Origin of the sequence: Nocardia sp. NPDC004168 (assembly GCF_040610355.1) — a bacterium.
In the GTDB taxonomy this organism is placed as follows: domain Bacteria; phylum Actinomycetota; class Actinomycetes; order Mycobacteriales; family Mycobacteriaceae; genus Nocardia; species Nocardia sichangensis.
The window spans coordinates 57672-111873 of sequence record NZ_JBEXME010000009.1 but is presented as its reverse complement, the minus strand read 5'-3'; the positions used below and the strand labels follow the sequence as shown (position 1 = coordinate 111873).

Genomic DNA, 54202 nt, shown 5'->3' with positions numbered 1-54202 from the left:
AGCGGCGCCACCTTCCGATCACCCGGTTCCGGCACCTCGTCGCCGACGCGCGGCGGGGACGACGGATCGAATGGCCGATTCGCTTCATCCGCAGCGCCCGGTTCACGGTCACCCGGCGGAACACGTTCAGGATCGGACGCATTCGAGTCGTCACGCGAGCGCGCCGGTTCCGTATCGCCGCGGTCCAGCGGCGCCACCTTCCGATCACCCGGTTCCGGCACCTCGTCGCCGACGCGCGGCGGGGACGACGGATCGAATGGCCGATTCGCTTCATCCGCAGCACCCGGTTCACGGTCGCCCGGCACAACCCGTGCTGGGTCAAGTGCATTCGAGTCATCGCGCGAACGCACCGGGTCCGACACCGGGTCCGACGGCGAACGCGGCGGTATCGGGGCATCGTCTGCGGGACGCCCACCGGCGACCCGCCACCAGGTGTCGGCGTTCTTGCGGAACTCGCGGGCATGCCATTCGGCCTGTCCCGCCTTGATCCGCCGCGAGCGTTTCGTCACCCCTTCGGGCAGATCCGCCTCATCGATTCGGTCGATCAGGTCACGCAGCCGCCGCGCTTGCTCGGCGGCCCGCCTGGAGTGCATGTCGGCCATCTCGGCGCGCAACCGCGCGCGGAACTGCTTCGGCGTCTCGCCATCGCGCCGACCCGCGATCTCGCCCTCGGGACCATAGATCGGCCGTTCGTCGGCCGGTCGCACCCGCGGGTCGGAACCGCTCGGCGGCACCACCTTTCCCGCACCGTCGAACAGGATCGCCGAAACCGAGCGGAGGTCCGACGGCACGTCCGGCGGGAACCCCTTGCGGCTCTCCGCTCCCGGGTCGGACACCTCGATGCGGAACTCGCCGGTGTCCGGATGCATGCGCACGGTCAAGGTGTAGGCGTGCGCGCCGACCCCGTGCTCGTCGACCGGACCGGTGTATTCGTCCACCACGAGGGCGCGCGGTCCACGGCCTTCGGCGACATCGCGCGGGTCCATCCCCGCCGCCATCCGCAGCAATTCGTCGGCGATGCCCTGGTGACGAGACTCGTCCGGCCCGCCGTCCGGGTAGTCCCAGAGACGCCCGCCCGCGGCCTCCTCGATTTCACGCAGGGACATGCCGCGCTCGCCGACCGGCTCGTCCGGCGGCCGGATGGTATCGCTACCGGTGGCCTCCTGGAGTTCCGCGAGCGACAGCCTGGCGCACTCCCCGCGATTCTTCGGATGATCCTGTTGCGCATCGGAATCCGGATCGTCCCGCGTCGTCTCGTCGGTGTCCCGGCGAGCCTGGCCATCGGTGTCCGCACTCCGGCGGCGGGCCGGGCCATCAGCATCCCCGCCCGGGCGGCGGGCCGGGCCATCGGTATCCCCGCCCGGGCGGCGGGCCGGGCCATCGGTATCCCCGCCGGGGCGGCGCGCCGGTCTGGACTCACCTGCGTCACCGGCGAGCGGCAGCACAACCGGTTCCGCGGTATCGCGCCTGCCGTCGTCGGATTCCGAGGTATCGCGTGATCGCGACGCCTCGCCCGGTCGATCCGCATTCGCCTGACGCGTCTCTCCGGCCGGGCGCGCCCCGCCGTCCTGGCGCATCTCCCCGACCTGACGGGTCGCGCCCGCCTCCCGCCTGGATTCGGCTCGCGGCGCCTCGGAGTCGGCCTTGCCCGCACGCACCCCGGCCTCGTCGCGACCGGAACCGGCGGCGCGATCGGCCACACCGGCCCGGCCCCGGTCGGCGGCCGCCCTGCTGTCCGGGTTGGCGGCCTGGGCGCGCGAATCGGTGGACGACGCGGGCCGTGCGTCGCTCGATCCCGGCGAAGCAGGAGACGCGTGCGTCGCGCCCGGCGCGACACCAGTGGACGGCGGCGTGCTCGCGATACTCGGTCCGGCGTGTGGCGACGCCGGATGGCCGGTCAGCGGAGCGCCCACGGCCGGCGTCGCGCCCGTCGGCGCCGTGTCCGAAACCGATCGCGTCTCCGTGTTCTGCACGCCGTCGACGGTGCCGCGCTGGGCGGCCCCCGGTTCGGTAGCCCTATCATGCTGACCCGCGGCGATATTCGGCTCTTCGGACCGACCGGCTCCGGCGCCGCGGTCCTGTCTTCCTTCGTCGGCGAGCCCCGCGCCGGTGTCGGACGCCGACCGCTCACCGGTGGACCGTTCCCCCGACGACGAGTGCTCGCCGGACGACTGCTCACCCGACGTGGACCGCTCACCAGACGACGACTGCTCACCCGACGTAGACCGCTCACCAGACGACGACTGCTCACCCGACGTAGACCGCTCACCAGAGGACGACTGCTCACCCGACGACGCGCGCTCACCCGACGACGACTGCTCACCCGACGACGCGCGCTCACCCGACGACGCGCGCTCACCCGACGACGCGCGCTCACCCGACGACGCGCGCTCACCCGACGACGCGCGCTCACCCGACGACGACTGCTCACCCGACGACGCGCGCTCGCCGGACGTGCCCTGCTCGCCGGTCTGCGCCGGAGTGCCGGACTCACCACTCCGCCCGGCGTCGTTGCCCTCCGACCTCGCGCCATCGGAGGCCGCGCTCGAAACCCGATCTCCCCCGGACGCACCGGTGGCGCGCGACGTATCCGTGCCGCCGGAGTTCGATGAACTATTGCCGCCGGCCGCGGGCATTCCGGCGCGCGGAGCGCCCGCACCGTTCGTCGCCCCGGACGTGTCCGACGCACCGGAAGTGTTCCCGGCGCCTGGAGCCAGACTGCCGTCGCCCGCGCCGGTCGTTCCCGCGCCATCGGGCCGGTAGCCCACCCGCGCCCCGCCCGCGTCGGCGAAGAGATTGTTCAGGCGGGTTCCCAAGTCGGGACGACTCATCGTGGTCGGCATCATCTTGTTCCACATGTGCGCGGAACCGACCTTCGCGACGCTGGTCATCGCGCCGTTGGAGGCGCCCGCGGTGAACATCCGCCAGTCGACCGGCGTGTTCCCCAGGTTCTGTAGCGCCTGGTCCAACCCGTCGGTCGCGACATCGAAGCTGAACTGTGTCGCGGTCGCGCCGACGAAACCCGCTCCCGCGCCGACCAATCCCGCCGTCGTCCCGGTGATGATGCCGTGCAGGAACGGATTGAACTCCGGGCCGAACCGCCGGGTCAGCGCGTGGCCGAGCTTCTCGCCCAACGGCCCCGCCGCGGCGCCGCCCGCCGCGGAGCTGACGGCGGTGACGACGACCTGTTCGACGTTGATGTTCTTGCGGTGCCCCTGCTCGACCTGATAGGCCTGCACGCCGAGTTCCTGCATGGTGCCGAGGATCGTGTCGATCGCGATGTGCCGGAGCAGGAAGCTCACGAACCGGTTCGCCACGATCCGGCCCACGCGCTGGATCACCGCCTGCACCAACCGCTGACCGATGATGCGGACCGCGATCCGGGTGGCCGCGATCGCCGCCGCGTCCACCGCGGGCTTGAACGGGCCGGACGCGAACGACGCCGCCAGCTCCCCCGCCAGCAACGCCAGCGACGACCAGTACATCAGCTTGCCGTACTCGATCTCGGTGCCGACGTCGTAAGCGGAGTCGCCGATCTCCTTGAAGTAGTCGGCCAGCTTCGACAGCGTCTGGTCGTCCTGCGGGTTGCCGCCGCCGAATGTCAGGAAGCTGTCGAAGGCCTTGACCATCTCCTCGTAGCCGTCGCCCGAGGGATAGGCGGTCATCGACGCGCTCTTGGCCGCCACGATGTCGGGGATGACCGAGCGCAACTCGGACGCGGCGGTCCGCCAGTCCCCGCCCAAGGCCCACATCTGGTCCTCGTTGCCCTCGGGCCACTCCATGCCGACGATCGGCTCGAGGTACTTCAGCGCGCCGGGCAGCTCGATGGCCATGCTCAGCTACCTCGACGGCCCGGTGCGGCCACCGAGGTCACCAGCTGGAATCGGTGACCGATCCACCACGATCGCGTTCTACCGTCTCGGTATCGGTGAAGCGCATGCCGCTGCCGTCGGAGAACTCCCTGCGCTCCCGCGCGTTCGGCGGCGCCGTCGGAGCCGGGACGGGTTCCGGAGCGCGCACCTCGGGCATGCCCTCGACCAGATCGGACAGCTTCGGCATCCGGGCCCGATGAGTGTCCAAGGGAGCCATCAGATCCCGTGTCTTGCGGGCCACGTCGGCACTGGCCAGCTGCGCGGCCTCGGTGACCGCCTTGGCGATCTCGGCATGGCTGAGGTCCTCGATATTGGGCCCGAACTGGGTATCGATCACCGTGTTGTCGGCGTTCACGACCACCGTCACCCGCTTGCCGCGCACGGTCGCGCGGCCGGTCAGTTCGGCGCGCTCCTGCTGCAACCGTGCGATGATCCGCATCTGTTCTTGGACGCCGTCGAGGATGTCGGCCAAGTCCGCCTTGGCTTGCTCGTTCGTCATCGGTCGGTGAACCCCGGGTCAGCGGATGCCGTCGCGGTTGCCGTGCTCCATGTCGCGCAGCAGATTCGCGGTCTTCGTCTGTCCTTTGCTGAAGTTCTCGAACGTGCCCGCCATGTTTCGTGCGCCCTTGATCAGGTTGTCCCTGGTCGTGGTGTAACCGCCCGAGCCGTCCGGGCCGTTGGCGAAGTTACGGCCGATACTGTCGTTGCCCCAGCAGTTCCCCCGCGCCGCGATCGACGTGCTCAATCTGACTATGATGCCGGTGATCCGGTCCTGGACATGCCCCGTCTTCTGGGCCGCCTTGCGGAACAGATGCTCATCGAATTCGACATTGTCCGCCATCGCGTCCGCTCCTCCACCCTCGAGTCCTTCCCACCCACGGTAACAGCGGATGACTAATCACCAGTGACGTCAACGTGAACGGGAAATTCCTCGATGTTTGCGGGCAGACTTCGTGCCCAGGTCGAGCGAGGCGCGGATCACCAGATGCGCTCGGAGCCCCCGATTTTCGGGGCAAGACAACAGCTCACAGCTCCACCATAAGGGTGACCGGACCGTCGTTCACCAGGTCGATGTGCATGTGCGCGCCGAACCGCCCGGTGGCCACGGTTGCGCCGAGTTCGCGCAACGCCTCCGCGAAGTGCTCGACGAGTGGTTCGGCGACAGCGCCGGGCGCGGCCGCCGACCACGACGGACGCCTGCCCTTCTTCGTGTCCGCGTACAGCGTGAACTGGCTGACCACCAGAATCGGCGCGCCGAGGTCCGCGGCCGAGCGCTCCCCGTCGAGGATGCGCAACCGCCACACCTTGTCGGCCAATGCCCGCGCGGTCGCCTCGGTGTCGGAGTGCGTCACGCCGACCAGGGCGACCAGGCCGTGCGGGAGGCCGTCGACCACCGGATCGATCCTTCCGACGACCTGCTCGCCGACCGTCACCCGGGCCGATCTCACGCGCTGTAGAAGGGCTCGCACAACCCTCGATCATGCCTTCCGCCATCGCGTCGGCCGCCGCGTGGGTCGCCGACCGCCGAACGACCCGGTCTGCCTGGCGGGATACAGGTGCGCGCGGGCGGCAAGCGTGACAAACTCGGTGCGCAGAAGAATGTGTTGCGCGGTTGCCGCGCGTTGGCGGAGGATCATGCTGGAAACGAGGAGCGCGATGGATCTGGACGCGATGGAGCGTCAGATCGCGGCGGATCGGTATGCGGCCCTCGACCGGACGGTCGAATCCGAATTGCGCTTGGCCACCTCGCTCGGCGAACTCGCCAAGGGGCTGATCGCCACCAAGAACAACGGCTCGACGCGCGACCGCACAAGGGAAGCGCTGGCGCCCGCCGAAGAAGCGGTGGCGATCCGCCTGCGCCTGCTGTCCAGGGGCCAAGTGCTCACCGCCCGTCTGGCCGGGGAATTGAACGACGCGCTGCGCTCCTTCGAGCAGGCGGCACGGCACAGCGGGCGCAGGGAACTGGCCACCACGACGATCCGGCGCGCCTGTGACGTCTACCGGCAAGTGGCGCGGGCGCATCCGGAAGTCGCGGGCCCGTGCGCCGACGGCCTGTCCAAGTGCGGTGTCTGGCTGGGCAGGCTGGACCAGGACGCCGCCGTGGCCGCGACCGAGGAGGCGGCCCGCATCCGTGCCGGCCTGGCCGCGGCGAACCCGGAGTTGTCCGGCAAGTACCTGGCCAGCTTGAGCACGCTGCTGCGCACGCTCATGGTGGGCCGGTCGCGCAAGCAGGCCATCGCCATGTACCGGGAGCGGTACGCCGCGTTCACCTCCACCACCATGTCGATCCGGTTGCGCGCCTGCGGCATCCAGGACCTGGATCTCACTCCCAAGTCGCACCGGGCGCTGGTCGAACTGGGCTGCCGCACCCTGGAGGGAGCCGGACGGCTCACCCAGCAGCAGATCATGTTCAAATCCTCCGGCGACCTGTCGACCGTCGAGGAGATCAACTGGAAGCTGGCTCTCGTCGGCCTGCGACCGCTCGCGCCGGGCACCGAGCAGGATCAGCCGTCGACGCCGGTCCAGATCGGCTCCACCTTCGGCGCGCTCAGCGTCTACGTGCCGGAACGGGACGCCATCGCCCAGGTGCGCGCCGCGATCATCGCGGCCTACGCCGTCGACGACGCCTATCCCCTCGACCGCGACAGCTATCTCGGTACGACCGAGTCGAAGTGGAAGATCCGCGAGCCGAAGCTGAACACCTCCGCCACCCTCGGCGACGACATCGTGCTGATCGACCAGCCCTACGGCGGCTGGGTGACGGTCATGAGCCTGAACTGGGAACTCACCCCGGTGGCGAAACATCCACTGGCACTGCGCCTCTCCCAGGACTGGCCGGTCGCGGCGATCACGGTCACTGAGGACGTGGCCTACGAGTTGTGCTGGTACGAGCGCGGTACGGCCACCCAGTACGCCGCGCTCGGCCGTCCTGCCGGGCAGGCCCCCCTCGACAAACCGCTCGCGCCACTCGATTTCGAGACGCTGGCGTTGTACAACCCCGACCGGGCGACGGAGAGCAAGCTGCGCGCGGCCTTCGGCAACACGAAGGTGTTCGCCAACCTCACCTACCTGCCGGACTGCGGCCTGCGCCAGATCAGTGTCGACACGCCATTGTCCGAGCACGGCGACCGCGTGCTGTACTTCCGCACGACACCCTGAGGCGCGCTGCCGCGGTATCGATTTGCGGCAAGGTAGCGCACCCGTCAGCGACGGCACTGAACAAAACTCCCCGCGTTCTCGCCCCGCATCTACACAGGTCGTTTGACCAGGAATTACGTACGCCGAGTTGAACGCGGGGCATCCCCGCGCACCCTACCGGTAACCACACCCGCGGGTAACCGGCGGGCGAACGAATTTCTCGAGAACTAATTGAACGGAATGTTTGATCCGCTCCATGGAGTGCTCTACTGAGACAACGCCCGCACGATGAACCGGATCACAGCACTGGTGCCGCAGCGCCGTCCGGGCGGCTTGGAAAAAGTCACACGAAGCTACCCGAGGGCCCTATGGACCAACTGGCGTTGGCGGATACCCCGACCGCCCGATGCGCCTACTATCGACACACCTGCGACCTGCCCGCCGGAGTCCATCCGGAGATAGGCCGAATCGTCCTCCGCGCCGGATTCGTCGGCGCGATCACGATGCCCGCCGCGTTGGGGCAGAAAGTTCGCGACGATCTCACCCATCGCCGAATAGCGTTGGGTCCGATCGTTTCTCACGTTCGGTCCAAACGGTGGACCTTCCTCACCCGCCCCGACTTACCCGACGACGTCCGGCTGTTCGCGGAACTGTTCCGTCTCAACGTCTCCATCGTGCCCTCCGGCGGTGAGATCGCACTGCCGTCTCCCGCCGTGGCCGACGCCGACTATCGGCACTGGATCGTGGCTCCCGAGAACGATTTCCGTCCCTCCGGCTCGTCCATCATCGACACCGTACGGTCCTGCACGAGAACGGCCGGGCGATGACCACCGGGGCGGTTCTTCCGGCGAAACATCAAGTGCTGCAAGCCTGCCGAGGCGAGATGCACGAGAGCAATCCGATGCTGCGCTGCGCACACGAACTCACCACGTTGCACGAACGCAGGCTCAGCGCGGGACCCGAATCACTCGGCGAGATAGACGCGTTGCGTGCGAGCCTGATTCACGACATCGATCGCTGGATCACCACGCAATTGCCGCCCGCCCACGGCGCGGCGCACGTGCACACCGAGACCGTCGGCGCCGTGATCGATCGCCTGGCCCAGTTCACCGCGAACGCCTACGCGGCGCTGGCCAGCAGTTCGGAATGGGATCTGTGGGACGCCTGGCAGCGCTTGGCCGAACTGGCCGTCGGCTACGACGACCTGGCCGCCGAGGTCTGCGCGGGCGTCCGGAGACTTCCCGGCGCATCTTAGGTTCCGTCGCGGCTCCCCATCCGTAGAGTGAAACGGATGGGGAGTCCGGACGACTACGAAGAAAAGCTCGCCTTGCACACCAGAAGGGCGAGTTCGTTCGGCGCACATGCCGTCGCGTACGCCGAACACCGTCCCGATTATCCCGCCGCGGCCATCCGCTGGGCGCTGGCCTCCGTCGCCCACCGGCGACCGTTGACCGTCCTCGATCTCGGCGCCGGAACCGGCAAGCTGACCGAGGGTCTGCTCGAAGCAGGCGCCACCGTGATCGCCGTCGAACCGGACGAGCACATGCGCGCCGAACTCGCCCGCCGATTCCCGGACGTCGCCACCCACGCCGGTACGGCCGAAGCCATTCCGCTCGCGGACGATTCGGTGGACGCGATCGTCGCGGGGCAGGCCTTCCACTGGTTCGACTTGGACCGTGCCTATCCGGAGTTCCTCCGAGTGCTGCGGCCCGGCGGCGTTCTCGCTGCCTTGTGGAACACCGACGACAGCTCCGTGGAGTGGGTCGCGGGGCTGAAAAAGGTGGCCGGGTCCAGCGTATCCACGCCCCTGCCGCCGAGCGAACAAGTGGCGCTACCCGACCACCCGCTGTTCCGCCGGCACGTGTTCGAGCGGTCGACCTTCCCGCACCGACATCGGCGCACCGCAGAGTCCCTGACCGCGACCATCGGTACGCAATCGCACACGGTGGTGATCTCCCCCGACGAGCGGACCGAGGTGCTCGCCCGGATCAGGGCCTATCTGCTGGCGAGGGCGGAGACGGCCGAAGGCGAATTCGATCTGCCGATAGTCACTTTGGTGCTGCGAACGACTCTGCGCCGCGCGGATTGAACGGCTACTTACGCACACGAAATAGCCAGGCCACAGCGTTGCCCGCCCCGTCGCGGTGTCCACGGAGCAGGCGGGATAGCGGCGAACTGCGGCGTGCGCCAAGCCGATTCGAGTAGCGGTCTACTCAGGTCACCGGCTACTGCCCCGCCATACGCTGACGGCATCGTTCAGAACAGTTCGAAACCAAGGAGAATGTAACCGTTCCACCCCGCACGGGCACCGACCGGCCCACCGCTTCGGCTCGACGCGAAGGACGCGGGTGCAAGGAACGACGTCACCGATCCAGCGAACGCTGGGTATCGCCCGGTGGCGTGTCGGCGCATGGTGCCTGCACGCGGAGAAGCGGCGAGATCGACCAGGAATCCTGGCGTCGGTGCGGCTCGTTTCCTCGCCGCGCAGTGTCACCGAACCGGACCCGTCCGACGGCCGTGCACTACTCCGGACGCAACGTCAAGATCCGGGGTCCGTCCTCCGTGACGGCGACCGTGTGCTCCCAATGTGCCGCACGACTGCCGTCCACGGTGACCACGGTCCAGTCGTCGTCGAGCACCTTCGTCTGGGTGGTACCGAGCGTGAGCATCGGCTCGATCGCGAGCACCGATCCCACCACGAGCTTCGGGCCCTTACCGGGCTCGCCTTCGTTGGCGAGGAACGGATCGAGGTGCATCTCGCGCCCGATGGCATGCCCACCGTAGCCGTCGACGATGCCGTAGCCGCGCCCGTGCTCCTTCTCGGCAGCACGGGTGCCCAGCTCGATGGCGTGCGAGACGTCGGTCAGCCGGTTACCGGGCAACATCGCCGCGATACCGGCCTCCATCGACGACTTGGTCGCCTCGCTGAGCAACCGATCGGCCTCGATGATGGTGCCGACGCCGAAGGTCCAGGCCGAATCGCCGTGCCAGCCGTCGAGAATCGCGCCGCAGTCGATGGACACCAGGTCGCCCTCGGCGAGAATCTCCCCCGCCGTCGGAATCCCGTGCACCACGCGGTCGTTCACCGATGCGCAGATGGACGCCGGGAAGCCGTGGTAGCCCTTGAAGGAGGGCACCGCGCCCGCGTCCCGGATCACCTGCTCGGCGACCTCGTCCAGTTCCGCGGTGGACACGCCGGGCTTGGCGGCCGCGCGCACGGCCACCAGAGCGCGGCCGACGATCGCGCCCGCCGCCGCCATGGCGTCCAGTTCGCCTGCCGTCCGGAACGGCACGACCTTCTTCTTGCGGTTGAAGACCATCCGCCCTCAGCGCTCCATCGCGAGTCGGCTCAGTGGCCCAGCGCGCGCAGCGCCCGCGCGTTGACGTCGTCGACCTCGCCGACGCCGTCCACCGAGACGACCAGGCCGTCGTAGTGGTCCAGCAGCGGCTCGGTCTCCTCGCGGTACACCCGCAGCCGGTTGCGGATCACGCTCTCGTTGTCGTCGGCGCGGCCGCGCGCGAGCATCCGCTCGACAACGGTGTCCTCGGGGACGACGAAGCGCAGCACCGCGTCGAGCGTGGTGTTCATGTGCTTGAGGATCTTCTCCAGCGCGTCGGCCTGGTCGACCGTGCGCGGGTAGCCGTCGAGGACGAAGCCGTTGGCGGCGTCGGGCTCGTTGACCCGCGCCTCCACCATGCGGTTGGTCACGTCGCTGGGCACCAGGTCGCCCGCGTCCATGTACTTCTGTGCCTCGCGACCCAGCGGGGTCTGCTGGCTGATATTCGCGCGGAACAGGTCCCCGGTGGAGATGTGCGGAACGCCCAGCTTCTCCGACAGCAGGACGGCCTGGGTGCCTTTACCGGCGCCCGGCGGACCGAGCAGTACAACTCTCACTTGAGGAACCCTTCGTAATTTCGATTCATCAGCTGGCTCTCGATCTGCTTCACGGTGTCCAAACCGACGCTCACCATGATCAGCACCGCGGTACCGCCGAACGGAAGGTTCTGGGTACCGCCGGAGGCGCCGATGTCGAGGAACAGGTTCGGCAGCACCGCTACCAGACCGAGATAGATCGAGCCGGGGAGGGTGATACGGCTCAGGACGAAGTTGAGGTAGTCGGCCGTCGGCTTGCCGGGCCGGTAGCCCGGGATGAAGCCGCCGAACTTCTTCATCTCGTCGGCGCGCTCCTCCGGGTTGAAGGTGATCGCGACGTAGAAGTAGGTGAAGAACACGATCAAGCTGAAGTAGATCGCGATGTACACCGGGTTGCCGGGATTCACCAGGTATTTCTGGATGATCTCCTGCCACCAGCTCGGATTCTGGTTGTTCTGCGACCCCGTCAGCTGCGCCACCAGGTTCGGCAGGTACAGCAGCGACGAGGCGAAGATGACCGGGATCACGCCCGCCTGGTTCACCTTCAACGGCAGGTAGGTCGAGGAGCCGCCGTACATCTTCCGGCCGACCACGCGCTTGGCGTATTGGACCGGGATCCGGCGCTGGCCCTGCTCGACGAAGATCACGGCGGTGATGATCGCCAGCGCGGCGACACACACCAGTCCGAAGACCAGACCGCCCCGGCTGTCCAGGATCGCCTTGCCCTCGCTCGGGATGCGGGCGGCGATACCCGAGAAGATCAGCAGGGACATGCCGTTGCCGATGCCGCGCTCGGTGATCTGCTCGCCGAACCACATCACCAGCGCCGCGCCCGCGGTCATCACGAGCACGATGATGATCATGCCGAAGATGCTGGTGTCGGCCAGGATGTCCTTCTGGCAGCCCTGCAGCAGCTGGCGGCGGGCCGCGAGCGCGACCAGGCCGGTGGCCTGCAGGATCGCGAGGGCGATCGACAGGTATCTGGTGTACTGCGTCATCTTGGTCTGGCCGGATTGGCCTTCCTTGCGCAGTTCCTCGAACCGCGGGATGACGACCGTGAGCAGCTGGATGATGATGCTCGCGGTGATGTAGGGCATGATGCCGATCGCGAAGACCGACAGCTGCAACAGCGCACCACCGGAGAACAGGTTGATCAGCTGGTAGATGCCGCCGGACTCACCGCCCGAGACCAGGTCGATGCACTCCTGGACCGCCTTGTAGTCGACGCCGGGGGACGGCAGCGAGGCACCCAGCCGGTACAACGCGATCAACCCCAGCGTGAAGAGAATCTTCCGCCGTAAGTCCGGAGTCCGGAAGGCCGATACGAAGGCGGAAAGCACTGATCCTCCTGGCGAACGACATGGTCATGACATGGATGTTCAGCGATGTCCCTGCTCGACATAGAAGGGACGCCGAAAACCACGACGAGGCTTGGCAGACAACAATTGAACTCTAACAGTGGCACCGGACGAGCTCTCCACTCGTCCGGCGCCGCTGTAATGCAGAGTACCGTCAGCCCAGCTCGGTGACGGTGCCACCGGCGGCGGTGATCTTCTCCTTCGCCGCGCCGGTGACCTTGTCCGCGGTCACCTGGACCGCGACGCCGATCTCACCATCGCCCAGGACCTTGACCAGCTGGTTCTTGCGAACCGCACCGGCCGCCACGAGCTCGGCCTTGCCGACCTCGCCGCCCTCGGGGAACAGCTTCGCGATCTTGCCGACGTTCACGACCTGGTATTCCGTGCGGAACGGGTTCGTGAAGCCCTTGAGCTTGGGCAGCCGCATGTGGATCGGCATCTGCCCACCCTCGAAGGCGGCCGGGACGTTCTTGCGCGCCTTGGTGCCCTTGGTACCACGGCCCGCCGTCTTGCCCTTGGAGCCCTCACCGCGACCCACACGGATCTTCTCGGTCTTGGCGCCGGGAGCCGGACGCAGGTGATGCAACTTGATGGTCATGTCAGACCTCCTCAACGGTCACGAGGTGGCGCACGACGTTGATCAGCCCGCGGTTCTGGGCGTTGTCCTCGCGGACCACGGTCTTGCGGATACCGCGCAGACCGAGGGTCCGAAGACTGTCCCGCTGATTCTTCTTGGCGCCGATCGAACTCTTGATCTGGGTCACCTTGAGATCTGCCATTACTTGACACCTCCGGCAGCCTGAGCGCGCGCACGCAGCATGCCGGCAGGGGCGACGTCCTCGAGCGGCAGGCCACGGCGGGCCGCGACCTCTTCCGGACGCTGCAGCTGCTTGAGGGCAGTGACAGTCGCGTGCACGACGTTGATGGCGTTGTCGCTACCGAGCGACTTCGCCAGAATGTCGTGGATACCGGCGCACTCCAGCACGGCACGAGCCGCGCCACCGGCGATCACACCGGTACCCGGCGAGGCCGGACGCAGCATGACCACACCGGCGGCCGCCTCACCCTGAACCGGGTGCGTGATGGTGGAGCCGATCATCGGGACGCGGAAGAAGTTCTTGCGAGCCTCTTCGACACCCTTCTGGATGGCCGCGGGAACTTCCTTGGCCTTGCCGTAGCCGACGCCGACCAGGCCGTTGCCGTCACCGACGATCACGAGGGCGGTGAAGCTGAAGCGCCGACCACCCTTCACGACCTTGGAGACGCGGTTGATCGCGACGACCCGCTCGAGCTGGTTCTTCTCCGCGGCGTTGTCGCGACGGTCGCCACCGCCCCTACGGTCGCCGCCACCGCGACGATCGCCGCGGCCGCCCTCGGGGGCGCTGCCATTCTGTCCGGCGGGTCCGCTTCCGCCGTCACGCCTCTGACGTCCCGGCATCAGACGTTCCTTCCGTTCTTGTTATCGATCATCAGAATTTCAACCCACCTTCGCGAGCGGCATCGGCCAGTGCGGCGATCCGGCCGTGGTAGTCGTGCCCACCACGGTCGAACACGACGGCCTCGACACCGGCGGCCTTGGCACGCTCGGCCAGCAGGGCGCCGACCTTCTTGCTCTTGGCCGACTTGTCGCCGTCCACCGCGCGCACGTCGGCCTCGATGGTCGAGGCGGCGGCGATGGTCTTGCCGACCGAGTCGTCGACCAGCTGCGCGTGCAGGTGGCGCGAAGAGCGGTTGACCACCAGGCGCGGACGCTCGGTGGTACCCGCGAGCTTCTTGCGCAGGCGGAAGTGACGGCGCGTCTTCGACAGACGGCGCTGCGTCGACACGTCCTTGCCCAGGGGGATGCGCTTGGCCTTCTGGTTTTCGGTTTGCGCCATGATCACTTACCCGTCTTTCCGACCTTGCGGCGAACGACCTCGCCGGCGTAGCGGATGCCCTTGCCCTTGTACGGGTCGGGCTTGCGCAGGCCGTGGATGACCGCCGAAATCTGGCCGACCTTCTGCTTGTCGATTCCGGACACGGAGAACTTGGTGGGCGACTCCACCGCGAACGTGATCCCCTCGGGGGCCTCGATCGGCACCGGGTGGCTGTAGCCGAGGGCGAACTCGAGGTTCTGGCCCTTCAGCGCGACGCGGTAACCGACGCCGAAGATTTCCATCTTCTTCTCGTAGCCCTGGGTCACGCCGACGACCATGTTCGACACCAGAGTGCGGGTCAGGCCGTGCAGCGCGCGGCTGCGGCGCTCGTCGTCCGGACGGGCGACCTCGAGCTGGCCGTCATCGCCCTTGGCGACGGTGATCGGCTCGGCGACGGTGAGCGACAGGGTGCCCTTGGGCCCCTTCACCGAGATGTCCTGGCCGTCGATGGTGATGTCGACGCCAGCGGGGATTGCGATGGGCTTCTTACCAATACGCGACATTGTCCTGACCTCCCTTACCAGACGTAAGCGAGGACTTCGCCGCCCACGCCCTGCTTGGCCGCCTGCTTGTCGGTCAGCAGGCCGGAGGACGTGGAGATGATCGCCACGCCGAGGCCGCCGAGCACCTTGGGCAGGTTGGTGGATTTCGCGTACACGCGCAGACCGGGCTTGGAGACGCGGCGCACGCCTGCGAGGCTGCGCTCACGGCTCGGGCCGTACTTGAGGTCGACGATGAGCGTCTTGCCCACCTGTGCGTCCTCGGTCCGGTAGTCGGCGATGTAACCCTCGCGCTTGAGGATCTCGGCGATGTTCGCCTTGAGCTTCGAGTGCGGAGCCTTCACCTGATCGTGGTACGCCGAGTTGGCGTTGCGCAGACGTGTCAGGAAGTCTGCGATCGGATCAGTCATGGTCATGGTTCGACCTAGACACCTTTCTCGCCGCGGTTCCCATACAGCGCCGCCATGCACGCATGGCGGCCGTGGGCCTACGACAATTCGGATGGTCCGGCCGACCCTTGCCGACCGGATGAGTTTCGATCGCCCGAGCGCACGCATGCGGACATGGAGGTGCCCAGGCAACCGCTCTAGTGTAGGCAAGGGGTTCACCTGGGCAAAATCGGGGTCTGTGAGGTGCCCGCTTCGCTGGACTCATGACCAGCGGAAACAGCCCGTGACCGGGCTAACATGAACCCATGGCAAGTCCGCGCACCGAACGACCGGACCTCCCCGAGTACATGACGTGGGAGGAGCTCCAGCAGCTGCCCGAAGAAATCGCCGGGCAGATCGAACTGTGGGATGGGCGTGTCGTCTGGCTACGACGGGGGCCTGCCGAACATCAGGCGTTCACATTCGCGCTGACCAGCGCCCTGAAGCGAAGCGCTCGCGAAGGCATGGCGAAGCAGCCCGAGCGCTGCTGGCGCGTCGACTTCGAAACCGATGTGTTCTTCGGCCAGGCCGGAAAATCCGACTTCGTGACACCCGATTTTCTCGTCTATCGCTGCCTGGATGCTCCTTATCAAGACATCCGAGCCGACGACGTCCTGCTGGTCGGCGAGGTCCTTTCTCCGTCGAACACCCAGACCGACATGTACGCCAAGCAGGCGCGTTATGCCAGGGCAGGCATCCCCATGTACTGGGAGGTGACGCTGGAACGCGAGAGGAGTGCCATCGAGATGGTCCGCGCTTTCGCGCTGGAGACGACCCACGGCAAGCTGCTTCCGCCCGGCGTGCACCCCTTGCGCACGGCCAACTACCTCGTAACCGGCGAGTGGTCCCCGAAGAACTCCGACGCCATCACCATCGACTTCCCGTTCCCGATCCACATCCCCTGGTCGGAGCTGGAGTTCTGACCGCGCCGCCTACCGCGAGGAGGCCGAGGGCAAACCCGCTATCGAGATGCGAAGAATATGCGAGGCCGAACACGGCCCCACCCACGACGAGTTCCTTCGCACTATCGAGAAGGAAGAGCTGTGATGCCCCACAGTCGATGGCAGACGGGTAGCGACCAAGGGCTGACCGAGCCCGAGGCCGTCAGCGAAGTGCTTCATGAAATCAGACTGGCCATGGAACTCGCCGCCGCCGTATGCAACCGTCGCACGGAGCTCGGACTCACCCAAGCGGAACTCGCCGACCGGGCGGGACCGACGCAGGCGAAGATCTCCCGGATCGAGGGATCCGACGCCGTCCCCACCCTTCCGCTGCTGACAAAGCTGGCACGAGCCCTGGACGCTTCGCTGCACATCACCATCGACGCCGACGACGCACGCGTCAGCTTCACACCGCACACCAGCGCGGCGTAGCGCTCGCTGCGCCCGGCTTCCGGCGTTCGTCCCCTCGCACAGAGCCGAAATGAACCGCCTCCCATATGGCTCGCGACAGCTTCGCGCACACCTCTGCCACAGTGTGCATATGCCTCTCGAGCGAATCACGGTCCACGCTGATACTGCCGACTTGGCCGTCATCGAGGACGCGGCAATGCGGACGGGCGTCAGCAGTGCGGATATCCTTCGCGACGCTATTCACCTGGCCGCGATGCGGGTCCGCCGATCGCGGCCGCTACGCCTGAATCGTTTCGCCAGCGGCGATCCCACACTCGCCGCACGCATCGACGACATCCTCGCCGGTGACCTCAATTGCAACCCGGACCGCCGATGACACGCGGCGTCCGCGAGTGGCACACCACCGCGCCATCGGCCGAGTAGGCCTCTCGACGGTGTGCCACTCGCGGCCCCGTCGCACGGGGTGATTATGCCCGAGTCGAAGATTCGTCCGCGGCTTGTGGCGCGACCGTCTTCACGGCTGCAAGTAGAGGCGCTCGCACGGCAAACGTGGCAGGCCGGCGGTATCACCAGGAACAACGATGAGGCGGCAGCAGCGCGCACCGCACGCCACTCCTTGATGAACCGCACGGCTGCGGTATGGCAAGCGGCGAAGTCGAGACTCAGGCCGCCGATCAGTACGCGCAGGTGGACATCGGGCTCCTCCGGGCGCGGGGTTGTCACGCCCTCTCCTGCGGCTCGGCGGCGGCAGGCGCGGGTCCCGTGTTGCGCGGAATCTTCGGTCGCAGTCGCCCGGCGGCTACCGCTTCCACCATGGCGTTGAACCCGTCCCAGTGCCGCACGTGGTGGAGAATCTGATCCTCGGTGATGCCGCCGGGTTGCTGTTCCTCTCGGCGGCAGCGCACGAAATCCGCAGTCAGCAGGCTGACCAGCTCGCCGTAGGAGTAATGCGTCTCCTGGGCGTTCGGAGCAGGCCGGTAACCCTCCCGGCTCGCCGTTTCGAGCAGGTCTTCCACATATCGGTCGATCGCCCAGATATGCAGGTCCATCAGATAGGCGAGCCGGTGGCTCATCGGGCGACCAGGCTTGCGGCTCTCGTAGTGGCGGACCCACACGCCGAGCAGTCCGACGGCCGACACCATCAGCGCGTACGCCGGTTCGATGCGGCCGTTGAAGATATCGAAGAATGCACGGGTGCCGGGCAGGCGCAGCTCACGAATTTGCTTCTCATCCGGATCAATTCGCCGACCGGTTGTCACCGAACTCCCCTGGTCGGCGTGGAAGCTCCGGTAAAACCGAACGCGGACAGGTTGATCGCTCGCGGCGGAAGGCATCGGCTGAGCGCCGCGACCACCACCATCGCCGAGGGGCGGAAACCGTCCCGAGGCGGCTCGACCCAATGCCGCACCGCAGGAGGGCGATCGGCCGGCGACGGCAAGGCGATCGCCCGGCCGTGGCCGTAAACCGTGACCCCAGCCCGATACAACTGGGCGAACACAGCGGTCGAGTCCGGAAGATCGGGACGCACAAGAAGAACCCAACTGCGCGATCTCGGGTACGACACGATCGGTCCGGTAGCGCTCCCTCGCCGCCGGAGTTCCTCGCGGACCTCGTGGCCGAGATACGCCGCCATCCCCAATCCCCATACGCTCCCAGCCGGGACCGTGATGCGGCCGGTGCGCGGGTCCACGCCTGCCGCGAGTCCGCCGATACGGCGGTAGACCTGCATGGTGTTCCCCTGCCATCGAGTGAGTCGGAAGCGCGCCCGATCGCGGAATGCTCGCCGCTTGGAATCGAGAAAGTCCTGTTCAGCGACCTGGCGCACGCACAGCACACCAGCCGGGCACCGCCCACTTCGACCTGATTCGCGTATTCCCGACAACTTCTTCGAAAGCCCTGGACAGCATCGAATTCTGCGGTATCAATGGATGCAGTTCAGACCGCGTGCTGGATTCATTCACCTGGGGGAAAGCCGATGACCGAAGTCGAGTCGCCGACGCTGCTGCGCCGCCAGCTCGGCAGATTTCTGCGCGAGGCGCGTGAAGGCCGGGGCCTCACGATCGCCATCGCCGCGAAGGAAGTTCAACTCAGCTTCAACGGGCTACAACGCCTGGAAACCGGACGAGCGGTGAAGCCACGCCGCCAAGACGTACGCGAGCTGTGCATGCTGTACGAGGTGAACGCCGAACAGACCGAACAAGCGGTGGGGCTGGCGTCGCGCGCGGCTAGGCGCGCGACGAGGACGGTGTCACTCCGCTCGGCGGACTGTTCTCGGATGCGTTCAACATGTACGTCGGCATGGAGCGGTCCGCCCAGCGGCTGACGTCTTACGAGGTCCAAGTGCCTGGACTGCTACAGACCGCTGACTACGCCCGCGCCTTGATCGGCGCGTTTCTGCACGACGGCTCTCCCGAGGAAATCGAACACCGCGTGCGGGTCCGCCTCAATAGGCAGGTCGCTGTCACCCGAAAGACCCGCCCCGTCGACCTTCACGTGCTTCTAGATGAAGCAGCGTTGTACCGGATGGTCGGCGGACCGAAGGTGATGGCCAACCAACATCGCTACCTGGCCGATGTCAGCACTCGGCCCAACGTCACGCTGCGCATCCACCCATATTCGGCCGGATACACACGCGGCATCCTGCATGGCTCGTTTGTTCTCGTGGACTTCGGCACCAACAGCAAGGGATCGCCGATCGGACCCCCAGTCGTCTATCTAGACGGCGGGATGAGTAGCGATCTCTATCTCGAAAGACCAGAAATAGTCCAGCGTTACACTGAAATGGCCGAAGCCATCCGCCAGACGGCGCTGGACGAGAAGACCTCGCGAGACCTGCTCCGCCGGGTAGCAAGGAGTTATGACGGTGACCGCTGACCTATCCGAAGCCCGCTGGTTCAAGAGCAGCCACAGCGCCTCCAACGGCCAGTGCGTAGAGATCGCCCACCTGAACGACGGCACGATCGGCATGCGTGACTCCAAGAACCCGACCGGCCCCGCCCTGACGTTCACCCCCACCGCCTGGGACACCTTCCTGTCCGCAACCAAACACGGCGAATTCACCCACAGCTGATGACTTTCGACCCCGGCGGCACCCCGCCGCCGGACTCAGCACCTCCCCGCCCCACCAACTCCCCGGCCGACACCCGCGAGTGGCACACGGCTGCGGCAAAACGCGAGTAGACCTCTCGGTGGTGTGCCACTCACGGGGACCACCTCACGCATGCAAGTAGGGATCGTCCGCCCAAGGATCACCGTAGTTCTCGTACGGATCGCCCAGCTCCCGCAACCGCCGTCTGCCGCTCTCGGTTATCCGCGCCCTGAAGATCTCGCTGGAGCCGATCTCGCTATCAGCAATACTCAGATACCCAGGCACCCCGTTATAGCCATCCGAAATCCGCCTGACCGCTTCCTTTGTACCGACATTCCAGGGCTCCCACCCCCTGCCGCCCCCAGGGAAGGCGCCGAACTCGATATATCCCTCGTCAGCCAATTCTTCGACAACACGTAGCACATATGTGCGCGAATATTCTTCCGCTGCGATTTTCTCGACCGTCCCGTCGAACTCGCCGATCGGGGCCCAATCGTCCGCGACATTGCAGAGAAGAAAGTTTTCCAACTTCTCGATCACGGAAAATATGCCTTCAATACCCTGGCACCAGCTCCGAACTTCATGTCTATCCACGCGAACGTAGACTACGGCTTCTCCGAAAACTCGAACTGTGGATCGTCGTTGCTCCAGATTCGCACCTTTCCCCAATCGCCCTCCATGTAATACATCCCGTCAGTGTTGGTCAACACATCCACGTTTCCCAAATCTTCCGAGCCTGAAGCATCCTTATACTTCTGAAAAGATCGCTCTAGCCATTCGACGCGGCTCACTTTCACGAAAACGAGGTTGCCACGGACGTAGCAATGCTGCTCCCGGGCGCCGGGGGCGCGATACCTCGGGTGCTCGGGCGTCAGCACCGCCTCGAGGACGAACACGACTTCGGTAGGCCGCTCGATGACATCGAGGACGTAGCTATCCTCGAGGTACAGATTTGAAAGGACTGGATAGTCCGAGTAGTCTCGCGTCACGGCAAATCCATATCTATCGGTGTGTGATTGTCTGGACTCTTACGAGTGACAGGATTACCATATGGATCGGTCCGCTGGCCCGTAGCGTCTCGGATTTCGACGTGCGGACTTTCACTTCCCGGCGTCCTGCCACTCCCCCTCTTGATGGTGATACGCACGATCCCATTCTCATCCGTGTACTTGATAGGACCATTCTCGGTTCGCGACCGTACCCATCCTTGACTCTGTGCATAGTCCTCGAGTTCGCTCGCTTTGGGAGTCCTGTTTCGGAAAAGCTCATCTAGAGTGCGAGGTCTCGAGGAGCCACTCGGACGATCAATCTTCTTACGCAACCGGTCGCGCAGGTCGGTGACGACTTTCCTGGCCTTGACTGCGGCGTCCTTCGCCTCCTGGCGGATCCCCGCGATCTGTAACGCCTTACGGGCTCGCCAGGCGATGATGCCGTCTTTGATCTTCCCGGCCCATCTCCGCACCGAGTCCAGAGCCTTGGCGGCGGTAACCGCTCCCGCACCGAAGCTGATCAACGACAGACCCACGGTGATCGCGGCATCGATGGCAAGCTCTTGGACGAGAGAATCCAGGAAGCCCTTGATCTCATTGCGGAGTTCCGTCAGCGCGTCCTTGTATGCGAGGCAGGATTCGCTGATCTGCGTGCAAGCGGTCAGCAGTTGATCGATGGAGCTCGCAAGAGATTTGAGGTCGTCTCGGATGTGGCCCGCGTCGTCGGCGGTGACGCTGTCGAACAGGCTCGCCGCGATCGTGATCTTGTCGCGGGCGTTCGTGTTCTGGTAGATCGTGCCGAGGCGATCCCAGGCGTCGGCTGCCTTGGCGAGTTTTCCAGTGTCGCCGTCGGGAACGGGGATGCCGATGTGGCTGATGATATTGATGCCCTTGTCCACGATCCCTTGGCCAGGTCCACCAGCGGAAGCCGGGACCGAGAACGGGCCGAACACAGGCATTCCCGGGTCTGTCGGCCGGTCCGGCTGCGGTGCGCCCTTCATGGTTGCGTTGGCTTGCGCGTGCGTGAAGCCGATGTCGTTGAGGGCGCTGCCGTATGCGTACAGCGTGGAGTGGACGTCCTGGAAGAATCCCACCGCCTCATAGGCAGAGGTGTTGTACGAGCGTGCCCACTCCTGGCCGTTCTCGTCCACGCCCGCCATCGATCCGCATTCGGACAGCTCCGCGAAGATGTACAGAAAGCTGTCTCGCAGCGCGGATGCGGCGTCGAAGCAGTTGGTGGCCGCTTGGTAGTAAGCCTTCGGATCGACAGCCAAAGCCGTCATACGCCGAGGATCCTCAAGCCCTCGGCAACAGCTCCGGTATAGCCGTCGTGGGCGAGTTTCACGGCCTCCTCCAAAGCCGTGAGCCCTTCGGCGATGTCGGTGGCTCCCGCCAACCACTCGTCGTGCGCCTCGCGGTAGGCCACCATCGCCGCGCCGGCCGAGGCCGCGTCGACCTCCTTGACTTTCTGGTCGATCGCCGCAAGCTGATCGGACAGCAACCCCGCGAAGCCGCGGATCCGGGCGGCCAGGTTTTCGAGTTTGTCGAGGTCGACCGAGAAGGCCTCTGCGTCGGACATACGGTCCCCCTCAGGGCAGATCGAGCGAGCTGACGCCCGCCGCGAATGATTGATCGGCGCCGCGCACGGTGTCCGCGGTAATTCCCAGCTTCTCCGCCAGCTCGAACAGCGCATCCCACACCTGCACCGCCCCTTGATGGAACTCTTCCCACCCGGCCGTGAAAGCGCCTGCGTTGCTACCGGTCCAGCTCTCCAGCAAGTCGCGGACATCGGTCTCCAATGCCGAATACCCGTCCCGACACTGAGTGGCGACATCGAAGGCCAAGCGCCCCAAGGCTTTGACTGCATCGGTATCGACCGACAGCGATGGCTGCTCCCCGACCAACCCTCTGCCCCCTCTGTCACCGAACAGTCCCACCGACAAAGTACTCCGGCCATAGCGACGGGAAAAGCGCTGCCCGACAATGCCGAACGCGAAAACGGCGCTCACCCGGCCTCGGAACACCGAACGACCGCTGCCCCAAACGCGAGCGAGGGCACGGACTCGTATGGAGTCCGTGCCCTCGCTCGCGATGCAGTTGGTGACGCTCAGCCGAGCGCCAGCTCACCAGGAGCTCTTGTGCACGCCCGGCAGCTCGTCGCGGCAGACGTGGCACAGGCCGAGCTTGCGGTAGACCGTATGGGGGCGGCGGCAGCGCTGGCAGCGAACACATCGAGAAATCGGCGCTGCTCGTCGCGAAGTAGGACACTTACCCGAGAGGTAATCGACTTCATTATCAGGACCCGAGATGATGATGGGGTATCCGAGGATTGGAGAAAACGATGCCCTACTTCGAATCGCACGACGGCACCACCCTGCACTACCAGGACTGGGGTACCGGACAGCCGGTGCTCTTCCTGGCCGGTGGCTGGTTGAGCAGCACTTCGTGGGAGCTGCAAATGCTGCCGCTGTCCAAGCAGGGCCTGCGGTGCCTGTCGTATGACCGGCGTGGACACGGCAAGTCGGACTGGGTCGGGCACGGGTACGACTACGACACGCTGGCCGCGGATCTGGCCGCATTCCTGGACCATCTCGATCTGCGCGACGTCACCGTGGTCGCGCATTCGATGGCGGGCGGTGAGATCGTCCGGTATCTGACCCGGTACGGCAGCGATCGGATCAGCCGGGTCGCGCTGGTATCGGTGACGATGCCGTATTTCGCACAGGCCGAGGACAATCCGAACGGCGTGCCGAAGGCGGTCTTCGATGCGGTGAACGCGGCTCGCGCCGCGGACCGGCCGCTGTGGATGGAACAGAACGCGCAGGCATTCTTCGCGACGCATCTGGGCAACCAGGTGTCTTCGGCGCGGATCGCGTGGATGGTGCAGAAGTGCATGGACTGTTCACTTCTCGCCGCCGACGAGATCATGAATACGATCTACCACGCCGACTTCCGCGACGAGTTGCGCGCGCTCACCGTGCCCACGCTGGTCATCCACGGTGACGCCGACGCCTCGGCTCCCATCGACCTCTGCGGTCGGGTGATCAAGGATCTGATTCCCGGCAACACCTACAAGGAATACCCGGCGACCGGACACGGCATCATGATCTCGCACGCCACGCAGCTCAACGCCGACATCCTCGATTTCATCAAGGCATGAGGCGGTGCGGTAGCGGCGGATACTTGTCCTACCCCCGCCGCTACCACGCGACCCCCGACCAGTGCTTTCGGTACCGGCAGGTTGGCCGAGCCAGCGACTACCGAACCAGGTCGGCGAAGCTGATGTCGCCGAGCGCCACGTGTTCCAGGCGGACGAATCCGTCACGGTGCGGGCGGTACTCGGCGGCGTGGGCGTCGAGGCGAAATTCCCGCACCTCTTCGATGTGCGTCGACGATATCGGAAGTCTTCACTCGGCTCTGCCGATCCAGAACGCGCTGGAGTCGGTCTCGAAGCGGCGGAACCGGTTCACGCTCCGAGACCGGTGGTGGCAGCGCGGAAATCAGCGGGGCGGATACCTCGAAGTCGCTTGAACGCCGCGCTGAAACCGAAAGCGTCCGCATAGCCGACGGCCCTCGCCACCTGCGCCACGGTGAGACTCCGGTCAGCCAGCAGTTCCTCCGCCTCATCCATCCGGCATTCGGTGAGGTACGCCAGGGGCGACTGGCCCATGACCTCGGAGAACCGCCGTGCGAACAGCGCCCGGGATACCCCCGCCTCGGCGGCCAGCGACGCGACTGTCCAACCGGCGGAAGGCTTTCCGTGCATGGCCTCCAACGCCGGCCCGACCACCGGATCGGCCGGCCCTTTGTACCACCCCGGCGCGTCGGCGTCCAGTTCATCGAACCAGTCGCGCAGCGTGCAGACCAGCGCCCAGTCGAGCAGCCGGTCCATCATCGCCTGCGCTCCGGCCGGACGCCGGGCGGCATCGGCGGCGATCGACTCCATCCACGCGCATACCTCCACGTCGTCGGTCACCACCAGGACGGGCGGTAGAGCACGCAGCAGACGTTCGTGGCGGCGGCCGGAAGCCCGATAGGCGCCGACGATCAGAGCGGTCTCACCGGTGAGGTCGTTCTCCCACCGACCGCCATCGAGCGCGGGATCGCATTTCGCGTCCGGCGCGAAGCAGGCGACCTCGTATTCCTCGTGCGGCAGGCCGACAGTATCGGCGCGGTCGACGAGAACGAACGGTTGCGGGCCGCGCACGATCGCGGTGTCCCCCATTGTGATCCGACGTTCCAGACCGCCCGGCAGCAGCAGTGTTCCCGCACCGCGTAGCACGGTGACCATGGTCAACGGCGCCTCGTCGGCGAACCGGATGCTCCACGGTGCTTCCAAGACCGCGGTGGTGAGCACAGCTCCCTCGGCGCGTATACCGCCCAGCAGTTTGCTCAGAGGATCCACACAGTCGAGTGTAGACGAACTCCTATCAAATGTAGATTTTCACCCATAGATCGTCCACTGCTCAGGGTATGGAATGGAAACCGGACCGAACAACCGATCGTCCGAATCTCCGGACCAACAGTGGAGGCCACCTTGCCACACAACCCGACCGTGGACACCGCGATCACCCGCACCGCGCTGGTCGTCGTCGCCCATCCCCGGCCCGATTCGCTGACCGCCCATATCGCCGAACTGGCCATCCGGCGGCTCACCACGGACGGCTACCGGATCGACCTGCTGGACCTGCACGCCGAGAACTTCGATCCCCGGATGACCGCCGCCGACCTTCCGGAATGGGGCAACCGGGAGAAGGCCTACTCCCCCGAGGTCGAGAGCCATATGGGGCGCATCCTCGGCGCCGACGTGATCGTCGCAGTGTTCCCGGTGTACTGGATGCAGGTCCCGGCGATTCTGAAGGGCTGGATCGATCGGGTGTGGAACTACGGATTCGCCTACGGACGCAGCAAATCCCGGCTCGCGGGCAAGCGGATGCTGTGGCTGGGACTGGCGGGCGTGGCAGACGACGACGCGCTCGTCGGACCCATGCAGGATGCGCTCAGCGCGCAACTCGACGACGGCATCGCCTACTACTGCGGACTCGCGCGGTCATCGGTGGGATTGTTGCCCGGCGCGGAAGAGAAGCGGCAGCGCCTGGATGCCGCGGGCAACCTGCTACTCGACGAAGCCCTCACCGGCGCGGCGCGCGAAGCGCACTACGCGGAGTTGGAGAACCGGGCGCTGGGCTTCGTCGACGAATTCCTCGCCGCCGACCGGGTTTCGGCCTGACCCGGAGCCCGTCCGTAAACGCGGAGGCCGACATCTGCCCTCGCTGCTTCGAATGGCGGGCTTATCGACCCAACGGATGATCGCCGTCGGTAATCGCGCGGACCGAGGGAGCCTTTTCCGGCGTCCCGGCGGCGGTCCCTGGAGGGAAGATTCACGCCTAACTTCCACGAACGGCCTGTCGCCGCTGGATCCACGGGATTGTCCGCGTGTTGCCACCCGGACGGTCCTGATAGGGCTCGAGGGACTGGCGGCCAGCGACTACCGAACCAGGTCGGCGAAGCTGATGTCGCCGAGCACCACGTGTTCCAGGCGGACGAATCCGTCACGGTGCAGACGGTGCAGACGGTACTCGGCGGCGTGGGCGTCGAGGCGGAATTCCCGCACCTCTTCGATGTCGAACTTGGTGTCGAGGACAACGACCAAGTAGAGCGGAATGCCTGCGCGCGCGTACTGAACCTTCCTGTCCAATAGGTCTTCGGCGGCGGTGGGCGGTGAAGACACCTCGACGACGATCAGCACGTCGCCGGCTTCCAGCTTCGCTCCGCGCTCGGGCAAGCAGCAGTACACCGTTACGTCCGGTCGCCGGAACGTGAACTTCGGTATCCGCCACAGCACCACATCGATATCCGTCTCGACGCGGATGCACGGTTCGGTGCTCGGCAACTCCTCCATCGAACTGGCCAAGCGGCGTGCGACGCGATTGTGCTCAGGAACCGGAGATTCGCAGACGATCACATGTCCGTGGACAACCTCGATCTCACGCGCGACACCTTCCGGCAGTCGGCGATACTGCTCCTCGGTCATCTCATGCGGCAAGTGGTCCGGTGACTGGATCGTCATGCCCGAAGCCCAGCTAGTCAGTCGTGGTGAAATCATGATCAAGGATGCAAGCGAGGGCACGGACTCGGGTGAGTCCGTGCCCTCGCTCGAAATTCAGTTGTCGACGCTCAGCCGAGCGTCAGCTCACCAGGAGCTCTTGTGCACGCCCGGGAGCTCGCCGCGGTGCGCCATCTCACGCAGGCACACGCGGCAGAGGCCGAACTTGCGGTAGACCGCGTGGGGGCGGCCGCAGCGCTGGCAGCGGGTGTAGGCGCGGACAGCGAACTTCGGCTTGGCGTTGGCCTTGTTGACCAGTGCTTTCTTAGCCATGTGCTCAGTTCTCCTTGAACGGGAAGCCGAGGTGCTTGAGCAGGGCACGGCCTTCTTCGTTGTTGGTCGCGGTGGTCACCACGGTGATGTCCATACCACGCGGACGGTCGATCCGGTCCACGTCGATCTCGTGGAACATCGACTGCTCGCTCAGGCCGAACGTGTAGTTGCCGTTGCCGTCGAACTGCTTCGGCGACAGGCCGCGGAAGTCGCGGATACGCGGCAGCGCGATGGAGACCAGGCGGTCGAGGAACTCCCACATGCGGTCGCCGCGCAGGGTGACCTTCGCGCCGATCGGCATGCCCTCACGCAGCTTGAACTGCGCGATGGACTTGGTCGCCTTGCGGATCTGCGGCTTCTGACCGGTGATCAGGGCCAGGTCCTCGACGGCGCCGTTGATCAGCTTCGCGTCGCGGGCGGCGTCGCCGACACCCATGTTGACGACGACCTTCACCACGCCCGGGATCTGCATCACGTTGGCGTAGGAGAATTCCTTGTTCAGCGCGTCCTTGATCTCTTCGCGGTAGCGCTGCTTCAGCCGGGGCTGCACTTTTTCGGTCGTGGTCATGTCAGATGTCCTTCCCGTTCTTACGGGAGATCCGGACCCGCTTGCCGCTCTCCTCGTCGGTCCGGTAGCCGACGCGGGCCGGCTTGCCGTCGGAGTCGACGACCATCACGTTGGAGACGTGGATGGGGGCTTCCTGGGTCACGATGCCGCCCGAGGAGGCGCCGCGCTGGTTGGCGGAGTTCGCGACGTGCTTCTTGATGCGGTTCACGCCCTCGACGAGAACCCGGTTCTCCTTCGGGTAGGCCTGGATGACCTTGCCCTTGGCACCCTTGTCCTTGCCCGAGATGACGAGCACGGTGTCGCCCTTGTGCACCTTCATGTCAGAGCACCTCCGGGGCCAGCGAGACGATCTTCATGAACTTCTTGTCGCGCAGCTCGCGGCCCACCGGGCCGAAGATGCGGGTGCCGCGCGGGTCGTTGTCCGCCTTGATGAGCACGGCCGCGTTCTCGTCGAACTTGATGTAGGAACCGTCCGGACGACGGCGCTCCTTGGTGGTGCGCACGACGACGGCCTTGACGACGTCACCCCGCTTCACGTTGCCGCCGGGGATGGCGTCCTTCACGGTAGCGACGATGATGTCGCCGATACCGGCATAGCGACGCGACGAACCGCCGAGAACGCGGATGCAAAGGATCTCCTTCGCGCCCGTGTTGTCGGCGACGCGCAGTCGCGACTCCTGCTGAATCACTTCAGCGTCCTCCTTGACCTGGACGTATGTGCACGCCGGATTGCCGACCCGACGGGCATGGTCGGTCGCCCTCCGGACGCGCGCCTGCCAGCGGTTTTCTCGGTTCGAGCCAGAAACGCGGAACCAACCACTGGGGGTTCACTGCCGGATTGCGGGCACAGCTCCCGCAGGCAACCGGTCTAGTGTATGGGAATCCGCAGGTCGTTCCCAAATCGGGGGTGGTCGCCGGCCCGCACGACGACGCTCGTCCCCAATCCGGGCCGGACCGGCGCCGCGCCGGTAGCCTCGTGTCCTGCAAGGCTGCCTTCGTACACCAGCGGCACCGCCGCGTCGGGGAGAGGATTCTCGTGACATCTACCGGTCGGCCAGCGAAGCTGGATCGTCGTGCCTTCCTGATCGCCCTCGGAGCCGTCCCGGCCGCCGCCGCGCTGGTCGCCTGTTCGGACGACACCGAACCCGCGAGCAGGACGCTGACCGGCGTCGATCTCAGCGGAGCGGACGAGACGATACGGCCGCAGGACGACCTGTACCGGCACGTCAACGGGAAATGGCTGCGGGAGTACCAGCTGCCGCCGGACAAGGTCAGCTACGGCTCGGGCAGCGAGGCGGGCGAGCGCACCGAGCAGCAGTTGCGCGAGATCATCGACGGTATCCACGACCCGAAGCCCGGCTCGGAAGAACAGCAGATCAGGGATCTCTACGACGCCAGGGTGGACTGGGACGAGATCGAGCGGCTCGGCATGACGCCGCTGGCGCCGCTGTTCGCCAAGATCGATGGCGCCGCCACCAAGCCGGAGCTGGCCAAGGTGATGGCCGAGTTGCCGATCGGCGGGCTGATCGGGCTCGGCATCGGCGTCGACCGGAAGAATTCCAACGCCTACATCCCCTCGGTCGGCCAGTCCGGACTCGGGCTCGGGGAGCAGTACTACCGGAAGCCCGAATACGCCGAGGTGCTCGGGCAGTACCGCACCTTCCTCGAGCGCGTCGCCGCGGGCGCGGGTTGGGCCGACCCGGCCGGTGTCGCTCAGCGCGTGTTCGATCTGGAGAAGCGCATCGCCCCCGCGCACTGGGACAACGTACGCAACCGCGACACCGACGCGACCTACAACGTCTACAGCTGGACCGATATGACCGCGCTCGCCCCGGGCTTCGACTGGGATCCGTGGCTGGCGGGCAACACCGACCGCCCACGCGAGTTGTTCGCGACGATCGTGGTCAACCAGCCGTCCTTCATCACGGCAGCGGGTCAGCTGTGGACCGACGTGGACATCGCCACGTGGCGGGACTACTTGAAGTTGGCCGTGTTGCGGGAGTTCGCGCCCTATCTGCCGAAGGCCGTCAACGACGCGAATTTCGACTTCAAGGGCCGGATTCTCAACGGACAGGACGAGCGCCCGGAACGCTGGAAGTACGGCGTGAGCATCGTCGACGACAAGCTCGGCGAGCAGCTCGGGAAACTCTATGTGGCCAAGCATTTTCCGCCGGAAGCCAAGGATCGCGCCAAGGAGATGCTCGCCGACGTGATCGCGGCCTACCGGGAGAACTTCACGAATTCGACGTGGATGTCACCTGCCACCAGGGCGGCATCGCTGGCGAAGCTGGACAAAATCGATCCCAAGATCGGTTATCCGGACAAGTGGGTCGACTACTCGAAGCTGAAGATCACCAAGGGCAAGCTGATCGAGTCGTTGCTCGCCATCAACGAGTTCGAGGTCAAGCGGACGTTCGCGCGCCTGGGCACGCCCGTCGACAAGACCGAATGGGGGATGTCGCCGCAAACGGTGAACGCCTACTACTCCGCGACGTCCAACCAGATCGTCTTCCCGGCCGCTTACCTTCAGCCGCCCTTCTTCGACAAGGACGCTCTGCCCGCGGTCAATTTCGGCGCGGTCGGGTCCACCATCGGGCACGAGATCGGCCACGGCTTCGACGACCAGGGCTCCAAGTACGACGGCGACGGCAACCGCCGCGACTGGTGGACGCCAGAGGATCGCGCCGCGTTCGACGCCAAGGCCAAACAACTGGTCGACCAATACAACGCGCTCGTCCCTGAGGGGCTGGAGCCGAGCCAGCACGTCAACGGCGAACTCACCTTGGGCGAGAACCTCGCCGATCTGCGCGGACTGCAGATCACGCTGGCCGCCTTCCGCATCGCCGAGAAGCGCCGCGGGATCGACAATCCCGACTACCGCACCATGTTCCTGTCCTGGGCCCGCAGCTGGCGTGAGAAGCAGACGAAGGAACTCACCGTCCGCTATCTCAGCATCGACACCCATTCCCCCAACGAATTCCGCTGCAATCAGGTCGTGCGCAATCTCGACGAGTTCTACAGGGCTTTCGAGCTGAAAGAAGGCGACAAGTTGTACATGCCGCCCGATCAGCGGGTGACATTCTGAGCGAAGCGAGGTTCGAGCCTGCCCGTCGCGGCGGGCTCGATCGCTATGCGGACCGGAGCAGACCGTCGATGAGCGCGCCGAGGCCCAGATCGTAGGTGTCCTGAGCGGCCAGGGACAGGTAGTCGGAACCGAGAGCGGCCAAGCGGGGGAAGCTGTCGGCGTCGAGGTCGGCGAAGACTTGTGCGCGGAAGGTGGGGCGGTCCTCCGCGGCCCTGCGGGCGGATCGGGCGCGCACGATGAGGTCGCCCGCCGTGTAATGCCAGATGACGCGGTACGCCTGGGCGGCCCGGTCCAGCGGTAGACCTCCCGCGACGAATCCGTCGACGATGGATTCGCTGACCCAGAGCGCCGAAACTCCCAAAAGGTCGTCGGCGGTGAGGATTTCGACGATCCACGGCCGTGCGGCGAGCACGTCGTGCATGGCGCGCGCCGCGACGCGGACGCGCTCGCGCGGCTCCTCCGGCAGGTCCGGCCACGCCACCTGGTCGGCGTACTCGTTGAGCAGTAGGCGCAGCAGGTCTTCCTTGTCCCGGACGTGGTGGTAGAGCGCCATCGGCGTGCAGCCGAGTTCGGCGGCGAGGCGGCGCATGGTCAGCTTCGCCACGCCCTCGGCCTCGATCACCGAATTGGCCGCCGCGAGAATCTCCGCTCGGGAGATACGCGCAGGTCGGCCGGTGCGTTGTGGCTGCGACGACGAACTCGGCATCCGTCCATCTTCGCCCATCCGCAGAACCGGGTGTGGACACGGGGCGACTCGCGCGGTTACTTTCTATACATGTATAAAAACTCTCGCGGGCGGCCCGGCGTCGCTCTGACGGCGGTGGCCGTCGCGCAGTTCATGGTCGCGTTGGACATGGCGGTGGTGAACGTGGCGCTGCCGGCCATCCGCGCCGATCTGGGCTTCGCGCCGGTCGATCTGGCCTGGGTGGTGCACGTCTACGCGCTGACTTTCGGCGGGTTCCTGCTGTTGGGCGGAAAGGCGTGCGACCTGTTCGGGCGGCGCAGGTTGTTCACCGGCGGGCTCGTGATGTTCGGCCTCGCCTCGCTGGTGGGCGGATTCGCGCAGCAGCCATGGCAACTCGTCGCCGCGCGGGCCGTCCAGGGACTCGCGGCGGCGGCCGTGGCGCCCGCCGCCTTGGCCACGTTGACCACGACATTTCCGGAAGGTCCCGCCCGGGTGCGAGCGCTCGGCGTGTGGAGCGCGGTGAACGCGGCGGGCGGCGCGATCGGCGTGCTGGTGGGCGGATTGCTGACCGAGTACGCCAACTGGCGCTGGGTGATGCTCGTCAACGTCCCGATCGTGGTGATCGCATCGGTCGCGGCGGTGGCCGGTGTGGCGGCCGATCGAGTGAGCGGGCGAGCGCGGGTCGATGTGCCGGGCGCCGTCCTGGCCACCGGCGGAATAGGTTTGCTGGTGGTCGGTGTGGTGCGGACCGAACACCACGGTTGGTTCTCCGCCGCCACAGCCCTCACACTCGGGGCCGGTGCGATGCTGCTCGCGGCGTTTCTCGCGGTCGAGGCGCGTACGTCGACACCGTTGGTTCGGCTCGGACTCTTCGGCAACCGCTGGGTGGCCGGAGCGAATGTGTTCGTATTCTTGGCCGCGGCGGGCCAATTCAGCGCGTTCTATCTGCTGTCGCTGTACCAGCAGCAGGTCCTGGGCATGAGCGCGGGCGCGGCGGGTGCGGCTTTCGTGCCGTTCTCGCTCAGTGTCATCGTCGGCACGGTGGTCGCCACTCGCGTGGGTGGCCGCCGGTCCCCGAAAGCGGCACTCGTCATCGGCGGGGTGCTCACCACTGCGGGTATCGGCTGGTTCGCTTTCATCAGCGCCGACGGCAGTTTCCTCGCCGATGTTCTAGGACCCTCGCTGCTGGGCGGCTTCGGCCTCGGACTATGCCTGGCTCCCGTGGCCGCCGCCGCGAACATGGGCGTCGCGCCCCACGAAGCGGGAATGGCTTCCGGGGCCTTCAACAGCGCGCGGCAGCTGGGTGGATGTGTCGGGGTGGCCGCACTCGCCACGGTCGCGGCGGCGCGCACCGGAGACAGCGTCGCGCCCGCGGCGCTGAACGACGGTTACGCCCTCGCGCTGTGCTGCGCGGCGGGACTTTTCGCCGTTGCGAGCGTCGTCGCCGCGACTGTGCTGCCGAGGACGCACCGCACGATTTCCACGCACAGAGCAGACGTGGTTCGACTTAAAGCCGAACTATCCGAGGAATTTTCCGCCGCGCGACCATAAGACAGCGCAACCGCCCCGAGAGCCCGGACGGGTCGGATTGCGCCGAGTGCTCTGCACTGACCGCGCACCGAGCCGCTACCACCGGACCTCGTTGCTGCCGATCCGCATTGGTGCGGCATGGATCCGATGCCGGAATCCATGCCGCGCACGGCGATCCACTCCCCCACTTCGTTCCGGCACCGCCCTTGATCGGCCCGGAAAGTCTCATCCAATCCGACGAGAGGAAGCATCATGAATCAGGCCCCGATCGACTTGTTCCACCGCGCCATCCATTTCGGCCATGACGGCCACGTAGCAGCCGGTGAACGACGGATGAGCACCGGCGACGGCGACTGGCAGCTCGCGACGTTCCACGTCGAATCCGATGCCGACGTGCACGCCGACCACTGGGAAGTCCATCCCGGCAGCGACGAAGCGGTGTGCTGCCTGACCGGCGCGTTGCGTCTCTACCTGCGACCGGAGCACGCGGGCGACGACGAGACGATGGTGCGCCTGACCGCGGGCACCGCGTTCGTCGTCCCCCGCAACCGCTGGCACCGCATCGAACTCGACGAACCCTCCGACATCATGTCCGTCGGCCTGCGCAACGAGACCCGCCAGGAGCCCGTCACCGCACGGTGATCCGCCCCATCGGTGCTCGCGCATGGATCGCGTGTGCGAGCACCGCGGGGTCTGATCACCGCCGGCCTTGCCCGCACCCGGCGGTCGGGCCGCGCGAGCGACCGATCCATGACGTACCGACCGGGATACATACGGTAGGAGCCGAATCCGGGCGCCGAGTGGCCCGGGCGGAACGATCATGTCCGTCGGTTCGCCGTGTCGCCGAGACACGTCCGGCTATCGGGACACCGCCGCGATTGTGGAAAACCGCGCCGTGTCCGACCGATAGCCCACGGCCGCGACGGCTTCCGGCCATACACGCGCCAATTCGAGCAGGAACCGGAACTCCGCCGCGCGATCGCGAGCCTCCCCATGCGCCGTGCCCGCAGCCATCGAGCCGGGAGTGGGTGTGTCACCGTCGCGTTTGGCTCGCACGGCCAGCGCGACCTGGAGGGCAGAGCGACGCGCATCGTCGCGACCGGCGGGCGAGCCGGCCTCGGACAAAGCGGGTACATACGGTCTCAGGTGTAGCAGCGCATCCCAGATCTCGACGGTCATCCGATAGAGCCGGGACGTGGCTTCCCTCGGCGCGGAACCGTCCTCCGCCAGAACCACTTCCGGCACCACGGCGGTGAGATCTCGCCACAGCGGCCGCAACCTACGGCAGTCACGGCCGGTCCGATCCAAGCCCGTTCGCGCCAGCAGCGCCGTGACCAGGGGGATCATGGTCAACAGGGTGACGGCGGAGAACGTGAGAACCGCCGCGACGGCCCACACCTTGCCCGGCTGGCTCGGAGGCGTACCGGTGAGCGCGCGACCTACCATGATCGTCATCGAGATCAGCCAATAGGTCGCGAACGCCAGCAGTACCGCGAACGTCAGCTTCTCTCTGATCGAAACGCCTCTGGCGCGCAGTTCGCGAACGCAGGCGCGGGCGAAGAGCAGCCCACAGAGACCTCCAGGGAGCGCGGACATCGTCCATACGATTTCGACATAGTCCAACTGCCAGGCCCACCGCAGGATCGGTGTGGCGACGATCAGCGAAACAACGGCAGCGACCGCCGTCGCATCGTATCGCCGCTGACGCAGGTGGACGGTTGCCGCGTCGGCACCGTCGACAAGCCTGGCCAGCCCGTAGAAACTGCCGAGCGCCAGGAGACCGCAGCCGAGGTAGAGGCGCGGCCCGAACTCGGGACGGCCCACCGCGACGGTCACCTCGTACAGCAGCAGACCTAGCAGGTTCCAGCTGAACGTGCGGTTGATCAGCCGATCGGTAGCCGTCTCGTCGACGAGCACCCACCGCCCGGCGGTCATGAGCGCGACGAATACGACAACCGACAGCACCACTGGAGTCGGAACAGCGTTCATCGCGATCGACCGTATGCCGTCGCTCGGCGTGGGGCCAGCCCGGGCGCGAAACCGCCGCGGTGTTTCAGCGCACGGGCACCGCGGCGGACGCGTCCTGCGTGACCCGATCGGCTTCGGCGAGTTCGGCGGCCTCGTCGTAGACGTACTTCTCGCCGATGAACCACGACGCCACGGCCGCCAGGAGCATCATCACCGCCGCCGAGACGAACACCACGAGCAATCCGGAGTGGAACGGGCCGGTGAGCAGGTTCGGGAAGAACTCCTGGCCCGTGAGGGTTTCGGCGTTGACGCCTGGCTTGTCGAGTTCACCCGACGGTCCGAGCAGCTCCTGGATCGGGTTGTAGCCGAGGAACGCGGCGAACATGCTCGCCACCGGCGGCATGCCGGCGAGTTCGGCGGCGGCTCCAGCGGAGACGCCCTGTGCGCGCAGACCGGAGTCCAGCGCCGATGGCAGGCTCGCCGCCAGTCCGAGGACCATCAGGGAGAAGAAGATTCCCATGGACAGCGCGTTGCCGCCGTTGAAGAGGGTGCCGCGCATCCCGGAGGCCGCGCCGCGCTGGGCGGCGGGAACGCTGGACATGATGGCGGCGGTGTTCGGCGAGAAGAACAGCCCGCTGCCGATGCCGTTGAGCACGGTGATCGACGCGAACAGCCAGTAGTCGAAGTTCACCGGGATGAGCAGCAGCAAGATGAAGGTCGCGCCGGTCAGCAACGCGCCTCCGGTGGTGAACAGCCGGGGCCCGTAGCGATCGGACAGCCAGCCCGAGATCGGGCCTGCGGCGAGGAAGCCGATGGTCAACGGCAGCAGGTAGATGCCTGCCCACAGCGGGGTGGACTCGAAGTCGTACCCGTGCAGCGGAAGCCAGATGCCCTGTAGCCAGATGATGAGCATGAACTGCATGCCGCCACGTCCGATCGAGACCATCAGATTGGCGAAGTTGCCGAGACCGAAGGCGCGGTGGCGGAACAGGCCCAGGTGGAACATCGGATCGGGGACCCTCGTCTCCACTACGCAGAACGCGACCAGCAGGAGAAGGCCGCCGAGTACAGCGGCCAGCACCCACGGGCTCGTCCAGCCGGTCGCGTGGCCGCCGTAGGGCTGGATGCCGTAGGTGATGCCGGTGAGCAGCGCCGTGAGTCCGAGACCGAAGGTGATGGTGCCCGCCCAGTCCAGTTTGCCCGAGGTCCGGATGCCGACCTCGTGCAGCGAACGATAGGACCAGACCGCGCCGAGAACGGCGATCGGGACACTGACCCAGAACACCGCACGCCAATCCCATTCCGACAGCACGCCGCCGATGAGCAGGCCGAAGAACGAACCGGCCACCGCGGCGACCATGTTGATGCCGAGCGCGGTGCCGCGCTGGCTCGCGGGGAAGGCATCGGTGAGGATCGCCGAGGAGTTGGCCGTCAGCATCGCGCCGCCGACACCCTGGACGACGCGCCAGACGATGATCCACAACGCGCCCGCGCCCCCGTGCCACGGATCGAAGGACAAGGCGACCGCCGACAGCGCGAAGATGGTGAAGCCCAGGTTGTACACCCGCACCCGGCCGAAGATGTCGCCGAGCCGCCCGAACATCACCACCAGCACGGCGGTGGCGAGCAGGTAACCCATCAGCATCCACAGCAGGTACCCGACGTTGCCCGCCTCGAGTGGGTTGAGCCCGACGCCGCGGAAGATCGCGGGCAGCGAGATCAGCACGATCGAGGAATTGATCGCCGTGAGCAGGACACCCAGCGTGGTGTTGGTCAGAACGATCCACTTGTAGCGCGGATGGTCCCGGTCGTAGCGCAACCGGCGCCGGATGGTTCGGACATCACCCGGATCGACTTCGATGGATGGATTCGTCACGGACAGCCCCTCACCAGATAGTTACCACGGCAAACTATATAGTTAGCCGATGTAACCATCAAATGGAGCCGCATCCGCCGAGCACCGATACCACCCGGGAGCTACATAGGTTAGCCTTGGCTAGCTTGCTTGGAAGGAAGGTGCGGCAGATGAACTCTGTTCGGACGCGCGGCCGTTGGTCGCGGGCGGCGCTGACGGTGCTGACGGGAGTCCTCGCCCTCGGCCTGGCCGCGTGCGGATCGGCGGAGGACGACTCGGCGTCCGGCGGCGAACAGGTGACCATCCACCACGCCCGCGGCGAGACGACCGTCGAAGGCACCCCGAACAAGATCGTCGCCCTCGGCAACCAGTGGCTGGACACCACGCTCGCGCTCGGCGTGGTGCCCGTCGGATACCTCGACAATGTCGCGATCGCCTCCAAGAGCACCCCGCCGTGGGAGCCGGGGAGCCTCGCATCGGCGAAGGCGCTCACCAGCACTGGGAACCTCGCCGAACAGGTCGCCGCGCTGGAGCCGGACCTGATCCTGGTCGATCCGTTCATCGCCGACCAGAAGACCTACGACGAACTCTCTCGCGTCGCGCCCACGTTGCCCGCCCTGAGCAAAGCGGCGGTAGCGCCCTGGCAGGACCAGATCACCACCCTCGGCAAGGTGCTGCACAAGCCGGACGAGGCGAGCAAGGTGATCGCGAAGGTGGATGACAAGGTCGCCGCGATCGCCGCCGCGAACCCCGGATTGAAGGGCAAGACGTTCGCCAGTACCTGGCTGGCCGGTCCGGCACAGCTCATGGTGTTGACCGACCCCGACGACGGATCGTCGAAGGTCTTCACCCAATTGGGTCTCGGCATTCCGAAGAACCTCACCGACCTGCCCGCCAATCAGGGCAGGCTGGCCCTGTCCCCGGAGCGGGTCGACGAATTGACCGCCGATCTCTTGCTGGCCGGCTACGCCCCCGGCTTGGACGAGAAGTTCCGGCAGCTACCCGGCTACGCCGACCTGCCCGCGGTCAAGAAGGGCTCGGTCGTGTTCCTCACCACCCAGGAGATCAGCGCCGTGAACACGCCGACGGCGCTCTCGGTGCCGTACATCCTCGACAAGCTGGAACCCGCCTTCGCCGCTGCGGCGAAATAGCCGCCGCGTCAGTCGACTCGGCCCGGCAAGCGGTGGTACGCGCTGCTTGCCCGCCGCCGCATGTCCACAGCGGGACCCGATCGGCTGTGTGGGAATGACCCACTCGACCGCGTCCACGGCGACAGACTGCGCCCGCGCGCTCGGAGCGGCGTCCGCGCTGGGGCGACGCGAGCCTGCGGCGACGCCCCTCATCAGGGTCGATCCGGAGAGGAGCGCGGACAGTCCACAGGTCCGCCTGCGGACCGAAGACCGCCGGGCGCGCTCACCGATCGGTGCGTCGTGGACAACCGCGCTGCCTGCCAACCGCTTTCACGTCTGCGCGAGGATCTCCTCGTCCGTCATCGCGGCGACCTCGAGGTAGAGCCGGGCCACCGCGGACAGCCTGCCGTCCGCGCCGTGCCGAATCTCGCGTTCCCGCAGGCACTCGGCCAGCCGGGCGACGGTGCGTGCGGCGAACAGGTCCGCGACCAGCGCGTGCTCGGCTTGCAACCACTCGCGCACGCGGGCGATGACGGTCGTGGCGAGCACGGAATCGCCGCCGCGGCCGAAGAAGTCGTCGTGCACGCCGATCGCATCGATGCCGAGGACGGTCGCGACGATGTCGGCGAGCGCGGCCTCCACGTCGTCGCGTGGGGCGGTCTCCCGGTCCTCCCCCACCCCTGGCTCGAGCAGGGCGACCACGGCGCGGCGGTCCAATTTCCCATTGGCGGTCAACGGCATCTGCTCGAGGAGCTCGATCCGAACGGGAATCATGTAGCCGGGCAACAGGTCCGCGAGCGCCGTAGCGATGTCGCCGATCTCGTCCAGGTCACCCGCGACGGCGGCGACCAGCTTGGGTGCGCCCGCACCGACGACCGCCGCGACGGCGTGCCGGACGCCGGGCACCGTGCGCAACGCGGCCTCGACCTCGCCGAGTTCGACCCGGTATCCGCGGATCTGGACCTGGTGGTCGGCACGGCCGAGGAATTCGATCGTGCCGTCGGGCCAGTACCTGGCCATATCGCCGGTCTTGTACCAGCGGATGCCGTCGTGTTCGACGAAGCGTTCCGCGGTGCGCTCCGGGTCGTTGCGGTAGCCGGCGGCGACACCGACGCCGCCGACCCACAGTTCGCCCGGCACCCAGTCCGGGCAGTCGCGGCCCGCGGGAGAGACGACGCGGCATCGGACGTTGCGCAACGGAACGCCGAACGGCACGGTCGCCCAGTGCGCGGGCGGTTCACCCGTCACCTCGCAGATGGTGGTGTGGATGGAGGTCTCGGTCGCGCCGCCGAGTCCGGCGAATCGGCAACCCGGCGCCTGCGCCGACAGCCTGCGAGCGAGATCCGCACCGACCCAGTCCCCGCCGAGGATGGCCGCGCGCAGCGAATCGCCCAGCTGATCACCGCCGATCTCCAGGATCATGTCCAGCATGCTCGGCACGCAGTTGAGAATCGAGACCCGATGTGTGCGCAGCAGTTCCACCCAGCTGGACGGGTCGGCGCGCTGCTCCGGATCGACGGTCACGACCGCGCCGCCCACCGCGAACAAGCCGAAGATGTCGTAGACCGAGAGGTCGAATTCCAGGGCGGACAGGCCCAGCGAGCGGTCGGCGCCGCCGACGCCGAACCACTCGTTCAACGCGTCGATGGTGTTCATCGCGCCACGGTGTGGGATCTCGACACCCTTGGGCACGCCGGTCGATCCGGAGGTGAACAGCACGTAGGCGATATCGCCGGTGTCCGGGTAGACGGGGGCCGCGAGCGGCTCCGGATAGGCACTGGCCGCGTCGATGGACAGGCACGTGATCGGTGCGCCCAGGTCCGCGCCCTCGACCGTCAGCGCCGCGTGGACACCGCCGGTGCGGAGGATCTCCGCCCGGCGGCCTGCAGGCTGATCGAATCCGATGGGCACGTAGGTCGCCCCGGCGGCGAGCACACCGAGCACGGCGGTGACCTGGTCCGGCCCCTTCGGCAACGCGACGGCGACCGCGTCGCCCGGCTCCACGCCCTCGGCGCGCAAGGCCCCCGCCACCGCCAGCGCGCGAGCGGCCAACTCCCCGTAGCTCCAGGCGCCTCGGCCGTCGCCCAGGCCCCAGACCACGGCGGGCGCTTCGGGATTCGCCGCCGCGTTGTCGAAGAACCCCTGGTGCAGGGACCGCCCGCTGACCGGGCCGTCGGTGGCGTTGACCGCGGCGCGCACCGCGGCCTGGTCGACCGGCAGCCGCACGGCGGCCTCCGCGTTCCACCCTGCCGCCCCGTCACCGAGCCGCCCGATCGCCGCGCGGTACCAGGCGAACATGGCGTCGATCATGCCGTCGGGGAAGGCCGACGCGCGCACGTCCCAGTTCAACAGCAGCCCGCCGCGGACCTCGGTGACCTGCGCGTCGAGCAGTACCTGCGGGCCCTGCGAGATGATCCACACGGGCTCGCCGAAGGTCTCGGTGACCGTGTCGGCGAACAGCTCGCCCAAGTTCAGCGCGCTGGTGTAGACGACCGGGGCCAGCACGGGTTCACCGCGATGCCTACCCAGATCCCGCAGCACTTCGAGCCCGGAATACGCGGTATGCGCACCGCTTTCGTGCATGCCGCGCTGTAACGTGCGGGCGCGCTCGGTGACCGACATGCTGTCGGTGACGTCCACCTCCAGCATGATCGAGGACGTGAAGTCGCCGATCACCCGATCGATGTCGGGGTGCACCGTATCCCGGTGGAACAGCGGCACATTCAGCAGGAATCGGCTCTGCGCTGACCAACCGCCGATGGTCTCGGCGAATACCGCGGCCAGCGCCATGGCCGGAGTGATGCCGCGCTCGTGTGCGGCGGCGAGCAACCGCTGTTTGGCTTCCGGCTCCAGCCAGTGGTCGTAACGCACGGTGCGATTCGGGTCGGTGCGCTCACTCACCGGCACGGTGGGAAGTTCCGGCGCGCCCGGCAGTTCCGGCAGCCGCTCCTGCCACCACTGCCGGTCGCGCTCGCGAGCGGCGCCGTCCCCCTGGTGCTCGGTGCGGTGCCTGCGATAGGTGTAGCCGGGGACCGGCACGGCCCTCCCGTGGTACAGCTCGGCCAGATCGGCGATCAGGACCCGGTAGCTCATGGCGTCGCCCGCGAGCATGTCGACATCCAGGTGCAGTCGACTGCGGTCCGCGTCGCGCAAGGTGAGCGTGACATCGATGACCTGACCGTCTTCGATGGCCAGACGCTGGTGGGTCTTGCGGTCACGCAGCTCGGCGAGCGCGGCGTCGGCCGCCTCGGGCGACCGATCACGCAGGTCGACGACCTCGAACACCGGCCTACCAGGGGCGGTCATGGTCTGCTGGGTGCCATCCGGCAGGAACCTGGTGCGCAGCATGGGATGGGTGGCGACCAGATCGGCCACCGCGCGCTCCAGCCGCTCCGGATCGATACGGCCGCCGTCGAATTCGATGTACAGGTGCGCCGCGACGCCGCCGAGCTCTTGTTCGTCGGAGCGGCCGATCCAGTACGCGTGCTGCATGGTGGCCAAGGGGAAGGGCGCCGCTTCGTCGTCCGCGCTCGCCACCGGCACGACAGTCACCGGGCCTGCCGCCCGCCCGACCGCACTCGCGCCGAGCAGACCGTGCCAGGAAGCCACCGTAGGGCTGGCCGCCAGCTGAGCGAAGTTGATGTCGGCGCCGCGTTTGCGCCAGCCGCCCGCGAGCTTCATGGTGCGAATCGAGTCCAGCCCCAGTTGGATGAGGTCGTCGTGATCGGCGATCTCCGTGGCGGCGAGGCCCAGTTGGTCGGCCACCGCGGACCGGATCTCCTCCCGGCCGATGTCCACCGTTCCTTCTGCCCGACGCTGTGTCGACTCCATCGCGCTGCCACTCCTTGTCTGCCGCCGGATCCGGCGGTCTGGACTGCTGGGGCACAGCTTAGCCGACCCTAAATAGGTATGCCTAACCTACATCGGCCCGTCCTTTCGGCCATTCCCGCGCCAATTCGAGTAATTGCCGCAAGCCGTTGGCACGATCGTGACCACCGGTCGCCACGGCGGCGAACGGAGCGGTCGGTGCGACCGGACGCAGCCCGGCGGCTCGAGACCGGATGGCGTGGGCGATCTGACGGGCGTAATCGCCGACGCCGTGACCCGCGTCGGCGGCCTCCCGCCCCGGCGCGGGCGACGGCATATACGGCTTCAAATGCAAAAGCGCGTCTTGGATCTCCACCGTCATCCGATAGAGCCGGGACGCCGCGCCGCCGTCTCCGTCGTCGGACCGACTCAACACGACCTCTGGGACGGCGGCGGTCAGGTCACACCACAGCGGACGCAGACGGCGGCAGCGCCGACCGGTCTTGTCCAGCCCCGCGCGCGTCAGCACGGCGGTGAAAAGCGGTATCGCCGTGAGCGTCGCGATGATCAATACACAGAAGAAGGACGAGTTCGCCAGCACGTTCCCCGGATGGCTCGGCGGGACGCCGAAGAGCGCGCGGACCACGGTGACCACTGCCGCCGCGGCCCAATAGACCGCGAGGAACAGCAGCGCCGAATACGTCAGCTTCTCCTTCGTCATCCGCGCGGCGGTGCGCAGCTCTCGGAGACTGGCATGTGCGACCAGATATCCGCTGGCCACCATGGGCAGCTCCGACAACGTCCACACGATCTCGTCCAAACCGACGTGCAGCACGTTCCGGGCGAAGGGCGAAAAGATCAATGTCAGAATCGAACTCACGGCGGCGACGGCGGCGTAGATCTTCTGCCGTCGCAGCATGACCTCGGGGTCCGCACCCGCCGCCAGTTGCGCGAGCACCAGGACGACGGCGGTGGTCATCAGTCCGCAGCACAGGAACAGTCGCTGCCCGAGTTGCGCGGCCCCTGCCGCCGCGGCGGCGACATAGAGCGCCAGACCGCACAGATTCCACGCCCACGCATGGTTGATCATGCGATCGGTGACACTGTCCGCGACCAGGAACCACCGGCCGACCGTGATCGCCGCGATAGTCAGAATGACCGGGAACATGATCCAAACAGACACCGAATCCATCGAGGTGCAACCCTAATCGTCGCTGCCCCCAGGTCCAATGGCAGTGCGCCGGTCGCGGTGCGCGACCGTGACCGGCTCACCCGAATCAGCGTTGCGCGGACCAGGATTCGCGCAGCATGGCCAACGCGTCACCGGACAGGCCCGAGGCCGACATCGGCTCGTACCGGTGCTCCTCCGGCGCCGGCGCGCCCGCCGCCCGATCGGCGGCCGCGTCGACGGCCGCCGCCAGTTCGTGCAGCGTGAAGTGCTCGAAGATCAGCTGCGGGGTGAGCGCCAGGCCCGCCTCGCCCGCTCGCGCGGCCCACTGGATCGCGATGACGCTGTCTCCGCCGAGCGCGAAGAATCCGTCCGTGCGGTCCACGTCGGTGATTTCCAGCAGTTCCTCCAACAGCGCCGCCAGAGCGCGCTCGGTCTCGGTCTGCGGCGGGCCCGCCTCGGCCTCGCCGACCGTGGCCTCGGACGCCGCGTGGCGCACAACGGTACGCGCGGTGTCCCAGCCCTGCGGCGCGAGATTCGATTCCCGCACCGCGGTATCGGGTTTCGTGGCGAACGCGGTCAAGATCCGCACCAGCGTGTCGGCGAATTCCTCACCGGAGGCCGGGTCGTACAGCTCCGAGTTGACCACCACCCGCACCAGCAACTCGCCACCGGGTTCCACGAGGAAATCCAGGTGGAAGTCCATGAACGCGGCGTCGTACCGCGGCGTGAGCGGGGTCAGCGTGGTCTCGGCGGTGAAGCCGACGGTCGGCGCGGTGTGCCCGAACTGCATGATCACCTGGAACAGCGGATTGCGGCCGAGTACCCGGGGCGGGTTGAGCGTTTCCACGATCCGCTCGAACGGTACGTCCTGGTGGCCGAGAGCGCCGAGCGCCGATTCGCGCACCCGCTGGAGCACGGTTCGCGGCGACGGGTCGCCCGAAAGATCGTTGCGCAGCACCATCATGTCGGCGAACAGGCCGATCAGCCGGTCCACCGACCGCCAGGGCCGATTGGCGACCGTCGCGCCGATCGGCACGTCGTCACCGCCGCCGAGGGTGTGCACCAGCACCGCGGCCGCTGCCTGGCACAGCATGAACTCGGTCGCGCCGGTCGTCTCCGCCAGCGATCGCAGTGCCTGCCACGTCTCGGCCGCGACGATCCGGGTCGCGCTGACACCGGCATGGCCCAGCCGCGCGGGACGCGGGCGGTCGTGGCCGACCGCGATCTCCACCGGCAGGCCCGCCAAGGCCGCGCGCCAGTAGTCGAGTCGCGCTTTGCCGTATTCGCTCAGATCGTCGCGGCCGGGGGCGTGGTCGAAGGTATCGCGTTGCCACACCGCGAAGTCGGCGAAGTGCAGCGCCGGTTCCGGCCAGGACGGAGCCGTGCCGCTCACCCGCGCGCGGTAGGCGACGGTGAGGTCCTCGAGGAAGACCCGGCACGATTCCCGGTCGGTGACCATGTGATGGGTCAGCACCGACAGCACGTGGGTGCGCTCGTCCAGGACGAACAGGCGCAAGCGGAGCAGCGACTCCCCGGCCAGGTCGAACACATGGTTCGCCTCGGCCGCCAGCGCCTCGTCCAGGCGAGCGCCGTCGAGCGCGGTGCGGGGCAACTCGACCGGTCCCGCCGGGGCCACCCGCTGGTACGGCGTGCCCTCGTGTTCCGGGAAGCTGGTGCGCAACGACTCGTGACGGGCGATGACGTCGCCGAGCGCCGCAGTGAGCGAGGCGATGTCGAGTTCGCCGTCGAAGCGGATGGCGAACCGGAAGTTCTCCCACCCGAACGGGCCTTCCAGCTTGCGCCGCAGCCACAGCGCCCGCTGCGAGTACGACAGCGGAATACGTTCGGGGCGCGGTCGTTTCGTCGGCATCGCGGCGTTGTCACCGGAGGGCAGGCCGGTGGGAACGACCTCGTCGAGGTTCTCGCCGAACCGATCGTGGTACCGGGCGACCAGATGCGCGGCGAGCCCGGCGACCGTCGGGGTGTCGAACGCCGCGCGCACGTCGATATCGATCCCGAACGTGTCGCGCACCAGGGCGACCAGCCGGGCCGCGAGCAGGGAGTGGCCGCCGAGTTCGAAGAACGAGTCGTCGGCGCCAACTCGCTCGGTGTCGAACAGCTCGCCGTACAGCGCGGCGAGCCGGATCTCGGTGGGCGTTTCCGGCGCCCGATACGTGCGGGTCCGAGTCAGCACCGGCTCCGGCAGCGCGCGGCGATCGAGCTTGCCGTGGGCGCTCAACGGCACTTCATCGATCACGGCGAAGGCCGCGGGGACCATGTGCTCGGGCAGCGTCGCCGCGACCGTCGCGCGCACCTGCTGGAGGTCGATCTCGCTTCCCGGCGCGGGCACCAGGTACGCGGCCAGGATCGGGCCGAGCCGCTCGTGCTCGGTGACGATCGCGACGCACTGCGCGACGCCGGGGTGATCGGCCACCGCCGCCTCCACCTCACCTAGTTCGATGCGGAAGCCACGCACCTTCACCTGTTCGTCGGCACGGCCGACGAATTCGATCTCGCCTTCGGCGGTGCGCCGGGCGAGATCGCCGGTGCGGTACAGCCTGCCGCCGGGTAGGAAGGGGTCGGCGACGAACCGCTCCGCGGTCAGGGCTTGCCGATCCAGGTAACCGCGCGCGAGCTGGCGTCCGCCCAAGTAGATCTCGCCGATCACGCCCGGCGGGACCAGCCGCAGCGAGTCGTCGAGCAGGTAGACGTAGACGTTGCGGTTGGGGAATCCGATCGGCACGATCCTGGTGCCCTGCGGCCCGTCGACCGGCATGGACGTCGAGCACACCACCGCTTCCGTCGGCCCGTAGTGGTTGCGCAGGTCGGCGTCGAATTGCGCGGCGAACCGGTCGGCGATCTCGCCGGGCAGCGCCTCGCCGCCGACCGGCACATGCCGCAACGCCCGCCAGTCGTTCGCCTCGGGAAGCATGAGGAAAGTGGCCAGCAGCGAGGGCACCATGTGCAGCACGGTGATCCCGTGACGAGCGATCAGCTCGGCGACGTACGGAATATCGCGGTAGGCGTTCGGTTTCGGGACGACGATGCTCGCGCCCGCGATCAGCGGCAGGAAGATGTCGGCCAGCGACGCGTCGAAGCTCACCGAGGTGGCCTGCAACACCCGCTCCGGGACGCTGGCGTCCCAGTCGGCGGCGAAGTTCACCAGGTGATCGGCGATCGCGTCGTGCGGCACGGGCACGCCCTTGGGCTGTCCGGTGGAGCCCGAGGTGTAGATCACGTAGGCGATGTTCGACGGGCGCAGCGGCGACTCGCGTTCGGCGTCCGTGGGATTCGTGTCCGGCGCGTCGACCGCCTCGGTCATCGCCGCCGCGATCGCTTCGGCGTCGAACGACAGCGCCGGACGCGCGTCCGACAGCAGATAGTCGATGCGGTCCGGTGGATAGGCCGGATCGATCGGCAGGTACGCGCCGCCCGACTTCAGTACCGCGAGGCTCGCGATGATGAATTCGATGGAGTTCGCCATGCGCAGCGCGACGAGCTGCTCGGCGCCGACGCCGCGCCGGATCAGCCAGTGCGCCAGGCGATTCGCCCGCCGGTTCAGCTCGCCGTAGGTGAGTTCGGCTTCGTCGGATACCACCGCGACGCGATCGGGGGTCGCCGCGGCCTGCCGCTGCACCAGCTCGACCAGCGTTGTCGCGGGCGCGTCGACGAGCGGACCGTGCGATGCCGCGACGATGTCCGCTCGGTCGGCGGCGCCGAGCATGTCGATCGCGCGGACCGGCTGCCGTGGATCGCGCATCGCGTCGGTGAGCAATGCCAGGTAGTGGCGTAGCAATTGCGCCACCACCGACCGGTCCAGCTCGTCGACGAGGTAGGTGGCCTCCACGCGCGCGCCCGCGTCGTCGAGGACGACCATCAGTCCCAGCGGCTCCTGCGCGACCGTGCTTCCCCACGGCAGCTCGGTGGAGCGGACCCCGGCGAGATCGAACCCGTTCGCCCCGCCGCGCACGCTGAAGCTCAGCTGCACGAGCTGGGCCAGGCCGTCACTGCCCGCGATCCGGTCCGAACTCACCTCGCGGACGACCCGTTCGACGCCGATCCCTTGATGCGCGAACGCGTCGCGTGCGGCGTCCCTCGTCACGTCGACCAGCTCGGCGAAGCTGCGCCCCGGACGGATTCGGGCGCGCAACAGCAGCGTGTTGCCGAAATAGCCGATCAGCGCCTCGGCGTCGCTACCGCGGCGGTCGGTCACCGGTACCGCGACGAGGAAGTCGGTCGCCGCGGTGTACCGCTGGACCAGCGCCTGGAAGGCGGCCAGCAGCACCATGAACGGGGTGGCCGAACGGTCGCGCGCGACCTCGGTGACCCGGTCCAGCAGTTCCTGGGGCAAGGGCAGCACGCACTTGTCGGCGTTGCGGGTAGCCGCGCCACCGGCGAGCGTTCCGGGCAACTCGAGCCGCTCCGGGAGCGGGGTCAACCGCTCGCGCCAGTACGCCAGGTCGGCGTCGTCTTCGGCGGGCCGCTCGGCGAGCGACACGTCCACGTACTGCGCACGGATCTCCGCCTGCGGGTCACCGCGGTAGGCGGCATTGAGCTCGGCGAAGAAGACCGACCAGGAGTCGTCGTCCCAAGCGATGTGGTGGATCGTCAGCACGAGCACGTGTTCGTCCGGACCGGTGCGCGCCAACGTCACTCGCAGCGGCGACTCGGAGGTCAGGTCGAACGGACGCGCGAACTCCCGCCTCGCCAGAACCTCGAGTCGCCTGCCTCGGCCTTCCTCGGAGAGATCCGTGAGATCCTGCTGCTGCCACACCGGCCCCAGTTCGGCGTGTGCCGTTTGATACGGCTCGCCGTGCGCGCCGACGTGATAGGTGGTGCGCAGGATCTCGTGCCGCGCCACGACGGTGTCGAAGGCGGCGCGCAACCGTGCGCTGTCCAACGGACCGTCGAGTCGGTAGCCGACGCAGACGTTGAGCGTGGTGTCCTCCGGCGCGACCGTCTGTACGAACCACATCCGCTGCTGCGCGGACGAGAGCGGAGCCGGATCGCCGGGGCGCCTGCCGCGCGCGGGTCGCGCGGGCGCGGGCGCGAGTTGCTGTTCACGCAGTCGCTGCTGCAGCAGCCGCTTGCGCCGCTCGAGAATCTCGTCTGACATGGTGGGTCCTTCGGACTGGGTTCGGATGGGCTGAGTGGCTGGCGATCGCGGTCAGTCGGCGCCGACGGTCACCACGGAGATCGCGCGCGCGAGGGCCACGACGGCGTCGTGCCACAGCTCGGCGAGCCGGTCGACGTCCGCGACGGTGAACACCGCCTCGCTCCAGCGGAGCATGGTGACCAGCTGCGGCCCCTCGGTGGTGGTCCGCACCGCCGAGACGACGTCGAGCGCATAGCGCAGCGGGAAGTCGGGCTCCGCCACGAGCGGAAGGCACTCGTGCAAAGCCAGATCCGGGATCGGCGCCCACGGCCGTCCCGCACCGGCCAGGTCGAACCGGCCCAGGTAGTCGAAGAGCACCTGCGGCTGCGGCGCATCGACCAGTTCGGGGGTTCGCGTGAGGTAACGCAGCACGCCGAAGTCCACGCCGCCGGTCGGCTGTTCGGCCAGGTGTGCCGCGACGTGTTCGAGCAGTGCGGCGGCCCGTGCCGGATCGGTCAGCGCGGTGGCCACATCCACGCTCTCGGCGCCCGCTCCGAGCCGGGCGGGCACGATGCTGGTGAACCAGCCCACGGTGTGCGCGCTGTCGACGTCGGCGCCGAGCACCGCGTCCTCTCTGCCGTGTCCTTCCAGCGCCAGATACGCGCCCGCCCTGGGGTCCTGACCGCGTTCCAGACGCCAGCTCGCCAGCGTCATCGTCAAAGCGGCGAGCAGGAACTCGCGGACTCCCGCCGCGCCGCCGCCGAGACTGTTCAGGATGGCCGCGCTCGTCTCGGCCGGGGTGGGCACGGGATGGACCCGGTAGGAAGCCCAGGTGTCGGCCCTGGGATCGGGCAGCCGCGCGCCCAGCACCGGGTCCGGCGCGGTGACCTGGCGCGTCCAGTAGGCGCGCTGAGCCGTGACCGCCTCGGCGCCCGCGCGTTCGCGCAGCAGCCGGGCCCACTGCCGGTAGCCGGTGTGCTCGACCGCCGGGACAGGCGTCCGTCCCGCGAGCACCTCGGCCCAGTACGCGGCGAGGTCGGCGGAGATGACGTACCAGGAGACCGGGTCGACGGCCAGGTGGTGGATGGTGAGCAGCAGCACATCCGGAGCGCCGGACCTGGTGAACCACACCGCGCGCACCAGATCTCCGGTGGACGGGTCGATCTCGTCGGTGGCCGCACGGCCGTGTGCGGCCAGCGTCGCGTAGAAGTCGTCGCCTTCCTCGACCCGGGACAGGATGTCCTGCGCTCGGACGCTGCCCGGGCCGCGCGTGTGCAGGTCGTATCCCTCGGGTGTGGTGACGAAGCGGGCCCGCAGCATGTCGTGTCCGTCGAGCAACGCCTGCAGCACCGCCGTCAGGCCGGCCTGGTCGACGCCGTCGGGCAACTCGAGCAGATTGCTGAGCGTGAGTCTGCGGTAGCCCCCGTACTCGTGCATCCACGACACGATCGGGGTCGGGCCGACCGGCCCGTAGCCCTCCGAACTCGTCGCGCGTTCGCGACCGGCTTCCGCGTCGATCCGCGCGGCGAGTTCCCGGATCGTGGCGGCGCCGAGGACCGCCTTCGGGCTGATCGAGAGGCCGTCCCGCCGCAGCCGGTTCACCAGGGAGATCGCCACGATGCTGTCCATGCCGAGGCCGATCAGGTCGTCATCGATGCTCGGGACCGGACCGCCGGACAGTTCGGCGATCGCGGCGCACAGACGGTGCTCGGTGCCGGTGCGCGCCGTCTCCGCTCCCGGCCCGGCGGCCCGGTCCTCGGCGAGCATCGCGAGCCGTTTCGCATCGAGTTTTCCGTTGCTGGTCACCGGCAGCCGATCGACGACCACGATCCGGTTCGGCACCATGTAGCCGGGCAGCCGATCGGCCAGCGCGGCGCGCAGCCGCACCGCGTCGAGACCGTCGCCCACCGCGAACGCCGCCAGGCTCGGACCACCCGTACGGCGCACCACGACGACCGCCGCGGCCCGCACCCCGGGCAAGGCGAGCAGAGCTGTCTCGATATCGCCGATCTCGATCCGGTAGCCGCGAATCTTCACCTGATCGTCCGCCCGGCCGACGTAGGCGAGATCGCCCGAGGGCAAGCGGCGCACGAGATCGCCCGTGCGATACATCCTTTCACCGGCACGGTGTGGATCGGCGACGAATCGGCCCACGGTGGTTCCCGGCATACCGACGTAACCACGCGCCACCTGAGCGCCGGAGAGGTACAACTCGCCCACGACGCCGATCGGCACCTGGCGCAGCCGCGAATCCAGCACGTAGCCGGTCATTCCGGTGACCGGCGCGCCGATAGCCGGTTCGGCATCGCCATCGCGCACCGCCGCGACCACCGCCTCCACCGTCGTCTCGGTGGGGCCGTAGCAGTTGTGCACGGCGGTGCCGGGCAGGGCGCACAACCGTTTCCACAGCGGCACACCGATGGCCTCGCCGCCGAGCGCCAGCACGGACAGCGGCGTGACGCCCGCCTCGACCAGTCCGGCCGCTGCCAGCTGCGTGAACATCGACGGGGTCGTGTCGATCATGTCCAGCCCGTGCCGGACGATGCCGTCGACCAGGCGTCGCGCGTCGCGCATCTCCTCGGCGTCGAACAGGTGGATTGCATGTCCGTCGAGCAGTCCGATCAGCGGCTGCCAGGAGGCGTCGAAGCTGAGCGACCAGGCGTGCGCGATCCGCAACGGCCGCCCGAGCCGCGCCACCGCGGGCCGGTACACCCGGTCGCGGTGGTCGGCGAAGTACGCGGCCAGCGCGGCATGGGTGCCGACGACGCCTTTCGGTTCGCCGGTGGAGCCGGAGGTGAAGATCAGATAGGCGGCCTGGCCGGGGTGGCCGGGCGCGGGCGCGAGCACCGGAAGCCCGTCGGAGAGTCCGTTCACTACCAGCACTTCCGGGCGCTCGGCGATCTCGTCGAGCGCGGACAGTCCCGAGCCGTCGACCAGGATCGAGCGCGGACGGGACCGGCGCACGATCGATTCGATACGGGCCGCGGGCAGCGTGACATCCACGGGCACATACGCCGCACCGGTCGCCAGCACGGCGAGAATCGCCACGATCGACTGCGCCGAACGCGGCAGCGCCAAGGCGACGACCTCTTCCGGACCGGCCCCGTGTGCGACCAGCGCGCTCGCCAATCGCCCTGCGGCATCGAAGAGTTCGCGATAGGTGTAGCGATCGTTTTCGGTGCTGAGGGCGAGCGCGTCCGGCGTGGCGGCGACCTGGCGCGCGAACAGCTCCCACACGGTCACACCGCGCACGTCGGCGGCGATCGGCGCCGGTGGCGGCGCGGTCTCGCCCGGCAGCAGGACATCGAGCGCGTCGGGCCCCCGCTCGCCGATCGCGGGCAGTTGCCGCAGCACCGAGAGCAACCGCGCCCCGATGCCGGGTCCGGACAGGCCGCGCAGTGCCGCCTGCACCGCCTCGACCGTCACCACCAGCTGCCCTTCGTACAGGAACGAGGTCACCGCGAGCGGATAGTGCGTCAAACTCTGCGAGGTCATCGGCCGCACCCGAACGCCGTCCGCCATGTCGATGGGGCGCAGGATGTCGGACATCGGCGCGTTCTCGAACACGAACAGGGTGTCGAACAGCGTGCCGGAGCCTACCGACCGCTGGATCGCCGACAGGCTGACGTAGGCGAGATCACGCATCGGAGCCGACTCGCGTTGCATTCGCCTGCAGTCCCGCACCACGTTCTCGGCCCCGACCGCCACCCGGACGGGGACGGTGTTGATGAACAGCCCGATCATGGTCTCGACCCCGGACAACTCGTCGGGCCGCCCCGAGACGGTGCTGCCGAAGACCACGTCACGCCGGTCGGTCAAACTGCCGAGGACAACGGCCCAGGCGTACTGCACGACGGTGTTCATCGTCAGGCCGTTCGACCGTGCCCACGCCGTCAACCGGCTGGTGTCGGCCGCGTCCAAGGTGACCGTGTCGATGCTGGGCACGATCGTGTCGACCGCCGGATCGCCACGGTCGGCGAGGATCAGCGGATCGAGATCGCCGAGGTATTCGCGCCAGGAGCGCAACGCGGTATCGCTGTCGCGGGCCGACAGCCAGCCGATGTAGTCCCGGTAGGGTCGGGGGTCGGGCAGCGCCTCCGCCGCGCCGCCCGCCTGGTACAGGGCGAACAGTTCCCGGAAGAACACGCCGAGCGACCAGCCGTCCAGCAGGATGTGGTGCGCGGTCAGCACCAGGCGCCGAGTGCCGTCCGGCAATCTCAGCAGCAGCACGCGCAGCAGCGGGCCGCGGGTCAGGTCGAACGGCGACCGCGTCTCGGCCGTGATGACGGCGTCGAGGTCGCCCGGGTCGACTTCGCGTTCGGCCCAGGGCAACTCGGCAGCGGCGGGGACGATCTGCACCGGCCGCGGCAGGTCGCGGTCCCAGAACGACGCGCGCAGATTCGGATGCCGCCGCAGGATGGCCGCGACGCTGCGACGCAGCAATGCCACATCGACGGGACCGGCGATCTCGTACACGAACTGCAGTGCGTACAGATCGCCCTCGCCGGCCAGCCTGGCCAGCGAGAACAACCCCTCCTGCAACGGGCTCAACGCCAGTACGTCCTCGATCTCCGGCATGGTCGCCTGCGTGTTCTCCGGCATCGAGCGGCCTCCTGAGCCTGTGTTCTCGGGCATCATCAGCCTCGGTTCTCGGACATGAGCAGAACGACGTCGTCCAGGGACGCGCCGCCGAGGATCGCCGCGACCGGCAACTCGCGGCGCAACATCGTCTTCAGCCGCGCGCGCAGATCCACCGCCTGCAACGAATCGAACCCGAGCGCGACCAGCGGGACGGAGCCGTCGATGTGGTCGGGGCCGTCGAGAAGCATCACCTGCCCCAGTTCGCGCCGGATGATCTCCGCGACGCTCCGCGTGGCATCGGCTTCCGACTCGACGGCGGCCGACTTCGGTGCGGACGGCTCGGACGGCGCGGCCGCGGACTCCGGGACCGCCGATGCGGGCGCGAAAACCCTCGCCAAGCCGACGATCTCGGCCGTATCCCGCAAGCGCTCCCAGTCCGCCGACAGCACCGCGCTGTTCCCGGTACGGTCGGCGAAACCCGCCGCGATGGCGGGCGCGGCGGGCATGGGTCGTAGACCAGCGCCGAGGATCCTGGCTTCCACGTCGGCGTGCTCCGCGCCGGGCAGACCCCACAGCCCCCATTGCACCGACACGCAATCCCTGCCCTGCGCCCGCAGTCGCACGGCGAGGCTGTCGAGCATGCGATTCGTGCCCGCGTACAGTGCCTGACCACGCCCGCCGAGGGTGGCCACGAACGAGGAGCACAACAGCACGGCGCAGTCGGCGGTCTGCGGCACCGCGCGCAGCACCTCGCCGAGCCCGAGCACCTTCGCGGCGGCCGCCTCGGTTACCGCCTCCGGTTCGAACCGCGCCCATGCGTACTGGACCGCGGCGTGCACGACCACGCTCACGGGGCGCTCGGCGAAGCGCCCCGCCAGCTCGGCGACCGCGTCGGCGTCGGTGATGTCACAGGCCACGACGTCGATTTCGGCGGAACCCGAGGCGCGGATCGCGCGCAGCCGCTCGGCGAGCACGCTCGTCTCCCCGGTGCGATTCACCAGAGTGACGCGCCGTGCGCCATCGCGGGCGAGCTGCCCGCAGAATTCCAGGCCGACGTACCCCGTGCCACCGAGAATGAGGACCTCGCGTAGATCCGGAGGCGCCGAAGTGCCCAGCGACTCTGCGCGAACGAGACGCTTGGCGTACAGTTTGCCGCCCCGTAGCGCGAGTTCCGGCTCGCCCGGCACGTGAACGGCCTCGAGGATCTTGTCCGCCAGCACCGTCGGATCCTGCTCGGCGGCATCCGGGGGCAAGTCGAGGTGTCGGAACGCGATGCCGAGATGGTCGAGGCCGAGACTGCGGTACGCGGCACTGACCGCCGAATGACCCAGGGAAGGCGCATCGTCCGGGGACACCGCCTCAGCACCGGTTGTCACCAGCCAGCATTCCGTGACACCGGAGACTTCCTTGGTCAAACTTTCTGCGGCTCGGGCGAACTCGGCGAGTTCGGCCACCGCGCCTTGCTCGTCCGTGGCCGTATTCGACGGAAGCAGCAGCACCATGGTGTCGGACTCGGTCGCGGTGTCGGCGATCGCGGCACCGTGGCGCGCGGCCCGCGCGCACAGCGCCGCTGCGAGGTCGTCCGCGCCGTCGTGCTCGGCGAGCAGTACGGTGCGCGGCGCGGCCAGCTCGAACCGGGACAACCTGGTCCACTCCTCGCGCAACCGCGAGGGGGGCACGGCGACCGGGATCGGCGTCTCGGCACCCGATTGATACGGCGCCCACAGCCTCTTGGAGTTCATCACCGTGGCGGGAAAGTCACGCAGCGGCAGCGCCGGAGTGCGGTCGTCGGAGCCCGCGCGGAGCGCCTGCCAGTCGTAATGCAAATCGTGC

48 protein-coding genes and 2 pseudogenes (1 of these 50 running past the window's edge) are annotated in these 54202 nt (G+C 67.6%); 16 read left to right on the top strand and 34 right to left on the bottom strand.

All coding sequences use genetic code 11. The annotated features are described in order from the left end of the window. The 4 genes and pseudogenes from ABZW96_RS18735 to dtd all read right to left on the bottom strand — a co-directional run. Positions 1 to 3833 (bottom strand): annotated as a pseudogene (locus ABZW96_RS18735) (hypothetical protein); the annotation flags it as partial. 37 nt (positions 3834 to 3870) lie between these two features. Continuing rightward, positions 3871 to 4371 carry a YbaB/EbfC family nucleoid-associated protein gene (locus ABZW96_RS18730; RefSeq protein ID WP_355076155.1) on the bottom strand — a complete coding sequence of 167 codons (501 nt, stop codon included), beginning with the start codon at positions 4369 to 4371 and terminating at the stop codon, positions 3871 to 3873. Positions 4372 to 4389: 18 nt separating this feature from the next. Then, complete coding sequence (locus ABZW96_RS18725) at positions 4390 to 4713, bottom strand: hypothetical protein (protein WP_355076153.1); 324 nt, start codon at positions 4711 to 4713, stop codon at positions 4390 to 4392. Between the two features lie 184 nt (positions 4714 to 4897). Next, positions 4898 to 5341, bottom strand: a complete 444-nt coding sequence (gene dtd / locus ABZW96_RS18720; RefSeq protein WP_355076151.1) for a D-aminoacyl-tRNA deacylase — start codon at positions 5339 to 5341, stop codon at positions 4898 to 4900. 166 nt (positions 5342 to 5507) lie between these two features. Between dtd and ABZW96_RS18715 the strand changes: the two genes are divergently transcribed. The 4 genes from ABZW96_RS18715 (at position 5508) to ABZW96_RS18700 (ending at position 9099) form a co-directional block, all read left to right on the top strand. Further along, complete coding sequence (locus ABZW96_RS18715; protein WP_355076149.1) at positions 5508 to 7031, top strand: hypothetical protein; 1524 nt, start codon at positions 5508 to 5510, stop codon at positions 7029 to 7031. A 347-nt stretch (positions 7032 to 7378) separates the two neighbouring features. Then, positions 7379 to 7837, top strand: coding sequence for a DNA-directed RNA polymerase subunit beta (locus tag ABZW96_RS18710; protein WP_355076147.1), 459 nt, complete (start codon positions 7379 to 7381; stop codon positions 7835 to 7837). Continuing rightward, positions 7834 to 8265, top strand: a complete 432-nt coding sequence (locus ABZW96_RS18705; RefSeq protein ID WP_355076145.1) for a DUF4254 domain-containing protein — start codon at positions 7834 to 7836, stop codon at positions 8263 to 8265. Before ABZW96_RS18710 ends, ABZW96_RS18705 begins: the two co-directional genes overlap by 4 nt. A 36-nt stretch (positions 8266 to 8301) precedes the next feature. Next, positions 8302 to 9099, top strand: coding sequence for a class I SAM-dependent methyltransferase (locus ABZW96_RS18700; RefSeq protein ID WP_355076143.1), 798 nt, complete (start codon positions 8302 to 8304; stop codon positions 9097 to 9099). Between the two features lie 433 nt (positions 9100 to 9532). Here ABZW96_RS18700 and map read toward each other — a convergent pair whose 3' ends face one another. The 9 genes from map to rpsH all read right to left on the bottom strand — a co-directional run bounded on the left by map (position 9533) and on the right by rpsH (position 15074). After that, complete coding sequence (gene map / locus ABZW96_RS18695) at positions 9533 to 10330, bottom strand: type I methionyl aminopeptidase (protein WP_355076141.1); 798 nt, start codon at positions 10328 to 10330, stop codon at positions 9533 to 9535. A 29-nt stretch (positions 10331 to 10359) separates the two neighbouring features. Then, complete coding sequence (locus ABZW96_RS18690; protein ID WP_355076139.1) at positions 10360 to 10905, bottom strand: adenylate kinase; 546 nt, start codon at positions 10903 to 10905, stop codon at positions 10360 to 10362. Beyond that, complete coding sequence (gene secY / locus ABZW96_RS18685; protein WP_355076137.1) at positions 10902 to 12224, bottom strand: preprotein translocase subunit SecY; 1323 nt, start codon at positions 12222 to 12224, stop codon at positions 10902 to 10904. Before secY ends, ABZW96_RS18690 begins: the two co-directional genes overlap by 4 nt. Positions 12225 to 12396: 172 nt before the next feature. Then, positions 12397 to 12840: a 50S ribosomal protein L15 gene (rplO, locus tag ABZW96_RS18680; protein ID WP_039795561.1), complete on the bottom strand. Its 444-nt coding sequence runs from the start codon at positions 12838 to 12840 to the stop codon at positions 12397 to 12399. A gap of 1 nt (position 12841) precedes the next feature. After that, the gene (gene rpmD, locus ABZW96_RS18675; protein WP_039795559.1) at positions 12842 to 13021 is read right to left on the bottom strand and encodes a 50S ribosomal protein L30; all 180 of its coding nucleotides are present in this window, start codon (positions 13019 to 13021) and stop codon (positions 12842 to 12844) included. Continuing rightward, entirely contained in the window at positions 13021 to 13680 is a 660-nt protein-coding gene (gene rpsE / locus ABZW96_RS18670) for a 30S ribosomal protein S5 (protein ID WP_039795557.1), read from the bottom strand. The genes rpmD and rpsE overlap by 1 nt, the downstream gene beginning before the upstream one ends. A gap of 31 nt (positions 13681 to 13711) precedes the next feature. Next, a complete protein-coding gene (rplR, locus tag ABZW96_RS18665; protein ID WP_355076134.1) occupies positions 13712 to 14119 on the bottom strand; it encodes a 50S ribosomal protein L18 in 408 nt (135 codons plus the stop codon). A 2-nt stretch (positions 14120 to 14121) separates the two neighbouring features. Further along, on the bottom strand, positions 14122 to 14661 hold the full coding sequence (gene rplF, locus ABZW96_RS18660; protein WP_355076132.1) for a 50S ribosomal protein L6: 540 nt from the start codon (positions 14659 to 14661) through the stop codon (positions 14122 to 14124). A gap of 14 nt (positions 14662 to 14675) precedes the next feature. Continuing rightward, complete coding sequence (rpsH, locus tag ABZW96_RS18655) at positions 14676 to 15074, bottom strand: 30S ribosomal protein S8 (protein ID WP_039795549.1); 399 nt, start codon at positions 15072 to 15074, stop codon at positions 14676 to 14678. A 278-nt stretch (positions 15075 to 15352) separates the two neighbouring features. On the opposite strand from rpsH, the gene ABZW96_RS18650 reads away from it, so the two are divergent. From ABZW96_RS18650 to ABZW96_RS18640, 3 genes are all read left to right on the top strand, one after another. Beyond that, positions 15353 to 16009, top strand: a complete 657-nt coding sequence (locus tag ABZW96_RS18650) for a Uma2 family endonuclease (RefSeq protein WP_355076129.1) — start codon at positions 15353 to 15355, stop codon at positions 16007 to 16009. A 123-nt stretch (positions 16010 to 16132) separates the two neighbouring features. Then, positions 16133 to 16459 carry a helix-turn-helix domain-containing protein gene (locus ABZW96_RS18645; protein ID WP_355076127.1) on the top strand — a complete coding sequence of 109 codons (327 nt, stop codon included), beginning with the start codon at positions 16133 to 16135 and terminating at the stop codon, positions 16457 to 16459. 151 nt (positions 16460 to 16610) lie between these two features. After that, on the top strand, positions 16611 to 16814 hold the full coding sequence (locus tag ABZW96_RS18640) for a hypothetical protein (RefSeq protein WP_355076126.1): 204 nt from the start codon (positions 16611 to 16613) through the stop codon (positions 16812 to 16814). 343 nt (positions 16815 to 17157) lie between these two features. Here ABZW96_RS18640 and ABZW96_RS18635 read toward each other — a convergent pair whose 3' ends face one another. Then, the gene (locus ABZW96_RS18635; protein ID WP_355076124.1) at positions 17158 to 17772 is read right to left on the bottom strand and encodes a hypothetical protein; all 615 of its coding nucleotides are present in this window, start codon (positions 17770 to 17772) and stop codon (positions 17158 to 17160) included. 641 nt (positions 17773 to 18413) lie between these two features. Between ABZW96_RS18635 and ABZW96_RS18630 the strand changes: the two genes are divergently transcribed. The 3 genes from ABZW96_RS18630 to ABZW96_RS18620 are packed head-to-tail and all read left to right on the top strand — an operon-like array spanning position 18414 to position 19508. After that, entirely contained in the window at positions 18414 to 18761 is a 348-nt protein-coding gene (locus ABZW96_RS18630; protein ID WP_355076122.1) for a helix-turn-helix transcriptional regulator, read from the top strand. Then, positions 18725 to 19312 carry a DUF5753 domain-containing protein gene (locus ABZW96_RS18625; protein WP_355076120.1) on the top strand — a complete coding sequence of 196 codons (588 nt, stop codon included), beginning with the start codon at positions 18725 to 18727 and terminating at the stop codon, positions 19310 to 19312. Before ABZW96_RS18630 ends, ABZW96_RS18625 begins: the two co-directional genes overlap by 37 nt. Continuing rightward, on the top strand, positions 19302 to 19508 hold the full coding sequence (locus tag ABZW96_RS18620; RefSeq protein ID WP_355076118.1) for a DUF397 domain-containing protein: 207 nt from the start codon (positions 19302 to 19304) through the stop codon (positions 19506 to 19508). Before ABZW96_RS18625 ends, ABZW96_RS18620 begins: the two co-directional genes overlap by 11 nt. Positions 19509 to 19652: 144 nt before the next feature. Here the strand turns inward: ABZW96_RS18620 and ABZW96_RS18615 are convergent, their stop codons facing one another. The 6 genes and pseudogenes from ABZW96_RS18615 to rpsN all read right to left on the bottom strand — a co-directional run. Then, positions 19653 to 20066, bottom strand: coding sequence for a hypothetical protein (locus ABZW96_RS18615; protein ID WP_355076116.1), 414 nt, complete (start codon positions 20064 to 20066; stop codon positions 19653 to 19655). Positions 20067 to 20131: 65 nt separating this feature from the next. Further along, a complete protein-coding gene (locus ABZW96_RS18610) occupies positions 20132 to 20515 on the bottom strand; it encodes a hypothetical protein (RefSeq protein ID WP_355076114.1) in 384 nt (127 codons plus the stop codon). Next, the gene (locus ABZW96_RS18605) at positions 20512 to 21798 is read right to left on the bottom strand and encodes a hypothetical protein (protein WP_355076112.1); all 1287 of its coding nucleotides are present in this window, start codon (positions 21796 to 21798) and stop codon (positions 20512 to 20514) included. Before ABZW96_RS18605 ends, ABZW96_RS18610 begins: the two co-directional genes overlap by 4 nt. Then, positions 21795 to 22094, bottom strand: coding sequence for a WXG100 family type VII secretion target (locus ABZW96_RS18600; protein ID WP_355076110.1), 300 nt, complete (start codon positions 22092 to 22094; stop codon positions 21795 to 21797). The genes ABZW96_RS18605 and ABZW96_RS18600 overlap by 4 nt, the downstream gene beginning before the upstream one ends. Positions 22095 to 22104: 10 nt before the next feature. Next, positions 22105 to 22524: a WXG100 family type VII secretion target gene (locus ABZW96_RS18595; protein ID WP_355076108.1), complete on the bottom strand. Its 420-nt coding sequence runs from the start codon at positions 22522 to 22524 to the stop codon at positions 22105 to 22107. Positions 22525 to 22638: 114 nt separating this feature from the next. Continuing rightward, positions 22639 to 22740: pseudogene (gene rpsN, locus ABZW96_RS18590) on the bottom strand (30S ribosomal protein S14); the annotation flags it as partial. Between the two features lie 116 nt (positions 22741 to 22856). Between rpsN and ABZW96_RS18585 the strand changes: the two are divergent. Continuing rightward, positions 22857 to 23675 carry an alpha/beta hydrolase gene (locus ABZW96_RS18585; RefSeq protein ID WP_355076106.1) on the top strand — a complete coding sequence of 273 codons (819 nt, stop codon included), beginning with the start codon at positions 22857 to 22859 and terminating at the stop codon, positions 23673 to 23675. Between the two features lie 306 nt (positions 23676 to 23981). On the opposite strand, the gene ABZW96_RS18580 is transcribed toward ABZW96_RS18585, so the two are convergent. Beyond that, a complete protein-coding gene (locus ABZW96_RS18580) occupies positions 23982 to 24920 on the bottom strand; it encodes an AraC family transcriptional regulator (RefSeq protein ID WP_355076104.1) in 939 nt (312 codons plus the stop codon). 132 nt (positions 24921 to 25052) lie between these two features. Here ABZW96_RS18580 and ABZW96_RS18575 point away from each other — a divergent pair, with 132 nt between their 5' ends. After that, positions 25053 to 25745: an NAD(P)H oxidoreductase gene (locus ABZW96_RS18575; protein ID WP_355076102.1), complete on the top strand. Its 693-nt coding sequence runs from the start codon at positions 25053 to 25055 to the stop codon at positions 25743 to 25745. A gap of 258 nt (positions 25746 to 26003) precedes the next feature. Here ABZW96_RS18575 and ABZW96_RS18570 read toward each other — a convergent pair whose 3' ends face one another. The 5 genes from ABZW96_RS18570 to rplN all read right to left on the bottom strand — a co-directional run bounded on the left by ABZW96_RS18570 (position 26004) and on the right by rplN (position 28151). Further along, positions 26004 to 26585 (bottom strand): Uma2 family endonuclease, encoded by a 582-nt coding sequence (locus tag ABZW96_RS18570; protein ID WP_355076100.1) that lies wholly within the window; start codon positions 26583 to 26585, stop codon positions 26004 to 26006. 123 nt (positions 26586 to 26708) lie between these two features. After that, a complete protein-coding gene (locus tag ABZW96_RS18565; protein WP_014981705.1) occupies positions 26709 to 26894 on the bottom strand; it encodes a type Z 30S ribosomal protein S14 in 186 nt (61 codons plus the stop codon). A gap of 4 nt (positions 26895 to 26898) precedes the next feature. Beyond that, a complete protein-coding gene (gene rplE / locus ABZW96_RS18560; RefSeq protein WP_355076098.1) occupies positions 26899 to 27462 on the bottom strand; it encodes a 50S ribosomal protein L5 in 564 nt (187 codons plus the stop codon). A gap of 1 nt (position 27463) precedes the next feature. Next, a complete protein-coding gene (gene rplX, locus ABZW96_RS18555; protein ID WP_039795507.1) occupies positions 27464 to 27781 on the bottom strand; it encodes a 50S ribosomal protein L24 in 318 nt (105 codons plus the stop codon). Between the two features lies 1 nt (position 27782). Beyond that, the gene (gene rplN, locus ABZW96_RS18550) at positions 27783 to 28151 is read right to left on the bottom strand and encodes a 50S ribosomal protein L14 (RefSeq protein WP_039795505.1); all 369 of its coding nucleotides are present in this window, start codon (positions 28149 to 28151) and stop codon (positions 27783 to 27785) included. 347 nt (positions 28152 to 28498) lie between these two features. On the opposite strand from rplN, the gene ABZW96_RS18545 reads away from it, so the two are divergent. Beyond that, positions 28499 to 30547 (top strand): M13 family metallopeptidase, encoded by a 2049-nt coding sequence (locus ABZW96_RS18545; protein ID WP_355076095.1) that lies wholly within the window; start codon positions 28499 to 28501, stop codon positions 30545 to 30547. A gap of 43 nt (positions 30548 to 30590) precedes the next feature. On the opposite strand, the gene ABZW96_RS18540 is transcribed toward ABZW96_RS18545, so the two are convergent. After that, positions 30591 to 31253 carry a TetR/AcrR family transcriptional regulator gene (locus ABZW96_RS18540; protein WP_355076093.1) on the bottom strand — a complete coding sequence of 221 codons (663 nt, stop codon included), beginning with the start codon at positions 31251 to 31253 and terminating at the stop codon, positions 30591 to 30593. A 69-nt stretch (positions 31254 to 31322) separates the two neighbouring features. Between ABZW96_RS18540 and ABZW96_RS18535 the strand changes: the two genes are divergently transcribed. Then, the gene (locus ABZW96_RS18535) at positions 31323 to 32783 is read left to right on the top strand and encodes an MFS transporter (RefSeq protein ID WP_355076091.1); all 1461 of its coding nucleotides are present in this window, start codon (positions 31323 to 31325) and stop codon (positions 32781 to 32783) included. Positions 32784 to 33014: 231 nt separating this feature from the next. After that, positions 33015 to 33404, top strand: a complete 390-nt coding sequence (locus ABZW96_RS18530) for a cupin domain-containing protein (RefSeq protein ID WP_355076089.1) — start codon at positions 33015 to 33017, stop codon at positions 33402 to 33404. Positions 33405 to 33620: 216 nt separating this feature from the next. Here ABZW96_RS18530 and ABZW96_RS18525 read toward each other — a convergent pair whose 3' ends face one another. Next, positions 33621 to 34751 (bottom strand): MAB_1171c family putative transporter, encoded by a 1131-nt coding sequence (locus tag ABZW96_RS18525; protein ID WP_355076087.1) that lies wholly within the window; start codon positions 34749 to 34751, stop codon positions 33621 to 33623. A 64-nt stretch (positions 34752 to 34815) separates the two neighbouring features. Continuing rightward, complete coding sequence (locus ABZW96_RS18520; RefSeq protein ID WP_355076085.1) at positions 34816 to 36606, bottom strand: MFS transporter; 1791 nt, start codon at positions 36604 to 36606, stop codon at positions 34816 to 34818. Positions 36607 to 36755: 149 nt separating this feature from the next. Between ABZW96_RS18520 and ABZW96_RS18515 the strand changes: the two genes are divergently transcribed. Further along, the gene (locus ABZW96_RS18515) at positions 36756 to 37736 is read left to right on the top strand and encodes an ABC transporter substrate-binding protein (protein ID WP_355076083.1); all 981 of its coding nucleotides are present in this window, start codon (positions 36756 to 36758) and stop codon (positions 37734 to 37736) included. A gap of 309 nt (positions 37737 to 38045) precedes the next feature. On the opposite strand, the gene ABZW96_RS18510 is transcribed toward ABZW96_RS18515, so the two are convergent. From ABZW96_RS18510 to nbtC, 5 genes are all read right to left on the bottom strand, one after another. Further along, on the bottom strand, positions 38046 to 41546 hold the full coding sequence (locus ABZW96_RS18510; RefSeq protein ID WP_355076081.1) for an amino acid adenylation domain-containing protein: 3501 nt from the start codon (positions 41544 to 41546) through the stop codon (positions 38046 to 38048). 82 nt (positions 41547 to 41628) lie between these two features. After that, the gene (locus tag ABZW96_RS18505; protein ID WP_355076079.1) at positions 41629 to 42705 is read right to left on the bottom strand and encodes an MAB_1171c family putative transporter; all 1077 of its coding nucleotides are present in this window, start codon (positions 42703 to 42705) and stop codon (positions 41629 to 41631) included. A gap of 94 nt (positions 42706 to 42799) precedes the next feature. Further along, on the bottom strand, positions 42800 to 47809 hold the full coding sequence (locus tag ABZW96_RS18500) for an amino acid adenylation domain-containing protein (RefSeq protein WP_355076077.1): 5010 nt from the start codon (positions 47807 to 47809) through the stop codon (positions 42800 to 42802). 51 nt (positions 47810 to 47860) lie between these two features. After that, positions 47861 to 52390, bottom strand: a complete 4530-nt coding sequence (locus ABZW96_RS18495; protein WP_355076075.1) for an amino acid adenylation domain-containing protein — start codon at positions 52388 to 52390, stop codon at positions 47861 to 47863. A gap of 35 nt (positions 52391 to 52425) precedes the next feature. After that, positions 52426 to 54202, bottom strand: partial view of a nocobactin polyketide synthase NbtC gene (nbtC, locus tag ABZW96_RS18490; protein ID WP_355076073.1) — the 3' portion only. The gene runs 1256 nt beyond the window's last position; the window shows 1777 of its 3033 coding nt (coding positions 1257–3033); the start codon falls outside the window, past its right edge; the stop codon is at positions 52426 to 52428.

Coding starts and splice junctions, on each gene's coding strand:
- ABZW96_RS18730 (WP_355076155.1), bottom strand. CDS start 4,371: ATGACGAACGAGCAAGCCAAGGCGGACTTGGCCGACATCCTCGACGGC.
- ABZW96_RS18725 (WP_355076153.1), bottom strand. CDS start 4,713: ATGGCGGACAATGTCGAATTCGATGAGCATCTGTTCCGCAAGGCGGCC.
- ABZW96_RS18715 (WP_355076149.1), top strand. CDS start 5,508: ATGCTGGAAACGAGGAGCGCGATGGATCTGGACGCGATGGAGCGTCAG.
- ABZW96_RS18710 (WP_355076147.1), top strand. CDS start 7,379: ATGGACCAACTGGCGTTGGCGGATACCCCGACCGCCCGATGCGCCTAC.
- ABZW96_RS18705 (WP_355076145.1), top strand. CDS start 7,834: ATGACCACCGGGGCGGTTCTTCCGGCGAAACATCAAGTGCTGCAAGCC.
- ABZW96_RS18700 (WP_355076143.1), top strand. CDS start 8,302: ATGGGGAGTCCGGACGACTACGAAGAAAAGCTCGCCTTGCACACCAGA.
- map (WP_355076141.1), bottom strand. CDS start 10,330: ATGGTCTTCAACCGCAAGAAGAAGGTCGTGCCGTTCCGGACGGCAGGC.
- rplO (WP_039795561.1), bottom strand. CDS start 12,840: ATGACCATCAAGTTGCATCACCTGCGTCCGGCTCCCGGCGCCAAGACC.
- rpmD (WP_039795559.1), bottom strand. CDS start 13,021: ATGGCAGATCTCAAGGTGACCCAGATCAAGAGTTCGATCGGCGCCAAG.
- rpsE (WP_039795557.1), bottom strand. CDS start 13,680: ATGCCGGGACGTCAGAGGCGTGACGGCGGAAGCGGACCCGCCGGACAG.
- rplR (WP_355076134.1), bottom strand. CDS start 14,119: ATGGCGCAAACCGAAAACCAGAAGGCCAAGCGCATCCCCCTGGGCAAG.
- rplF (WP_355076132.1), bottom strand. CDS start 14,661: ATGTCGCGTATTGGTAAGAAGCCCATCGCAATCCCCGCTGGCGTCGAC.
- rpsH (WP_039795549.1), bottom strand. CDS start 15,074: ATGACCATGACTGATCCGATCGCAGACTTCCTGACACGTCTGCGCAAC.
- ABZW96_RS18650 (WP_355076129.1), top strand. CDS start 15,353: ATGGCAAGTCCGCGCACCGAACGACCGGACCTCCCCGAGTACATGACG.
- ABZW96_RS18645 (WP_355076127.1), top strand. CDS start 16,133: ATGCCCCACAGTCGATGGCAGACGGGTAGCGACCAAGGGCTGACCGAG.
- ABZW96_RS18635 (WP_355076124.1), bottom strand. CDS start 17,772: ATGCCTTCCGCCGCGAGCGATCAACCTGTCCGCGTTCGGTTTTACCGG.
- ABZW96_RS18630 (WP_355076122.1), top strand. CDS start 18,414: ATGACCGAAGTCGAGTCGCCGACGCTGCTGCGCCGCCAGCTCGGCAGA.
- ABZW96_RS18625 (WP_355076120.1), top strand. CDS start 18,725: ATGTACGTCGGCATGGAGCGGTCCGCCCAGCGGCTGACGTCTTACGAG.
- ABZW96_RS18605 (WP_355076112.1), bottom strand. CDS start 21,798: ATGACGGCTTTGGCTGTCGATCCGAAGGCTTACTACCAAGCGGCCACC.
- ABZW96_RS18600 (WP_355076110.1), bottom strand. CDS start 22,094: ATGTCCGACGCAGAGGCCTTCTCGGTCGACCTCGACAAACTCGAAAAC.
- ABZW96_RS18585 (WP_355076106.1), top strand. CDS start 22,857: ATGCCCTACTTCGAATCGCACGACGGCACCACCCTGCACTACCAGGAC.
- ABZW96_RS18570 (WP_355076100.1), bottom strand. CDS start 26,585: ATGACGATCCAGTCACCGGACCACTTGCCGCATGAGATGACCGAGGAG.
- ABZW96_RS18565 (WP_014981705.1), bottom strand. CDS start 26,894: ATGGCTAAGAAAGCACTGGTCAACAAGGCCAACGCCAAGCCGAAGTTC.
- rplE (WP_355076098.1), bottom strand. CDS start 27,462: ATGACCACGACCGAAAAAGTGCAGCCCCGGCTGAAGCAGCGCTACCGC.
- rplX (WP_039795507.1), bottom strand. CDS start 27,781: ATGAAGGTGCACAAGGGCGACACCGTGCTCGTCATCTCGGGCAAGGAC.
- ABZW96_RS18540 (WP_355076093.1), bottom strand. CDS start 31,253: ATGCCGAGTTCGTCGTCGCAGCCACAACGCACCGGCCGACCTGCGCGT.
- ABZW96_RS18535 (WP_355076091.1), top strand. CDS start 31,323: ATGTATAAAAACTCTCGCGGGCGGCCCGGCGTCGCTCTGACGGCGGTG.
- ABZW96_RS18530 (WP_355076089.1), top strand. CDS start 33,015: ATGAATCAGGCCCCGATCGACTTGTTCCACCGCGCCATCCATTTCGGC.
- ABZW96_RS18525 (WP_355076087.1), bottom strand. CDS start 34,751: ATGAACGCTGTTCCGACTCCAGTGGTGCTGTCGGTTGTCGTATTCGTC.
- ABZW96_RS18515 (WP_355076083.1), top strand. CDS start 36,756: ATGAACTCTGTTCGGACGCGCGGCCGTTGGTCGCGGGCGGCGCTGACG.
- ABZW96_RS18510 (WP_355076081.1), bottom strand. CDS start 41,546: ATGGAGTCGACACAGCGTCGGGCAGAAGGAACGGTGGACATCGGCCGG.
- ABZW96_RS18500 (WP_355076077.1), bottom strand. CDS start 47,809: ATGTCAGACGAGATTCTCGAGCGGCGCAAGCGGCTGCTGCAGCAGCGA.
- ABZW96_RS18495 (WP_355076075.1), bottom strand. CDS start 52,390: ATGCCGGAGAACACGCAGGCGACCATGCCGGAGATCGAGGACGTACTG.